Annotated in this window: 44 protein-coding genes and 2 pseudogenes; 18 read left to right on the top strand and 28 right to left on the bottom strand. The window is 62.3% G+C overall.

Annotated elements, in window-relative coordinates:
* Window positions 1-430 precede the first annotated feature (430 nt).
* From RCH11_RS17345 to RCH11_RS17335, 3 genes are all read left to right on the top strand, one after another.
* Entirely contained in the window at window positions 431-973 is a 543-nt protein-coding gene (locus RCH11_RS17345) for a GNAT family N-acetyltransferase (protein ID WP_327058274.1), read from the top strand.
* Between the two features lie 66 nt (window positions 974-1,039).
* Complete coding sequence (locus RCH11_RS17340) at window positions 1,040-1,603, top strand: GrpB family protein (RefSeq protein ID WP_327058273.1); 564 nt, start codon at window positions 1,040-1,042, stop codon at window positions 1,601-1,603.
* Between the two features lie 308 nt (window positions 1,604-1,911).
* Window positions 1,912-2,448, top strand: a complete 537-nt coding sequence (locus tag RCH11_RS17335) for a helix-turn-helix domain-containing protein (RefSeq protein ID WP_327058272.1) — start codon at window positions 1,912-1,914, stop codon at window positions 2,446-2,448.
* Window positions 2,449-2,821: 373 nt separating this feature from the next.
* Here RCH11_RS17335 and RCH11_RS17330 read toward each other — a convergent pair whose 3' ends face one another.
* Together RCH11_RS17330 and RCH11_RS17325 are read right to left on the bottom strand one after the other, a co-directional pair.
* A complete protein-coding gene (locus RCH11_RS17330; RefSeq protein ID WP_327058271.1) occupies window positions 2,822-3,394 on the bottom strand; it encodes a TetR/AcrR family transcriptional regulator in 573 nt (190 codons plus the stop codon).
* A gap of 19 nt (window positions 3,395-3,413) precedes the next feature.
* Window positions 3,414-4,211, bottom strand: a complete 798-nt coding sequence (locus tag RCH11_RS17325; protein WP_327058270.1) for a CPBP family intramembrane glutamic endopeptidase — start codon at window positions 4,209-4,211, stop codon at window positions 3,414-3,416.
* Between the two features lie 482 nt (window positions 4,212-4,693).
* Between RCH11_RS17325 and RCH11_RS17320 the strand changes: the two genes are divergently transcribed.
* The 4 genes from RCH11_RS17320 (at window position 4,694) to RCH11_RS17305 (ending at window position 8,237) form a co-directional block, all read left to right on the top strand.
* The gene (locus tag RCH11_RS17320; RefSeq protein WP_327058269.1) at window positions 4,694-6,070 is read left to right on the top strand and encodes a S8 family peptidase; all 1,377 of its coding nucleotides are present in this window, start codon (window positions 4,694-4,696) and stop codon (window positions 6,068-6,070) included.
* A 71-nt stretch (window positions 6,071-6,141) separates the two neighbouring features.
* Window positions 6,142-6,552 carry a GNAT family acetyltransferase gene (locus RCH11_RS17315; RefSeq protein WP_327058268.1) on the top strand — a complete coding sequence of 137 codons (411 nt, stop codon included), beginning with the start codon at window positions 6,142-6,144 and terminating at the stop codon, window positions 6,550-6,552.
* 182 nt (window positions 6,553-6,734) lie between these two features.
* Window positions 6,735-7,316: a recombinase family protein gene (locus RCH11_RS17310; RefSeq protein ID WP_327058267.1), complete on the top strand. Its 582-nt coding sequence runs from the start codon at window positions 6,735-6,737 to the stop codon at window positions 7,314-7,316.
* A 246-nt stretch (window positions 7,317-7,562) separates the two neighbouring features.
* Complete coding sequence (locus RCH11_RS17305; RefSeq protein WP_327058266.1) at window positions 7,563-8,237, top strand: Abi family protein; 675 nt, start codon at window positions 7,563-7,565, stop codon at window positions 8,235-8,237.
* Window positions 8,238-8,351: 114 nt separating this feature from the next.
* On the opposite strand, the gene RCH11_RS17300 is transcribed toward RCH11_RS17305, so the two are convergent.
* The gene (locus tag RCH11_RS17300) at window positions 8,352-8,861 is read right to left on the bottom strand and encodes an AAA family ATPase (protein ID WP_327058265.1); all 510 of its coding nucleotides are present in this window, start codon (window positions 8,859-8,861) and stop codon (window positions 8,352-8,354) included.
* Between the two features lie 670 nt (window positions 8,862-9,531).
* On the opposite strand from RCH11_RS17300, the gene RCH11_RS17295 reads away from it, so the two are divergent.
* On the top strand, window positions 9,532-10,296 hold the full coding sequence (locus tag RCH11_RS17295) for a hypothetical protein (RefSeq protein WP_327058264.1): 765 nt from the start codon (window positions 9,532-9,534) through the stop codon (window positions 10,294-10,296).
* On the top strand, window positions 10,293-10,799 hold the full coding sequence (locus tag RCH11_RS17290; protein ID WP_327058263.1) for an RNA polymerase sigma factor: 507 nt from the start codon (window positions 10,293-10,295) through the stop codon (window positions 10,797-10,799). Before RCH11_RS17295 ends, RCH11_RS17290 begins: the two co-directional genes overlap by 4 nt.
* Before the next feature lie 185 nt (window positions 10,800-10,984).
* Here the strand turns inward: RCH11_RS17290 and RCH11_RS17285 are convergent, their stop codons facing one another.
* On the bottom strand, window positions 10,985-11,221 hold the full coding sequence (locus RCH11_RS17285) for a hypothetical protein (RefSeq protein ID WP_327058262.1): 237 nt from the start codon (window positions 11,219-11,221) through the stop codon (window positions 10,985-10,987).
* A 467-nt stretch (window positions 11,222-11,688) separates the two neighbouring features.
* Here RCH11_RS17285 and RCH11_RS17280 point away from each other — a divergent pair, with 467 nt between their 5' ends.
* Window positions 11,689-12,210, top strand: coding sequence for a GNAT family N-acetyltransferase (locus tag RCH11_RS17280; protein ID WP_327058261.1), 522 nt, complete (start codon window positions 11,689-11,691; stop codon window positions 12,208-12,210).
* 341 nt (window positions 12,211-12,551) lie between these two features.
* On the opposite strand, the gene RCH11_RS17275 is transcribed toward RCH11_RS17280, so the two are convergent.
* The 8 genes and pseudogenes from RCH11_RS17275 to RCH11_RS17240 all read right to left on the bottom strand — a co-directional run bounded on the left by RCH11_RS17275 (window position 12,552) and on the right by RCH11_RS17240 (window position 18,415).
* On the bottom strand, window positions 12,552-13,271 hold the full coding sequence (locus RCH11_RS17275) for a hypothetical protein (RefSeq protein WP_327058260.1): 720 nt from the start codon (window positions 13,269-13,271) through the stop codon (window positions 12,552-12,554).
* A 263-nt stretch (window positions 13,272-13,534) separates the two neighbouring features.
* Window positions 13,535-13,951: pseudogene (locus RCH11_RS17270) on the bottom strand (ATP-binding protein); the annotation flags it as partial.
* 26 nt (window positions 13,952-13,977) lie between these two features.
* Window positions 13,978-14,442, bottom strand: coding sequence for an NAD(P)-binding domain-containing protein (locus tag RCH11_RS17265; RefSeq protein ID WP_327058259.1), 465 nt, complete (start codon window positions 14,440-14,442; stop codon window positions 13,978-13,980).
* Window positions 14,443-14,456: 14 nt separating this feature from the next.
* Window positions 14,457-15,770 (bottom strand): LLM class flavin-dependent oxidoreductase, encoded by a 1,314-nt coding sequence (locus tag RCH11_RS17260; RefSeq protein ID WP_327058258.1) that lies wholly within the window; start codon window positions 15,768-15,770, stop codon window positions 14,457-14,459.
* Between the two features lie 3 nt (window positions 15,771-15,773).
* Window positions 15,774-17,093, bottom strand: coding sequence for an O-acetylhomoserine aminocarboxypropyltransferase/cysteine synthase family protein (locus RCH11_RS17255; RefSeq protein WP_327058257.1), 1,320 nt, complete (start codon window positions 17,091-17,093; stop codon window positions 15,774-15,776).
* Window positions 17,094-17,101: 8 nt separating this feature from the next.
* On the bottom strand, window positions 17,102-17,719 hold the full coding sequence (gene msuE, locus RCH11_RS17250) for an FMN reductase (protein ID WP_327058256.1): 618 nt from the start codon (window positions 17,717-17,719) through the stop codon (window positions 17,102-17,104).
* Window positions 17,720-17,798: 79 nt separating this feature from the next.
* Window positions 17,799-18,014 (bottom strand): hypothetical protein, encoded by a 216-nt coding sequence (locus RCH11_RS17245; RefSeq protein ID WP_327058255.1) that lies wholly within the window; start codon window positions 18,012-18,014, stop codon window positions 17,799-17,801.
* On the bottom strand, window positions 18,014-18,415 hold the full coding sequence (locus tag RCH11_RS17240) for a hypothetical protein (RefSeq protein WP_327058254.1): 402 nt from the start codon (window positions 18,413-18,415) through the stop codon (window positions 18,014-18,016). Before RCH11_RS17240 ends, RCH11_RS17245 begins: the two co-directional genes overlap by 1 nt.
* A gap of 60 nt (window positions 18,416-18,475) precedes the next feature.
* Between RCH11_RS17240 and RCH11_RS17235 the strand changes: the two genes are divergently transcribed.
* From RCH11_RS17235 to RCH11_RS17225, 3 genes are all read left to right on the top strand, one after another.
* On the top strand, window positions 18,476-18,796 hold the full coding sequence (locus RCH11_RS17235; RefSeq protein ID WP_327058253.1) for an IS3 family transposase: 321 nt from the start codon (window positions 18,476-18,478) through the stop codon (window positions 18,794-18,796).
* 272 nt (window positions 18,797-19,068) lie between these two features.
* Window positions 19,069-20,292: an IS110 family transposase gene (locus tag RCH11_RS17230; protein ID WP_327058252.1), complete on the top strand. Its 1,224-nt coding sequence runs from the start codon at window positions 19,069-19,071 to the stop codon at window positions 20,290-20,292.
* A gap of 282 nt (window positions 20,293-20,574) precedes the next feature.
* Complete coding sequence (locus RCH11_RS17225) at window positions 20,575-20,817, top strand: integrase core domain-containing protein (RefSeq protein ID WP_327058251.1); 243 nt, start codon at window positions 20,575-20,577, stop codon at window positions 20,815-20,817.
* 20 nt (window positions 20,818-20,837) lie between these two features.
* On the opposite strand, the gene RCH11_RS17220 is transcribed toward RCH11_RS17225, so the two are convergent.
* Window positions 20,838-21,323, bottom strand: coding sequence for a GNAT family N-acetyltransferase (locus RCH11_RS17220; RefSeq protein ID WP_327058250.1), 486 nt, complete (start codon window positions 21,321-21,323; stop codon window positions 20,838-20,840).
* Window positions 21,324-21,818: 495 nt separating this feature from the next.
* On the opposite strand from RCH11_RS17220, the gene RCH11_RS17215 reads away from it, so the two are divergent.
* The 3 genes and pseudogenes from RCH11_RS17215 to RCH11_RS17205 all read left to right on the top strand — a co-directional run.
* Window positions 21,819-22,277, top strand: coding sequence for a putative immunity protein (locus RCH11_RS17215; RefSeq protein ID WP_327058249.1), 459 nt, complete (start codon window positions 21,819-21,821; stop codon window positions 22,275-22,277).
* 233 nt (window positions 22,278-22,510) lie between these two features.
* On the top strand, window positions 22,511-23,092 hold the full coding sequence (locus RCH11_RS17210) for a recombinase family protein (protein WP_327058248.1): 582 nt from the start codon (window positions 22,511-22,513) through the stop codon (window positions 23,090-23,092).
* A 232-nt stretch (window positions 23,093-23,324) separates the two neighbouring features.
* Window positions 23,325-23,669 (top strand): annotated as a pseudogene (locus RCH11_RS17205) (integrase core domain-containing protein); the annotation flags it as partial.
* A 324-nt stretch (window positions 23,670-23,993) separates the two neighbouring features.
* Here RCH11_RS17205 and RCH11_RS17200 read toward each other — a convergent pair.
* From RCH11_RS17200 to RCH11_RS17180, 5 genes are all read right to left on the bottom strand, one after another.
* Window positions 23,994-24,602, bottom strand: coding sequence for an HAD family hydrolase (locus RCH11_RS17200; RefSeq protein WP_327058247.1), 609 nt, complete (start codon window positions 24,600-24,602; stop codon window positions 23,994-23,996).
* A gap of 5 nt (window positions 24,603-24,607) precedes the next feature.
* Entirely contained in the window at window positions 24,608-25,219 is a 612-nt protein-coding gene (locus tag RCH11_RS17195) for a heme utilization protein (protein ID WP_327058246.1), read from the bottom strand.
* A gap of 84 nt (window positions 25,220-25,303) precedes the next feature.
* Complete coding sequence (locus RCH11_RS17190; protein ID WP_327058245.1) at window positions 25,304-26,692, bottom strand: extracellular solute-binding protein; 1,389 nt, start codon at window positions 26,690-26,692, stop codon at window positions 25,304-25,306.
* Between the two features lie 62 nt (window positions 26,693-26,754).
* Window positions 26,755-27,606, bottom strand: a complete 852-nt coding sequence (locus RCH11_RS17185; protein ID WP_327058244.1) for a carbohydrate ABC transporter permease — start codon at window positions 27,604-27,606, stop codon at window positions 26,755-26,757.
* Window positions 27,603-28,505: a carbohydrate ABC transporter permease gene (locus RCH11_RS17180; protein WP_327058243.1), complete on the bottom strand. Its 903-nt coding sequence runs from the start codon at window positions 28,503-28,505 to the stop codon at window positions 27,603-27,605. The genes RCH11_RS17185 and RCH11_RS17180 overlap by 4 nt, the downstream gene beginning before the upstream one ends.
* A 174-nt stretch (window positions 28,506-28,679) precedes the next feature.
* Between RCH11_RS17180 and RCH11_RS17175 the strand changes: the two genes are divergently transcribed.
* Window positions 28,680-29,357, top strand: a complete 678-nt coding sequence (locus tag RCH11_RS17175; protein ID WP_327058242.1) for an MgtC/SapB family protein — start codon at window positions 28,680-28,682, stop codon at window positions 29,355-29,357.
* 130 nt (window positions 29,358-29,487) lie between these two features.
* On the opposite strand, the gene RCH11_RS17170 is transcribed toward RCH11_RS17175, so the two are convergent.
* The 10 genes from RCH11_RS17170 to RCH11_RS17120 form a co-directional block, all read right to left on the bottom strand.
* On the bottom strand, window positions 29,488-30,483 hold the full coding sequence (locus tag RCH11_RS17170) for a LacI family DNA-binding transcriptional regulator (RefSeq protein ID WP_327058241.1): 996 nt from the start codon (window positions 30,481-30,483) through the stop codon (window positions 29,488-29,490).
* A gap of 862 nt (window positions 30,484-31,345) precedes the next feature.
* Entirely contained in the window at window positions 31,346-32,452 is a 1,107-nt protein-coding gene (locus RCH11_RS17160) for a MinD/ParA family ATP-binding protein (protein WP_327058240.1), read from the bottom strand.
* On the bottom strand, window positions 32,445-36,827 hold the full coding sequence (locus tag RCH11_RS17155) for an FtsK/SpoIIIE domain-containing protein (RefSeq protein WP_327058239.1): 4,383 nt from the start codon (window positions 36,825-36,827) through the stop codon (window positions 32,445-32,447). Before RCH11_RS17155 ends, RCH11_RS17160 begins: the two co-directional genes overlap by 8 nt.
* A complete protein-coding gene (locus RCH11_RS17150; protein ID WP_327058238.1) occupies window positions 36,824-37,612 on the bottom strand; it encodes a hypothetical protein in 789 nt (262 codons plus the stop codon). The genes RCH11_RS17155 and RCH11_RS17150 overlap by 4 nt, the downstream gene beginning before the upstream one ends.
* Before the next feature lie 11 nt (window positions 37,613-37,623).
* A complete protein-coding gene (locus RCH11_RS17145) occupies window positions 37,624-38,337 on the bottom strand; it encodes a hypothetical protein (RefSeq protein WP_327058237.1) in 714 nt (237 codons plus the stop codon).
* Window positions 38,334-38,915: a hypothetical protein gene (locus tag RCH11_RS17140; protein WP_327058236.1), complete on the bottom strand. Its 582-nt coding sequence runs from the start codon at window positions 38,913-38,915 to the stop codon at window positions 38,334-38,336. The genes RCH11_RS17145 and RCH11_RS17140 overlap by 4 nt, the downstream gene beginning before the upstream one ends.
* 11 nt (window positions 38,916-38,926) lie before the next feature.
* Window positions 38,927-40,378: a putative T7SS-secreted protein gene (locus RCH11_RS17135; RefSeq protein ID WP_327058235.1), complete on the bottom strand. Its 1,452-nt coding sequence runs from the start codon at window positions 40,376-40,378 to the stop codon at window positions 38,927-38,929.
* A gap of 51 nt (window positions 40,379-40,429) precedes the next feature.
* Complete coding sequence (locus RCH11_RS17130; RefSeq protein WP_327058234.1) at window positions 40,430-40,720, bottom strand: hypothetical protein; 291 nt, start codon at window positions 40,718-40,720, stop codon at window positions 40,430-40,432.
* Window positions 40,721-40,797: 77 nt separating this feature from the next.
* On the bottom strand, window positions 40,798-41,094 hold the full coding sequence (locus tag RCH11_RS17125) for a WXG100 family type VII secretion target (RefSeq protein WP_327058233.1): 297 nt from the start codon (window positions 41,092-41,094) through the stop codon (window positions 40,798-40,800).
* Window positions 41,095-41,252: 158 nt separating this feature from the next.
* On the bottom strand, window positions 41,253-41,969 hold the full coding sequence (locus RCH11_RS17120; RefSeq protein WP_327058232.1) for a helix-turn-helix domain-containing protein: 717 nt from the start codon (window positions 41,967-41,969) through the stop codon (window positions 41,253-41,255).
* 78 nt (window positions 41,970-42,047) lie between these two features.
* Between RCH11_RS17120 and RCH11_RS17115 the strand changes: the two genes are divergently transcribed.
* A complete protein-coding gene (locus RCH11_RS17115; protein ID WP_327058231.1) occupies window positions 42,048-42,527 on the top strand; it encodes a hypothetical protein in 480 nt (159 codons plus the stop codon).
* The last annotated feature ends 251 nt before the right edge of the window (window positions 42,528-42,778 follow it).

The following is a 42,778-nucleotide window of genomic DNA, read 5'->3' as shown; positions in this document are numbered from 1 at the left end:
GCACCCGGTAGTCGCGCAACGAGTTGACGAGTGAGAGTGGATTTCCCGGAACCGCCGTATCCGGATACTCCAACCACAATCGGTCGCGCGGCTTCTTGACGTCGCGTCTCGATCCGCTGAATTAGTTCGGGTAGCTCCACCGCTCGATCGTACAAGGCCATATCGCATGGACAGACAAGCAGGCGAGTTAGCCCGTACCCATAAGCCGGACGCCCAATGCGACAAATCTGGTTTCAATTCGCCTGAGAACCGAGCGTGCCGACGCTGTGTCACAGGGGAACGAGAAGCGGGACAGATCTGCAGCGAATCCACGCGCCGACGACGCGTGCCGGTGCTGCGTCGCAGGGGCCCCTTCAGCGGGCGGTCACGCGCACGTGAGCTGGTACAGCACCGAGGACATAGACGGCGTGGCGGCGGTTAGCCTCGATGGATGTCCTATTCCGTTGAGATTTCAGACGACGTAAGTCTCCGATTGCTCACTGAGCGAGACGTCGCAGTGGTTCTCGATGCCTATCTCCGAAACCGCGAACATCTTGCTCCTTGGGATCCCGCCCGTTCGGCGTCCTTCTTCACTTCAGTCGAACAGGCCGCGATCCTCACGGGCCAGATTGAACAGCTGAACGCCGGATCCGGCGTTCCATTCGTCATCGTCAAAAGCGACACGATCATCGGTCGAATCACTCTCACAAGCATCGTTCGCGGGCCATTCCTCAGCGCCAACGTCGGGTACTGGGTTGACAAAGAACACGTCGGACAGGGCCTCGCCTCCGCAGCCTTGGAAAACGTCATCAATTACTGCATTAAGGATCTCGGCCTTCACCGCCTTCAGGCGAGCACACTGCTGCATAACCTCGGTTCCCAAAAGGTCCTCCGCAAAGCGGGATTCGAGCCCATCGGTATTGCCCAAAAATATCTCAAGATTGCCGGTACCTGGCAGGACCACTTGCTCTTTCAACGCATCTTGAGTGAATAGGGTTTCCCGAGCAAACGCCGATGGCCGGACCTTCAACGGGGCCAGCCCTGCTGAGAGAATTGCTACATGAGCGCTGAGATGGACGCGGAGTTGGACGCGGTTTTGATTGGCGGGCGAGAAACGCGTCCGATCGTGATTGTAGATTATGACAACGGATGGCCGGATCGATTCGAAGAACTGGCTCTCCAGGTCAAGAATGCACTGGGCAACGGGGCGCTCTCGGTCGAACACATCGGCTCAACGGCGGTTCCGGGGCTCGCCGCAAAACCGATCGTTGACATGCTGCTCGTCGTCCACGATGTGACAGACGAAGACGCGTACGTCACACCGCTTGAGCAAGAGGGCTTTGTCCTCCGAGTCAGAGAACCACGGCATCGGATGCTCCGAACGACCGAGAAAGACGTTCACATTCATGTCTTCGAGCCCGAGTCTCAGGAAATTAAGGACTACCGCGATCTGCGCGACTGGCTGCGGATCAACGAGGCCGACCGTGATCTCTACGCGTCAACCAAGAAAAAGCTGGCGCAACAGCGGTGGAGCGACATGAACTACTACGCAGACGCCAAGAGCTCGGTCGTCCAACAGATCCTGGGTCGCGCGCACGATTGGCGCGCGACCAGCAGCGACTGAGAAGATTGCCAGCCCGCCCCGCCCCGGCGCCGCGGAGCATTGTCATGCGACCGTATGCCGGACCATCAGCAGGCTACTTTTTCCGCTATCGCTGCAGCCCGCCGGAGACCACGTTTCGACCCAATCGGCCGCCCGTAAGCCGAACCCACAGCGGGCGGCTTAGCCACCCGAAACTGGTCTCACAGCGACCGCGCCCGGAATAAGCACACGCGAGAGAATAGGTGACGGGTCGATGACGGCTGACTGGCGGTTCAATGGCGTCGCCCTGACGTGGTGCTGACGTAAAGGGGCGAGAGAGGCTGAAACCTATGAACCAGACACGAATCCTTGAACTCCGACAGGCGCAGGGCTGGACGCAAGAACGGCTGGCAACGGCCAGCGGCGTCGGGCTGCGAACCGTCCAACGGCTTGAAGCGGGCCAAGACGCCAGCCTGGAAACCTTGAGCCTCGTCGCCGAGGCCCTGCAGGTTCCAGTTCGGGACCTTTTCACCACGATCGACAACGCAGCGCTGAGTAGTCGCGTTGATTCACTACAGGGTCGCGCGGACGATCAGCAGGCTGCACGCGACCGGATCACTGGTGCGTGGCGATGGCTTTTCATCGGTATCGGCGTCGTCGCGACCCTGCTCAGCTTCACCTTTTCACACGGGCCGGTGTTGTTCTTTGCATACTGGGTCGGCGGCTACGTCATTCTGACTGCGATCCGCACGCTTTATCTAGAACCGCATCTGGACGAGAGGTACCCACTGTCGCGACGCAAAGAGTCCCGTCGCGTGCAACGGAAACAACTCCGGAGTACCGGATCGCCCGTCCAGACTGAGACGGTCACCGACGCCGATCAGTGAGCACCTCGGGCACCCACCCACCGGCCTTCCCTTGCTGGCTGAGATCGCGACAATCACGCACGTAGACCGCAACGATGACTGACACAGGGAATCAATGGCCCCTACCCGCCTGCCTGTAAGCCAATTATCAATGAAACAGCGATGAGAGCGCTGACGACGCCAGCAAAGCGAAGCCATAGCGCGGAGTTTGTTAGAGCGACGGTTGTGGTCCCGAGGAGGGTGGCGATCGTGGTCAATGGCGCGGTCACAGCTTCCCCGTACCGGAGACTCCCGTTCGGGTCGAACTGTGTGAGCGCCACCCACGCCAAGATGGACTAACGGACACATTCCGTTGGCACTCCAGTGTCATGCTTTGGGTAATGTCTGATAGTGCTCATCGCAGAAGTGCGCCGATGGTGGAATCGAGGCGGTCGCGAATCGTGGTTTCCGGTTCGGGCATGTAAAGCAGTTGCGCGGCGAGCCCCTGCGCGAGGGCGAGGACCGCCCATGCGGTGGTGGCGGGGTCCACGTGTTGAGGCACTTCGTTTTCAGCGCGCGCACGAGCGATAAGCGACGCTAACAGCCCCCGTACATGGGTATCGCTCTCGGCGATCGCTGCGGCGGTCCCTGGATCTGTCAATGCGCGTTGGGCGAAGGCGTCCCCTTGCCGCTGAGCGGCGATGCGTGGCTCGTCAAGCGGAAGGATGCCGAGCAATAACGCGACGAGCCACGAGCGCAGCGCTGGTCGGCCGGGTTGACCTGGCGGAAGTGGCGCCGCGGTCCGCCGAAGCTGCGCAAACGCGGCCGCCAGCATGCGCTCTTTCGAAGGGAAAGCTTTTTGCACGGCACCTAGCGAGCACCCGGCTGCCGCGGCAACCGCGCGAAACGACAGACCGGGTAGGCCGTCGCGGGCAATAAGCCGCAACGCGAAATCGGCAAGCTCAGCTTGACGACGGGTCAGTTCCACACCTATCAGGATAAATCGATCAGGACAGCTGCGCTTCCGTTTCTGACTGCAACGCCCATCCCCTTGCTGTCCCACGACGCCACAGCACCACGGCATATGTCAGGATCACGGCGCAAACGATCCCGACTCCTATCATTGCTATGCCTGTCGTGGAGTTCCCGCCGATGTAGTTAGTGAAGTCCCACGCCGCATGCCAAGCGATTGCCGGCCACAGACTGCCCGTCAGCACAACCAACTCCGCGGCGACAAACCCAAACAGCACAGCGAACACCAATTGCAGAACCGCCGCCCCTGTGCTTTCCCCACCGAAGATATTTGCGAGATGGAGCACACCGAAGAGAATTGAGCTGCCGATGATGGCACCGCGTGCGCCTTTCGACTGCAGGACAGTGAGGACGATCCCGCGAAACCAAATTTCCTCGTTGAGCGCGACTGCGATAGCAAGCACTCCATAGGCTGCTATCACCGAAGGCGGCACGTGGATACCCTGTGTTGCGATCACGATCAGCACCGTGACGGGGAGTGGCAAGAACCACCACAGTGATCGCACACCGATCGGAACCCGGAATCCGTACTCACGAATGCTGGGCGGCGACTTCCACATGATCACCAACCCAATTGCCGCTCCCAAGCCAGCGCCCGCAGCAATAGTGAGGGCCGACGTCGCGGCATCCGTCCCGTTGATCTGAGATACTGCGGATCCGGCGGCTGTGAGGATGACAGGGATAAACGCGAAGGCGATAGCCGACAGCCACCGGAATCGAACCGTCCACTGCGCGATTTTTGGGGAATCGCCGGATACAGGTGCTGTGCTCATGTCGACCTCTCGTGGAATACAGATGTATTCGCCTCTCCACGAGAATACATGCGTATTCTCACCGGCGTCGAGAAGCCATGAACGAATCACCACGACCCCGCAAGCAGGCCAGCATCGTGGCCTTGCCCTGGGATGCGCGCTATCCAATAGGGGGACGATCAACGGACGCGATTTCGTACCCTCGCGAAAGCACTCCCAAGAGCACTTTCCACCCGGGTCGCCCGCCCGTAAGCCGAACCTCATACGAGACACCACGGAGGTAACTCCGAGCCTTTGGCTTTGCGGTTTCAGTGACGTGACCGGACCTCTTCTACGTCCGACCAGTTTGGGTCGCATGTCGAACTGTCGAAGCGTTCACCTCTCAGCAATGGCCTTGACCCTACGTCCACCAACTGGGAGCAGGGCCAATGCAGGGCCGGGCCGATTGTCGTGGATGATGAGGATATGCCCACCCTTGCCGCGCAACTGTCAGGACCGAACACATGATCGGCAACCGAAACCCGCATGCCTGCCGCACCGCAGTGTCAGCGCTTGCCGCGGTGGTCGCGCTCGGGTTGGCGTTGATGCCATCCCTGTCTGCATCGGCGGAGACGGCGGGCTCGAACTGGTGGCGAGGCTGGTACGACGTGGCGGGCGCGCAAGCGGCCGGGTGGACCGGTGCCGGGATCAAGATTGCTGTCATCGACGGGCAGATCAACTCCTCGCTGCCGGTGTTCCAGGGTGCGAACCTGAAGATCTACCCGACGTCGTTCTGCAACAACATCTCGCCCGCAGACACCACCACCGCCAACAGAGGTTCGGTTCACGGGTCAGATGTGACTGCCTTATTGGTGGGTAATGGCACAGGTACCGGCTCAGTGGCCGGCATCGCTTCGACGGCAATCGTCTCCTTTTACGCCTGGAGTAACTCCGTCGGCACCCAAGACGGGTGTCTTACCACTCAGAGCGACGGGCTCACGTTCACGCCACTTGGCCGAGCGATACTCAAAGCCATAGGGGATGGAAATCGAATCATCTCTATTTCTTTAGCATTCCCGTCGAGCACCGATGGCGATCGTCGTGCCGTCGCGGAGGCGGTATCGAAGGGGGTGGTCGTCGTTGCAGCGCAGCCCAACACCGCGGACGAGGCCGCGCAAAGGTTTCCGGCAGATACGAACGGTGTGGTGGGGATCAACGCGTTCGATGACCAAGGCAACCTGCAAGCCCGTGACGGAAAGACCACGGCGTACTCGACCACCACGGTGGTAGCTGCGGGAGACCGGTTCCCCACCCAAGCGTCAGCTGACAACGTGTGGGGGGATAACGGTAATTCTGTTACCGGTTCGTCGTTGGCGACACCGCTGATGGCGGGGATGTTGGCTTTGACGTTGCAGAAGTACCCGACGGCGACAGGGAACCAGTTAATCCAGTCGTTGATTTTGAACACCTCGGCGAAGGACCACCCGTTGAGCTTCGATTCCGCCGGCTACGGCTACGGCCCGGCATCGCTGTCGCATCTGTTGCGAGTGGATCCAACCCAGTATCCGGATACGAATCCGCTGTTGAACAAACCGAACGGATTGGGGGTGCCCACGGCGGCGGAGTTCGCGACCGCAGCCAACGGTTCGTCCCCGAAGGCGTCCGCTCCCCCCTCTGCTGCTGCTGCACCGTCACCGGGGAAGGCGTCCGGGTCGATTATGCCGGGACTGTTGACCGGGGTCATTGTTGTAGTGGTGTTGCTGCTGGTGTTGGCGGGCCTTGCTGTGGTGCTGATGCGGTCGTTACGTCGCAAGGCGGTGGCGTCGACGCCAGCGAGTGTCAGGCCGGATGGGACGATATCAGATGCTACCGGGCCGGTTACAGGCGATCGAGGCCACTGATCCCAGGAGAGTGCCCGCAAGCCAGACCTCCTGCGGCACTAGGTCTGGGTCGATAACGGCACACTATGGTCATGCAAATTCGCGATCTAACTTCGGCAAACATCGGGGCAGCGACGTCACTGTGGTTCAAAGCAGGGTTGACCCGCCCGTGGAATCCGCCGGAACTTGACCTGCAGCGTGCACTCGATGGCGTCACATCGACCGTGCTGGGGGCTTTCGACAATGACCAATTGATCGGGACCGTGATGGTCGGCCACGACGGGCACCGCGGCTGGGTGTATTACCTGGCCGTTGAGGAGGACCGGCGCGGGACCGGCCTAGGAAGACAAATGATGTCGGCTGCGGAAAACTGGCTGCGCGAGCACGGCGCGGTGAAAGTTCAGCTCATGGTTCGCCCGACGAATGAAGCAGTACTCGGTTTCTATGAGCGCCTCGGCTACGAAGACGCGAACGTTCAGGTTCGGTCGAAGCGACTGACCTAATTCATGAAGTCCCGATTTTGACGTGCCGATGTCCCGTAGGGGCGACGATGTGCGGACGCGAAATTCGGTCCTCGAGGAGTGGCCAATTGTCGGAGTTCGCGGCTTCGGACGGGTGCCCGGATCGGGGCCGCTTACGGGCGTACTCTTGTATTCCCCACCGGTCGACGAGCACGGTTGCGGTTATGAATGAATTCCTGATCGGATACGCACGCGTATCCACGAACGAGCAAGATCTCACCGCCCAACAAAACGCCCTGGAAGCCCTCGGCGTTCGATCGAACCTGATCTACACCGACCACGGACTCACCGGCACCAACCGAGCACGACCAGGCTTGAGAGAAGCCCTGGCCGCGTGCCGGAACGGCGACACCCTCGTGGTTGCCAAACTTGACCGACTGGCTCGCTCCCTCCGGGATGCGAAAGACATCATCGACGAGCTCACCGTCAAGGGCGTCAAACTCAGCATCGGCGGATCCGTCCACGATCCGACCGACCCGGTCGGGCGCCTGCTATTCAATGTCCTGGCGATGGTGGCAGAGTTCGAATCCGACCTCATCCGCGCCAGAACGCGAGAGGGAATGCAAGTGGCCAAAGCGAAAGGCCACCTCCGCGGCAAGCAACCGAAGCAGTCGACAACCCAGCAACGCCACCTAATGGAGGTCCACCTCGCGGGCACGCATTCCACCTCCGAACTCGCGGAGTTGTTTAACGTCGCCCGCTCCACCGTCTACCGCACCGTCCAACGACAATCAGTCGACCGCTGAACAACACTCGCAGGCTCCCGTTGCCGAGCAAACAACCCTGCAACGGGACAGCCAGAACTGCAGATCCAGCAGCCACGCAATCCGACGGTCGAGCAGGCCGCGTGGCGTCTTACTGGTGCCGGCAGTCTGGCATGAGTCTGAAAGGATGATTAAAAGCAAAACCCCGGCCGTGTGATCGGCCCTCTAAAGAGGACTACAGGGACGGTTCCGGGGTGTTCTCTAACAGGATACGGGAGGATTGTGGAGATGGTCAACTCGCAGGCGTGGACCTTCTTCGAGCTCCACTTCGGCTCTCCTAGACTCCGTCATTATCTCGTTGAAGCTGGCGGTGATGTCGACCGAGCAATGCGGCTATACGAGTGGAACACGGACCTCTCTGCAGCTTTCTGGGAATCACTCGGCCACCTTGAGGTCGCGCTGCGCAACACCATTGACCGACAGATGACTGCAAGACAATTCGCCCGGGGGCGCGCCGGTCACTGGATATACGACGACGCCCGCGAACTTGGCCGAGACCGCGGACGACCACCGCACCGTCACGCTTATCCCTACGTCGATATCAATACCGCGATTAATCGTGTCCGGAAAAACAATATGCCGACCGACCCGGGACAGATCATCTCCGAGATGTCCTTCGGCTTCTGGCACCAAATGGTCTCAAAGTCCCAGATGTTTGTCTGGCCAGATCTCGCCACCGGCTTCCCTCACATGCCGGGTCGACGCCAGGACACTGTGAGCGACCTCGTCGGGTCGCTACGCACACTACGGAACCGCATTGGTCACCACCACCGAATCTGGGCGATCGACGTGACCGCGAAATACGCCGAGATCCACACACTCGCTGGATATATCGATCCAGCGCTTGCCACCTGGATCGACAACAACAGCCGCGTAACGGCCGTCGTCGCACAACGCCCCTAAACACGATAGACATCGTGTCCTGCTTCGGCGACACGTCCGCAACGGGAACCTCAAACGAACGCCGCTGTTGCTGCGATCGTCGGGGCGGTTGTCGTTGCTAGATCCCAGCTTTCGTTAGGGCAACTTACCGGCAACGGTCTCGATCTGCATGCCCTCGTCACCAGTGGGTCGCTCGAATATCTTGGCGAGGTGACGGATGTCCTGGTGCGTGAGTTCATGTGATCCGGGGCTTCTTTTCGCCACCCTTTGAGCTGCACGCTCGAGCGCGGTTTCTAGTGGCATGCCTATGAAGTGCAGCGTCGGCGTGAAACCAGCGTTCAGAGCGTTGTCCCGCCAGGTCGCTCGGCGGCTCCTGCTCCACTGGTTCCAATCGAGCACGACATCGACGCCACAGAGGAGTACTTGCTGGGCCGCACCCCAGATGATGTCCTTGCAAATCTCAGCGCGGGAGCCATAGCCCGCGGAGTCGAAAGACAGGTCCGGATAAAACCGAAGCATCCACTCATCCAAGCTGAATCGAACGGCGGGGAGCACTTTCTCCAAATGCTTCGCGTACGTGGTCTTTCCCATACCGTTATATCCACAGAGCAGATGCACGGTCGGACTTGGGACGCCGACAGTCATGGTACTCATTGTTGCGCGCCGCGCGAGTCCCGGCTGTGTGAGCAAGCACGGTCACACGTTTGAACCCAGTTAGGGCTCATCCCCACTTTCGAGCATTCGCAGGTCCGCCGCAGGGATCCGCAGGCCGCCACCCGCCGTTAGCCGGGACCGCGACCGGGCACTTTCTCGGCCTGAATTCTTGCTTTTCACCAGGAAAAACGCGGCACAAAATCCGGACCGGTTCAGTCTCCCTTCCGTGACCGACGACAAAAGCGAGTCGGGATAACACAAGGCTGCGCCACCACCCCTACCGGGCCCACGGGTTCGAGAACAGAGCCCGAAACCAGCAGCCCCACCCCGCCCGATAGGGGATCAGTCGGCGTGCGCTCTATGACCTCAGGAGCGGGCCCAAGAATCAGGGGCACAAAGTGGTGAACCGCACGAGGGCGTTTTTGCGCGGCACTGTTTGACGCCTCGGGACCATTGAATGACCGTTCATCTACTTTGGTATCGGTCTGAGTGTGCTTACGCTCATCTTCGCCGCGTAATTGGCGATCTCTGGAACTGAACCGCCAGCTGAGCGCTCCAGTACGTTGATGGTGATCGGATTGCCTGCTCGTGTTCCTCGCGGTTGCCACGTTTGGTCTCCGGCCGGACAGGAGCAGGGTGAACCGTCCCTGAGGAGGAGACCATGCTAGACGACTTCGACCCTGTGCTGACACGGATCCGCGATGCAGACCCCGCATCGCGTTTGTCCGTTGATGACGCCACACTCACCCGGCTGCTCGTTGACTCGAAGCGCCCCCGGCCGGCACGGCACCGCAAACTGATCATCGGTATTGGACTCATTGGTGTGCTTGCAGTCGGTGCCGCGGCGCCGGCTGCCGCAGACGTGCTCCGCGCCTTCCTCGCCCAGACCGGCACTTTCGGAAACGCTATCCACTCCGAAGAAGACAACTCGGAGTGGATCGACCTACTCGCCCCTGATGCTCGCGAATACATCGCTTCCATCTACCCCGACGACCTCCCGGTGCCACCGGGAACCGAGGTCGCCACGTTCCGTCTCTTGGTCGCCGACAAGATCATCGCCGCCGCCCACGCGACCTCCGAGCAAGAAGGCGGGGTGGGGATCCAGCAGCAGCGGACTGGGCTGCAGCGGTCGTTTGAACAAACTGCCTATGGGGAGTGGATTCGAACTTGGCTAGTCGCAGACAAAGCGGGTGACGTCGCGACTCGTGGTGCAGCAGCAGCCGCTTTGCAGGATGCCTGCTCTTGGCCGGCGTTCGTGGCGACCGACGGTGGTGGAGTGATCGCCCAGATGCAGACATTCGCCGATGCGGCCGGAGACGTTGACCGTGACGGAGTCCAGGCGGCCGCGCAGTACAACCTCGTCGACGGCGCTGGCGGCTGGGACGGGATCGATCGCAACTGGTGGATCACGGAGCACACGCCGTGACCGCCCTCACGGACCTGTTCGTTGATGAAGCAACAGCGTTCGATGACGCGATCCGTCCGCTCATGAAGCCACTGCTTGCTTACTTCGCCCGACGCATCAGCCCGACCGAAGACGCCGCCGACTGCCTCTCCGAAACCCTTGTCGTATTGTGGCGGCGGCGCGAAGTTCTCCCTGCGAGCGAGGAGGACGTGCGCCGGTGGGCTTACGGCATCGCCAAAGGTGTCCTCGCGAACATGCGCCGAGGACGGATGAGACACCAGGCACTCGCCGGCCGACTGCGCGACGAGGTCTCCGCATCCGTCATTGCACCCGTCGATACCGATGTCGCTGAGGCACTAAACCAGCTAGGTGCAAAGGACCGCGAGCTGGTGGCATTGATTGTGTGGGACGGCTTCGGGGTCGCTGAAGCCGGCGCGATCCTCGGGCTCAAGCCCGACGCCTCTCGGTCCCGTTACTCACGAGCTCGAGCCCGACTCCGGATGACGCTAGGAGACAGACAATGACCACCACGGAGCCGTCGTCAACGATTGGTCAAGAAATTCGTCCCAGTGACATAGACCTTCCTCCAACAGTGGTCATCGACATCACTTCCTGGCTACGCGACTAAGCCCGAGTCGCAGTTCACGGCACGAGAACCGCGTCGACGAGGATATTCGTCGACGCGGTTCCGGGGTGCCCGTCCCTTGGATCAGCCGGCGATGCGGACGCCTTCGGGCGTTGTGTCTGCGATCGAGATCTGCAGGCGTCCGATGCTGTCGCTGTCTTCACACCCGTAGCCCACAATGAGGCCACGAGCCGTGTCGACGTCGATGATTTCGCGGGCGGAGCCTTCGCCGTGGGGGACGTAGGCAATTTTTCTGATGTCTCCGTCGTTCGAATGCTTCCCCGTCGAATGCAGGTGGCGAATCTCTGCCCAATCATCCAATTGGATCACCTTCCATGATGGTTGGTGGCCCTGTTTTCAGTTGGCGTTAACAGCGAGCGTCTCAGACGTTTTTCGAGTCTTTCATGAACGCATCAACGCCGGCGCGCTGATCATCGCGATCACGCGTAAGACCGTGCCGACATAGAGGATCGCTGATCAGGAGTTAGCGGCCGCGACAGACGTTGTTTTAGGATGCGAACGCATTTGCTAGGGACGCTGCCGCAAAATCAACGGTTCCGTTCCGCAAGCCGGACCTTCAGCGCGACTGGGCGAAGGCCAATTTACGCATCGAGCAAGCGTGTCGACGCTGTGTCACTTGGGAAGGGACCGTGCGACGCGCTCTCGGTACAGCGGAGGAAGGCTCTTGGTTTCGCGGAGGAAGAGATGACGCTCGCGTTGGGTTCCGAGTCCGTAAACTGAAGCCGCTAGGGAACCAGTCTCGCCCAGGAGGGTCCAAGGAGAACCTGATGCCCACGTTGATCGAGCCAACCACCGCTTTGTATTCCGCGTGGCTCGATGCTCACCTCGAATGGGGCCCCGGATTACACGAAGACGGCTTCGGCCTCCTCCCATCCGACGTTGTGACCTCTCCTGCTGGCTTCTCAACATGGGTGACACGTCTCCTTTCCGAATCCGGTTCTACCGCAACGAACTATGAGACGGGATACCGCGGCATCTATCGTTGGATCGTCGACCAAGACACAGTGGTCGGAGGCATCGCGCTGAGAACCGGGGATCGCCAACTCATTCAAAAAGCTGGACACATCGGTTACGGCATCCGGCCGTCCGCGCGCGGTCGAGGTCTTGCGACGTGGGCGCTGAGCCAGATCCTCGACGTCGCCCAGGAGCTCTGTATCGATCGCGTGCTCCTCGTCTGTGAGGCAGACAACGGAGCTTCAGCCACGACAATCCAACGCAACGGCGGCGTACCTGAGAGCATCGAAGACCCAGAAGGGCCGTTGCGACGCTACTGGATTGCGATCAGATAGTTTTCGCCAGCCGGACGGCAAGCGGCGACAGATCTGGGGCCACACGACCCAACCGTCGAACATGCCAATGTTGTGTCACAAGGGAACCCCCACGCCATAGAATCTGTTAATTGGGCCGCGAACTGCGGAGCGCATCGACATTGTGTCAGTGCGGGATGACAAGTGCAGCAGATCTGAGGCCACACGACCCAACCGCCGATGGTGGTGGGGATGTGTCACAGGGGCGAACCTCCCGCGGTCACGTCCCGCGGATTTTTGCGGGCAGGCAGCCGCCGGGCAGTAGGCGAGCGCTCCCCCTCTCTCTGTGAGTTTTAGGGTGAGCCCTCGCCTCGCCCTGACGACTATTTGAGAGCCGCGAGGATCGCCTTACGGTCTGCCCTGGCCTGCTTGAGGTCGTTCTTCGCGGTCTTCACCGAAGCGCGGGCCGACTTCACCACTGTTTTGTTCGAGTTGTAGTCGGTAGGCGTGATCGCCAAAACTTTTGCCGAGGCGCCACTGAGTTCGGTGTTTGCTGCCGCGATCTGCTTCGTCATGTCGGCAAGGTCGGACTGGAGAACTTCCGTCGACTTGGCTGCGTCCTTCCCCGCGAGCATGGCGCCGAGCTTCGTCTGTGAGGCTGTCAGCTTCGGGATCTCAATCGACGTTGCGCGGTCGATTTCAGCGACGATGTGCGCCTGCGGGATGGCCACGCCGAAAACGCGGTACGTCGTGAAGATGGTCTTCAGGTCTGCTGATGCCGCAACCACCGTCGTATCGGCAGCGATCTTCGCCTCGATGGCCTTCATTCCAGCCAAGTCGGCGTTGAGGCGGTCCACAAGAGTCGCTTTGTCGGATGCGCTGATGCCCTTCGCGATATCGAGCTTCGCGATCGCGGCGCTCAGCGCCGTTTCTCGCTTGTCCGTGGCCGTCTTGGCGGCGGTCTGGACAGATTCCAGAGTGCGCGTCGTCTTGGCTGAGGGGTTTGAATTTGAGGTGCTCGCGAACGCCGGCGCGCCGGCGCCGACGACAAGGGCTGCCGCCGCGATGGTGCCAACGACTGAGGTGATAACAATGCGGTTCATTGTGCTGCTTTCCGTGGTCGATTATGAGTGCCGGACTCGTACTCCGACTTGTTCAGAATGCGCGACGTGTGTTTGGCCCTCGTCAACGGATTGTTCGAGCTAAGTAAGCGATGGTGTCGCTCATTTACGCGACTGGCTCATTTTCGAAACGACCCTGTGATTCGCGAACTCCACGGCCAGTTTGAGTTTGAAGAAACACCAAGACTTCGTGTCCGCAGGGCGATGTTGACGCCGACTGAAAACAGAGCCGCTGTTGTGTGGATCTAGTGTGTCGTAGTTGTCTCGGTGCTGTGGCCTTTGAGCCGGTAGCTGGTGCCTTTGAGGGTGATGACGTCGGCGTGGTGGACGATGCGGTCGATCATCGCGGAGGCGATGGTGAGGTCGCCGAAGACATCGCCCCAGCGTGCGAGGGGCAGGTTGCTGGTCATGATCAGTGAGGCGTGTTCGTAGCGGGATGATTCGAGTTGGAAGAACAGATTCGCGGCGTCTTGGTCGAAGGGGATGTAGCCGACCTCGTCGACGATCAGCAGGCTGGCACGCCTGAGTCGCGCAAGTTCGGTGGGGAGCGTGCTTCGGGAGTGGGCTGCCTGGAGTCGTTCCACCCAGCCGGTCGCAATGTCGAAAAGGACCCGGTGGCCGGCCTTCGCCTGCGCGTCTCCCGCCCGCGCGCCGACTATGGTCGTCTTCTTCCGGGAACCGACGAGGGTCAGGATCTCGAGGGCCGCGCGCACGTCGTCTTGCGGGCCGCTGACGAAGAATCCAAGTCGCCGCTTGCCGCTCCGGACGGGCCGCCGCGCATAGGCGCTGACACAGTACGGATCCCTCGAACCCGCGCCGCCTGCATCGCTGACTCGCTACGCCTCTGGTCGCCCGAACTCAGGTCGATCCACAGCGCGCCGGCGCGGAGCGCCAGAATCCAGCCACGTCCGGCGTGCGCGGACTCCCGGTCGGGAAGCACGGTCAGCGGCACGTCGATTCCCGCGGCCAACGCATCGGCGTTTGACGTCGGTGTGATGCCTGCCTCACGGATCGCGCCCTCCCCCAACAGGTCCGAATCGTATGCGAAGACCTCGAGGCCAGCCGTGCGGAGCACGCGTGCGATCGGCAAGCCCATTCTTCCGACGCCGAGCACCCCGACCCGGGTCGTGCCCGGCAATAGCGTATCCGGCACCAGCGCAGACCTTCCTAGAAGTCGCGGAGATTGGCTCGCAGTCCGCCCCCGCCGAACTCGCTGCGCAGGATCCCGCGCCGTCGCAGCACCGGGACCAGGCGATCCAGGATGCTGTGCACCCCGACCGGGTGCAGATCGCCCCAGAACAGGAAGCCGTCATTGCCGGCCTCGCCGTGCTGCTCGATGAAGTCGGCGATCTCGTCCGCCGTGCCGACCCAGCCGTCGCGCGAGCTGATCCGACCCTTGCGGGCCTTGCGGGTCGCGATCTCGCGCAGCGGAGTCGTGGCGAGATCAGCCCCGCCGAGCAGCGCGCCGATCGAGCCCTGCGAGACGTGCTGGCCGAAGACCGTGGGCAGTATCGGTGCGTCGAGCGGCAGGCTCTCGAGGTCGGTTTCCAGATCGCTGGATTGCTTGGCGAGCACCGCACGCAGAGTCGCATCGTCCGGGCGGATCGACGCTGCCACGACGCGATCGGCTTCCTCGCTGCTGTCGACGATCTCGGGGGTGAAGGCGAAAAGTACCTTCACGTCCGCGGGGTTCCGCCCGTGGACGATGGCGGCGGCGTGCACGCTCGCGCGGTACGCCCGAACCTTCTCGATGTCGAGTGAGGCGATGGCGAGTTGCACGTCGGAGTTGGCGCCGGCGAAACCGAGGCCGCGCGGTGATCCGCCAGGGGAGATGATCGTTGGGTCGCCGTTCTCAAACGGGATCGCATTCAAAGGACCCGCCACGTCGAAGTACTCGCCGTTGTAGCGGAAGGGGCGCACCCGCGACGCGTCGGCGAAGCGCGCGCCCGCGGCATCCTGAACCAGGGCGCCGTCGTCCCAGCTGTGCCACAGCGCGCGGACCACCGAGATCCACTCCTCGGCGCGGTCGTACGCGGCGTCATGGGGCAGTTCCGGAAGCCCGAAGTGTCGCGCGCTCCTGACGTCGGTCACCACGTTGAGGCCGAACCGGTCGGAACTGAGATGCTGCAGCGTGGCCGCCTGGCGGGCGGCAAGATAAGGCGGGGTGGCTCCGGAATTGATGGTCGGGGCGATTCCGATGTTCTCGGTTGCCGCGAACAGGTACGGGGTGAGCAGCAGCGGGTCGTGTTTGGGCCCCCCGTACGCCGAGCGGATGCGCAGGTCGAGGGTCTCGTCGGTGCCGAGCGAGATCGCGTCCTCGATGACCAGGAGGTCGAGCCCGGCCTGATCCAACTCACGCGCCGACTGCTGGTAGAGCTCGGGGCGGCGCCAGTCGTAATTCCACTCCCAGTACGGGCGTCCCCAGCCCTGCGGCCCGAAGCCGCGGGCGAAGAACCAGCCGAAATGCTGTAGGCGGGCCACCGCTCAGCCCCTCGCGATCGCGTGGCGACGCGCGGGCTGGCGCATGGGCTCGCAGTCGGCGACTGTTGCCGCCGCGTCGAGACCGCGACGGAGGTCGCGGATCAGGTCGGCGACATCCTCGATCCCGATCGAGATCCGCAGCATGCCCGGCGTCACGCCCAACTGCTGCCGTTCGACCTCGCTCAAGCGTGCGTGCGAGGTGGTCGCAGGATGCAGGATCAGCGAGCGCACGTCGCCGAGGTGGCTCATGTGGCTGAACAACTCGAGTCGTTCGATGAGGGCGGCCGCCGCGCGCTCTCCGCCGTGCACGGTGAAGGCGAAGACCGACCCGTTGCCGCGCGGGTACAGCCGCTCGGCCACAGCGCGCGACGGGCTCGATGCGAGTCCCGCATAGTCGACCGAGGCGACCTCGGGCTGCTTCTCAAGCCAGCACGCCACGGCCGACGCGTTCGAGGAGTGGCGCTCGACCCGGAGCGAGAGGGTCTCGATTCCCTGCTGCAGGAGGAAGGCATTGAACGGCGCGATGGTCGGTCCGAGGCGGCCGGCGATCGTGTTCCTGATGTAGGTGAGATAGGCGCGGTTGCCGTGACGGGCGTGATCGAGTTGCTGCCAGCGCTCCGGATCCGTCGAGAAGTCGAAGGTTCCCGCGTCGATGACGGCACCGCCGAGCGCCGCCCCGTGTCCGGAGAGGAACTTGCTCGTCGAGTGCACGACGACATCGGCGCCCCACTCGAGCGGGCGGTGCAGGTACGGGGTGGCGAAGGTGTTGTCGACGACCAGCGGCACGCCGGCCTCGTGCGCGACGGCGGCGATGGCGGGAACATCCAGGACCTGGTTGCGCGGGTTCGCGATCGACTCGGCGAAGAAGACGCGCGTTTCGGGGCGAACGAGTCGGTGCCATGCATCCGGATCATCGATGTCGTCTACGAAGTCGACCTGGATACCGAAACCCGCGAAGTTCTCTCGGAACAGGCCGCGCGACCCCTCGTAGATATGGCGTGCTGACACAAAGTGATCGCCCGCACGCAGCAGCCCGAGCATCGCGACCGTGAGCGCCGCCTGCCCGCTCCCCACCAGCAGCGCCTCGCGACCGCCCTCGAGGGTGGCGAGCTTTCGCTCCACCGCTGATGCGGTGGGGTTGCCCATGCGGGTGTAGCTGAAACCGACGTCGTCGCCCGAGAAGCGATCCCTTGCCTGGTCGAAATCGTCGAAGGCGAAACCCGACGCGAGGTGGATCGGGATCACGCGCGTACCGTGCGCAGCCCCGCGGTCCTGGCCGGCGTGGATCTGCGCGGTGGCGAATCCGAGAGTGTCTGAACTCATCTGCGGGCCTAGAAGGCGTCAGGCCGGGCGAACTCCGGCGTTGCCGCCTCAGCGCGCGCGTCAAGCTGCCGGTGGGCGGCGAGCAACGGGAGTGTGCGTCGAACGGTGAGGTCGATGCGGGAGCGCAGTTCGTCCGACGCGACACGGTAGTCGACGAAGTCGTTCTCGCTGGCGAAGATTCCGAGCGGCAGGGTGAGCGATTGAAAGAACCCGAACAGCGGTCGCATCTGATGCTCCACCAGGAGAGCGTGCCGGTCGCTCCCGCCGGTCGCGGTCAGGACGATCGGCTTATCGATGAGCGCGTACTGGCCGACATGGTCGAAGAACAACTTGAAGAGACCGGTGTACGTGGCGCGGTACGCGGGGGAACCGACGACGATGAGGTCCGCCTGCTCGACGACTTCGAGGGCAGCCCGGGCATCAGGGCCGATATCGCTGCGGAACGGACCCTGGCCGAGCTGGCCGAGCAGCGGCGCCAGCTCGATGATTGTTGCTGTGGCTCCGAGGATCGTCGCGTAGGTCTCCGCGACCTCGGCGATCAGGGCAGTGGTGCGCGACGGACGGGTCGGACTCCCGCTCACGCCGACCACCGACCTGACGTGGGGTGTCGTTTCCAGCTCGCTCATACGACGAGTCTGGGCAGCGCGCCGCCCACTGACAACTCGCGTGACGGTTCGTGACGCCGCATAACGAACCGTGTCATCCTCAGGAGTTGCGCCGAGCCTCGGCCACAGCGGATCCCATGGTCAGGCTCCGCTCCACCTCGATGGAGGTGTTGAACACCGGACCGATGAGGCTGACGGACCGCTCGCCGCTGTGCTGGACGAAGCCGATCACCCCGCTTCTGCGTTCCACCCGATGGATGCCGGTGTTCGCCTCGACCACCTGCACCTCTGATTCCTGTTCGTGTGTCCGATTCATCAGGCGGAGAGCCAGCGCTGCCATTCGAGCGGAAGCCGGATGGCCGGATCTGCCGTCGTCGCGCCGAGTTGCTCGGAGTAGATGGTGACGAGCGGCCAGCGCTGACCCTTCTCGTCGTGATAGTCGAGGCGTGCATCCAGTTCGATCCCGGCGGCAGGATGACGCTCCAAGCGTGACACGAAGCGGGTCAGAAACTCCCCATCCGCCGGAAACACAGAGCCATCGACGGACTCGATGACGATGGTGTCGCCGCGGGTTCCGGTGAAGCGCGAGGCGCCCGCACAGGTGAACAGACGATCCCGGATTTCCAGCAGCATCCCACCGCGCGAAGCCCACGCGCTGATATCGCGGGCGGTCGTCGGCGACCAGGGGGGCGGATCGATGTTGGTGCTCTGCAGCACGGCGACGGCCCCATCGGCAGACGGCGGGAGCTTGAGCTGCCGAGCGAGCTACGCGGCGAGGTGCTGGACCCGCGAGGCAGTCACTATGACCGCGCTGTCCGAAACGAACGGATCAAGCAGAAAGTGGTCTTGTTCCATGGCGACTCCGACGAGGTGTCCGAATCTCCGAAGATCTTCGCCGACCTGCGCGAAGACGGCGAGATCATTTCCCGCAAAACGGTCGCGAAAAGCATCCGACGGCTGGGGATCAAGGGCCTCTGCCCGAAACGGTGGCGGACAACCACGGTCGTCAACAGCGCCGACGCCTACCCGGTCGACGCGGTGAAACGGGAGTGGGCCACCGGGGCGCTGAACCAGGTCTGGGTGGGTGACATCACCTAATGGGTAGGTCGAGGGGCCCGGTTCCTTCGATCTGCGACTGGCGGGTGTCCACTGAGATTTCACCGGCCCGCGTGGCCAGAATGAGTAGTGAGAGCCGCTGGCGGGTGTCCTCTCATCTGATCAAGCTGGCCCGTTGAGGCCTCAATGTAGACGGTGGCCCTGCCAGTTGCAGGGAACCCGACGGCTAGTGAGATGCTGCACCATCGAGTGCTTTCCATTAGGTTGCTGCTCGTTCCTCCGGGCTCGACATTAATCTGATCGGAAGGGACAGCATGACAATCACCTGCGGCATCGACTGGGCAGAGAAACACCACGACGTCACTCTCGTTGGCGACGACGGGCACATCATCATCCACCGGCGTATCAGTACCGACGCGGCAGGCTTCACTACGCTGATCGCTCTCCTGACCGAACATGCCGGCGACCCCACCCAGGTCCCGGTCGCGATCGAGACAGACAAAAATCTTGTCGTCGTCGGCCTGCAGGCAGCTGGCGTCACGGTCTATCCGATCAACCCGCGAGCGTGCGCCCGGTATCGGGAGCGGCACTCCCAGTCCGGTGGTAAGTCCGACCCAGGAGACGCGTTCGTTCTCGCGAGCATCCTCAGAACCGACCAGCACATGCACCGGCAGCTACCCCAGCTCAGCGATGGTTCGAAAGGACTCAAAGCGCTCGCACGTCAACACCAGGAAGCGATCTGGGCACTGCACCAAACCCAATCCCGCCTCCGCTCCGTGTTGCTGGAGTTCTACCCACAAGCCCTGGACGCTTTCCCGAACTTGAGCCATAACGCAGCCCACACGTTCCTCGCCGCGCTTCCATCACCGGCAACAGCGCAGAAGCTCACCAACGCGAAAACGATCACCCTGCTCCGCCGATCTGGGCGTGGAAATCGTGTCGGGCTCGCCGACAAAATTAGGGCAGCTCTCACGGCACCGGGAATTCGTCAGCCCGCTCCCGTCGAAAACGCCCTCGTCGTCACCGTCCAGGGACTCATTGCCATCATCGTGACGATGCAAGCCTCCGTCGAGGCGCTCGAGCACGCCCTCGACGAGGCCTTCCGCGTCATGCCCTCGGCACGGATCGTGCAGAACATCCCCGGTCTCGGCACGGTTCTCGGGGCACGAGTTCTCGCTGAGATCGGCGACGACCCAACCAGGTTCACGACGGCCTCGGGACTGCGGGCCTTCGCCGGCACCGCTCCTATCACCCGAGCATCCGGCAAATCCCACTACGTCAAAGCAAGGAAGGTCCGCAACAAGCGACTTGCCGACGCCTGCCACTGGTGGGCCTTAAACGCCATCACCCGCTCACCCGGGGCACGAGCCCACTACGACCGCCGCCGCGCCGCCGGCGACTACCACAACGCCGCCCTCCGAAACCTCGCGAACAAGCTCCTCGGCCGCCTCTGGTGGTGCCTCGCCCACGACCAGTCCTGGGACGAAAACGCAGCCTGGACAAGCCTCGAAACCGTCCCAAAACTCCTCGTCGCTTGACAACCCACTCACGTGGGATGTCTATCTGCGCACCACTTGGATTCAAGCCAGGGAAGGGTGGCTGTATTTGGCCACCGTCATCGACGCGCACTCCCGGCGGGTGATCTAACATGGCGCTCGATGAGCACATGCGCGCCGACCTCGTCGAGGACGCCCTGAAGATGGCAATCACCCTCCGTGGGAAACTACCCGAGACAGGCGTGTTCCACACGGACCGGGGCACGCAGTACCCCCCAAAACAGGATCGCCGCACTCGCCGACGAAAACGGCCTCACGCGGTCGATGGGATACACCGCCATCTGCTGGGATAACGCGATGGCCGAATCGTCCTTCGCCACGTTGAAGACCGAGTTCTACGACCGACGCGTCTGGCCAACCAGAAATCGGGCGCGAATCGAAATCGGCGCATGGATCGAGGACCGCTACAACCTATGGCTCCGGCACGCCTCGCTCGGGCAGGTCAGCCCAGTCAACTTCGAACTGCAATACTCAAACCGGACCGCGGACCTTCAAAAAGCCGCATGAACCGTGTCAAAGATCAGGGGTCAAGCGCCGGTATCAAGTTTGCGTTCGAAGTACACCTTTGAACTGCTTCGTCGCGTTTCAGAGAGACCTGACTTCTCGAGGACGCGCTGGGAGGCGACGTTTGCGATGTCGGTGTTCGCGATTGCCCGCAGGGCCCCATTCGCTGCGGCCATTTGGAGGGCAGCAGTAACCGCCTCCGTAGCGAGTCCGACGCCTCGAGCAGCCTTGACGAGGCCGTACCCGAACTCGATGGATCCGAAAGTATCGGGCGGTCCGCGAAACCCGAACCCGCCGATCGCCAGTCCATCTTGATTGCGGATGAGGTACATGGCGAAGAGAGGATCTGCGCCGGTCGATTCGGCAAGTTCACGAAGCGGGCCGAGCTCGTCTGCGAAGGGGTACTCCGGATGCCACGCGTCACCGTCCTTCTCGTCTCGAGCGATGATTCGCCGCGCAAGCTCGGCAGAGATCGGCTCAAGGGTGGCTCGTTCTGTATGGATGATCATTGGGCACCAGTCTGGTCCTAAACACGTAGAAGGACCCTCCGACCGGCGATGGCTAGCACCCGCCCTTGGTGACTTCCCACATTGCCCTAAAAAGGTGTCAAAACGCCTCCTGATTTTAAACCGATTCCTGGTCTTTGATTCTGGGCAGTCCGGTGGACAGCAGTTTCGACACGTTTGTGAACGGCTGATTAGCGAAGCACCCGCAGGAGCTCCGGGACGATCGTTTAGCACCAGGTCGGCGCAGGCCAGCGGCGACCGGGTGGGTTTAATCATTAATTGGCGGCGTTTTGTGACCGCTCGGCGGCGCAGTTACAGGCGGCGCCGTCTTGGATCGCATGCATTTCGAGACACTTTGGTTACGAGACAGAGCAACGCCGCAGATCGCCCGTAAGCGAAACGCTCACCGGGCCAACACCATTGCATGCGCTCAACTCATTCGAGCACAACTATACGGCGACTGATGTTCCCTCCTCCGATTCTTGGTTGGATGGCGGTATGACCGAATCATCGAAGGAGAAGTGGGCGAACCCTCAGCCACCGGTCCATCGGGCGATCGCACGCTGGGCTGCGATGTGCGCGGAGCGTGCCCTGTCTGTGTTTGAGGAACGACGGCCGGACGACGGGCGTCCGCGAGCTGCGATCGAATCCCTGCAGGCCTGGGAGCGGGACGAACTTCCCATGACAGCTTGTCGTACCGCCGCCTTCGCGGCGCATGCTGCGGCCCGCGATGCGACCGAAGCGGGGGCACCGGATGCCGTTGCCGCAGCGCGTGCCGCTGGACAAGCTGCGGCCGTCGCCCACATGTTCGACCACGCACCGCACGCGGCCAGCTACGCCGCGAAAGCAATCGGGCTCCACGGGACCGGTGAGGCCGATCGCAAAACCGAACGCACCTGGCAGTGGGAGAACCTGGATCCCGAGCTGCGCACCATCGGCTTCCCCAAGGGCTTATAGCACTACCGATGCCTTGGCGGGCGGGCTAGGAAATCGCTACCACTGGTGCGGCCTCGCCGGCTCCTGGATGGCGTTCGACCATGCCCGCAAGCGGGACGACCACCGGACGCGAAATTCGGTCCTTGAGGAGTGGCCAATTGTCGGGGTTCGCGGCTTCGGACGGGTGCCCGGGTGGGGGCCGCTTACGGGCGTATTCTTGCGGTCTCCATCGGCCGACGAGCACCGTTTCGGTTATGAATGAATTCCTGATCGGATACGCACGCGTGTCCACGAACGAGCAAGATCTGACCGCCCAACGAAACGCCTTGGAAGCCCTCGGCGTTCGATCGAACCTGATCTACACCGACCACGGACTCACCGGCACTAACCGAGCACGACCAGGACTCCGAGAAGCCCTGGCCGCGTGCCGGAACGGCGACACCCTTGTGGTTGCCAAACTCGACCGGCTGGCTCGCTCCCTGCGGGATGCGAAAGACATCATCGACGAGCTCACCGTCAAAGGTGTCAAACTCAGCATCGGCGGATCCGTCCACGATCCGACCGACCCGGTCGGGCGACTGCTGTTCAACGTTCTCGCGATGGTGGCAGAGTTCGAATCCGACCTCATCCGTGCACGAACCCGAAAGGGAATGCAAGTGGCCAAAGCGAAAGGCCATCTCCGCGGCAAGCAACCGAAACTGTCGACGGCTCAGCAACGTCACCTGATGGAAGTGCACCGCGCGGGTACGCATTCCACGAGCGAGCTCGCTGAGCTGTTTAACGTCGCTCGCTCCACCGTGTACCGGACCGTCCAACGACAATCAGTCGACCGCTGAAGCACACACACGCCGACACCCGTTGCCGAGCCAAGCAACTCAGCAACGGGACAGCCGAGCCGAAGGACCGGCACCAGTCATTCCGATGATCAAGCCATGTCACAAGCGGAACCTCCACCGGGCACTTTCTCTGCCTGAATCCTGTCTTTCCACCAGAAAAAACGCGGCACAAAACCCGGGACGGTTCATCATCCGTAGGGCGTCCCCGTAGCAGAACTGATACGGCGAGCGGTCCAACGGGTCCATGAGGGACGAGCTCCTGAACGGGGAGATGTTCCGGACCCTGACCGAAGCCCGGGTCGTGAACAACGTGTGGCTTGATCAGTACAACGATCTCCAGCCCCGTTGCGGACTCGGGATGAGAGCGCCAGCAGCCTTCGCTGCCGAAGCTATCGCGGAGCTGAAGGAGAGAGAACGAGAGGGTGTTGCGTTAGGAACTAACGACATTGAAAGTGGACCACGCGGCGGCGGCCGGTCAAACGAAACGAGAGCCGGCAATCAGCCGAGCTCTCAAATTAAACAGACTTTGACACGCCGGGGGGATTCAAATGCCCTCTTGAACCAGATTCTCTTGTGAGCAGGAGCGAGGGTGTCGACATCGCATACGACGGTTTGGCCCAGAAGTCTCCAGAGGACAAAAGAATGAAGGTCCTCCAGGCCGTGGGCGAGGTATCGTTCCGTGGTCAACTTGCAGTTGTGTATCTGCGCGGCCACCTATCGGACGTAGAAACCGCAGCTTGAGTACAAAATCGCCTGGCGTCGCCAAGGCGCTCGCTCAGGCGGCGGTTCCCCGTGCCGACGTCATTGGTAGCCTGCGGAATACCATTCTGAAGGGCGAAGATTAGGGCTGAAGTTTCCGAATCAGGTTCGGCTCCGGATGGGCCTGTTGTCGCCAGTCCGGTCAGACTGCGTCGATCAGCCCAAGTTCGGCGAGAAGATTCATCGTCTCATCCGGTGAGGTCCAGAGGTGGGCGTTCCAGCCGGCCGCGAGCGCCGCATCGACGTTAACCTGACGGTCGTCGATGAACATGATCGAACTGGCGGGAAGGGCGATCCTTTCGGTGACGTAGCGGTAGATCCGCGCATCCGGCTTGGCGATTCCGAGTTCTGAAGAGAAGAACCAATCCGTGACGAACCGCCCCCAGTCAGTGCGCCTTGCGGCGCCCGCCATCTCGATAGTGGCGTTGGATAGGACGCCAACTCGGTGGCCGACGTCGGAGAGACGACGTAGGAGGTCGAAAGCGTCAGGCCGGATGGTTGTCCAGGCGATCGTGTCGATCTGAGTCAGGTCTTCGAGGGACTGCCGCGTTGCCGGGACGCCAATGCCCTCGAGCACGGCTGTCCAGAATGCAGTCGAACTTCCGCCGCGATCGTAGTCACCGCGATGTTGCCAATATGACGCTTCGACGGCCTGGGATTCGTGGGCGATCCGCTCGGCGAATGACTCGTAGAGCGCAGAGGGTGTTGCGAGAACCTCGCCAAGGTCGAAGATCACAATCCGCGGCGCCACCGAGTTCACTCGGCCCCCCAGGAACGCACATGACGCCAGGTCATCCCTTCCCACCATCGCCCACTCCAGTCGGAGCGAAACTCGAAGAGGGAGTACCAGCAAGCGTCGAAAGACGCCGGCGCGGGTTCGACGGGCAGGCCCTCGAGGAACTCCCCGATCTGGTTGGCCAGCGACTCGTCGACGGCGAGCTCGTGGCTCGCCAGGCCGAGATGTCCGGAGAACTCATAGTCAGCGACGGGCGTGACGATGAAATCTTCGACCGGAACGGACAGGGGAAGCACGGTTTCTTTTACCGCACGCGCTACTCGATTGAGGGGCTCGTTGGGCAGGAGTCCCAACTCGTCAAGATTGACGTCGTAGTGATAGCCGACGGTGCGCACGATTCCGGAGTTGTAGACCGGAAAGCGGCGAAGGCCCGTGAAGACGGTCTCGAGTGCCGCCGCGAGATGATTCTCGCTCGCGTCGGTTGCGAGGTTTCCGATCAGGGTCGCATGCGGCGGGAAGGCGCCTGCGGAGACCAGCCCGAACTGCCGCTCGAGGGCCAATGTCACCTGCGTGACATTCCAGCAGGTTGCGGCGTCGGGGCGAAGGAAGATTCCGTATCGGATGTCGGTCAAGGTCAAACTCTCTGTGTAAGGGGTGGGAGCCGCCGTCTCACGGCCGACGACTCCCACCTGATGATTGCGAAGGTGCGGGCCGGTCTACTCGCCGAGTTGCGCTTTGTACTGGCCCAGGGCGTCCTTCGCGGAGGCTACCGCCGCGTCGAGGGCATCATCGACCGACTTCCGTCCAGAGAAAGCCGCCTGGAGCTGGCTGATGTTCCCGGCCCGAATGGCCGTCATCGCCCCGGAGACGCAGCCGGCTGTCGCGGTGACGACCGGCGTGTTGCTCAGCTGATTGACGAAAGCCTGCGAGTCCGGATTCGCCGACAGGAAAGCCTTCTGTGTCGCGGAGTCGGCCACCTTTACGTTGATCGGTACATACCCGGTCGCGTGGCTGAACGTCTCCTGCGTTGCGGTAGAGGTGAGGTACGCCTCTAACTTCCACCCGGCGACCTGCTGCGCTTTAGTCGCCTTTGCGTTCAACCACAGTGCCGAGCCGCCGATGATGTTGCCGGATTTCGCCTTCGGTCCAGAGGTCGGGAAGGGGAGAGCTTGGTAGCCGAACTTCTGGCCCTTCTTCAGAGCGCCGAGGATCCCCGAGCCTTGCAGAACAATTCCGACCTTTCCGGCCTGGAAGGTGGAGATCGCCGCATTGCCATCCGCACCGCCGTCGACCGCGACGCCGGAGCGATAGAGGTTGGCGATCTTGGTGATATTCGTCTTGGCCAGCCCAGAGTTGATCGTGATGGTGGCAGGGGTCTTGCCCGTGCGCCCGTTGTCTGGAGTGCAGAAGCTCTGTCCTGCCGTTGCCGTGAGTTGCTCGACGTACCAGTCGTCGTCGGGCATGCTGAACCCGGCGAGCCCTGTGGTGGACTTGATCTTCTTCGCCGCTGCGACCACCTCATCCAGGGTGTGGAGTGGCTCGGTGTCGCTGATGCCGGCCTGTCGCAAGATGTCGCGGTTGACCCATAGCATCGGCGTGCTGACGTTCATCGGTACTGCCTGCTGCACGCCGTCGATCGCATAATAGTTGCGCGCCGCCGCCGCAAGATCGGTGAGTTTGATGTCGGAGTTGGCCTTGGCCATGGCCGCCGCGGGAATGCTCTGCTTCACATCTTTCAGATAGCCGGTTGCGATGTCACCGGCAAGGAGAACCGTTGGGGCGGAACTGCTGCGCACGGCCGCGGTGTACTTCGCCAAGAGATCGACATAGGCGCCCTGGTAAGTGGCGGTGACATGGATCTTTTTCGCGTTTCGCGTATTGAAGTCGTCGATGGCAGCCTGAAACGCGATGCCGTTTGCCGCGCCGAGGCCATGCCAGATTGTGATCTCGGTAACGCCCTTCGCATCTTTCAGCGCCGACGGTCCGGGGGCCGAGGAGCCCGAGTCAGTCGACGCGGTCTTCGATGCGCTCGACGGTGAACTGCACGCTACAAGTGACGCCACCAGCGCGACCGCCGCGAGGACAGGGAGGATCTTGGTCTTCATTGTGCTTCCTTTGGATTGTCGTGAATGTGGTGCGGGACGGAGGGTGGTGCGGTACCGAGGCACTAGCGGAGAGTGCCGCGGCTCAAGCCGTTGATAAGAAAGCGTTGAGCCCCGATCACGAGAGCGATCGTGGGAAGGACGACGAGAATCGCGCCGGCGAAGATCACCGAAGGCGTGCTCGATTCGGACGTGGCCAGCTGGGAGATTCCCACCTGGATCGTGCGCGCTGCCGCGGTGTCGGTAATCAAAAGCGGCCAGAAGAATCCGTTCCACGCTGCTAGCGCCGACCAGATCACCGCCGTGGTGACCTGAGGCCGGCAGCTGGGCATGATCACTGTGAAGAGAGTACGGATGTCGCCAGAGCCGTCAAGGCGGGCCGCTTCCCAGATCTCAATCGGAACGGCGGCGAAGGCCTGACGCATCAGGAAGATCGGGTAGCCGGCTGCAAGAAAGGGAACGGCGACCCCGAGAATCGTGTTTCGGAGGCCGAACTGACTCACGAGTTCGTAATTCGGAATCACCAGGCTCTCGCCCGGAATGGCCAGGGTGACGAGAACCAGGGCGAAAATGATCCTGCGGCCCCGCCACTTCGGAAAGACCAGCGCGTAGGCGGCGAGTGCGCCCGTGACAATCTGTGCCGCAGTCTGAAGGGTGACAACGCCAACGCTCACCAGGTACTCCTGAACCAGTGGGATAGAAGTGACGGCCTCACGGAAGTTGCCAAGAGCGAACTGGTCGAGGCCCGGGAACAGACCATCGCGAGCGAAAGATCCGTTGTTCGTGAATGCGCTAACGAAAGAGAGATACACCGGCAGGAAGATGCCGGCGGCGACGACCAACACAACCAGGAATTGGAGAACTGTGCCGAATCGGGGGAATCGACGGGACTTTCGGGTGACGGTATTGGCGGTCATGCTGCCCTCTCCTTACCGAAGAGTCGGAACTGAAGAGCGGTGATCGCCGCGACGATCAGGATCAGCACGACGGCGACGACGGACGCCCGCCCGAAGTCGGGGGTCCCGTTGCCGAATGCGAGTTGATAGAGCCGGTACACGAAGTTGGTGGTGGCACCTGCCGGGCCACCACGGGTGAGCACCTGGATCTGTGCGAAAGTCTGCAGCCCTGTGATGGTCTGGGTGACGGTCAGGAAGAGAATACTCGGCTGCATCATCGGGATCAGGATTCGGCCGGCCAGATTGAAGGCTCCGCTGCCATCCAGTTGTGCGGCCTCGATCACTTCCGAGGGAATGTCTCGGATGGCTGCGGTCAGCACGAGGAACGCGAAGCCGAACTCGTACCACCCGGTGGAGATCGCGATGGCCCAGATGGCGGGTATCGGATCCTGAAGCCACTGGGGGCCGTCCACTCCGAAGCCAGCGAGAAGGGTATTCAGTATCCCGACAGTCGGCGCGAACAGGCCGGCGAATACAGCAGAGGCCGTCGCTGCCGAATAGGCGAACGGCAGGGAGAAGATCACGTTGAAGACGCCGGAGCCGAGGAGCTTTCCGCGCAGCAGCAGAACAGCAGCCAGCGCACCGACGGTCGCGAGAGCCATCCCGAGTAGCGCAATGACGATCGAGACGACAACCGTCTGCATGAAATCGGGGCTTGTCAGTAGCTGGATGTAGTTGCCGAATCCCACCCAACGCGTCGGATTTCCCAGAATGTCGCTGGCGTATCCACTGAGTTGCAGAGTTCTGAACAAGGGACGGAACACGAAGATAAGCAGCAGGATGAGCGCGGGCACGATGAGCCACGGCCCGATGCCTCGCTGTCGCCACCCTCGGGTGCCACGTCTCGCGACTTTCGCCATTTTCGACTCCTTTGCCCGCCTCTTTGCGGGAACGTTCCCGGGCGAGAATGAAATTATCAGATAGCGACATGGACAGCAAGCATCTCAACTGCAACGTTCACGTAAACGCGGCGGGCCCTCATGACGCGTATCGATCGGTTCCGGTCTTGCATTATCCCCCAAAGGCTCATATTTTTGGGAACGTTCCCGGTCTCGCGAATTGCTCTCGTCCCCTGGGAGTCGGAAGGAAAATTCGTAATTGATCTCGATGTGAACCCGATCCTGCTGCTCAATATCTCCCTCCGCATCATGGTGCCGATCGCGCTCGGTGCCGCCATCGGTCTCGAGCGCCAATGGCGACTGCGCACCGCGGGAATACGCACGAACGCACTGGTCTCGGTGGGTTCCGTGCTCTTCGTGGTCCTCGGTCCCATCGGTATTCAGGGATCCAGCGCTGATCCCGCACGTGTCGCGGCGCAGATCGTTTCCCGCATCGGCTTCCTCGGGGCCAGCGTCATCCTGCGGGACGGTTTCAACATCCGGGGTCTCACCATTACCGCAAGCCTGTGGTGTGCCGCAGCCATCGGATCGCTCGCAGGTGCCGGGATGCTCATGTTGGCGCTCATTGGATGCGCCGCCATCGTCGCCACCAATACCCTGCTGCGTTCCTGCAGCCGGTACGTGAGTCGGAGAGCGCGCGGCGGACTTCCGCAAGAACCCGACGATATCGAGTTGCCGATCGACTATCTGCTCGAGGTAGTCACGAGCGACAAAAGCGAGCAGCGCTTGCAAGCACTCGCCTTCAGGCTGTCGACCTCCCCGAGTTCACCTGACGATCGCTCGATGTTCGGCCAGGCAAGAGTTCACAGATGAAGGTGCTGGCAGGCATTTCTTCGTCCGAGCGGGGAGCAAAAATCGGCTGCAGACGCCGTTCAACGGCTCAGCCTCGACCCGAAGGTGACATCGAGTCGATGGTGGCCGGCAGAAACCGATGACTGATGCCTCACTCGACTACAGCACGCGAGCGGGCCGTTGTGGCTGTTCGACCGAAGATGACCGATCCCCGCAGCGCCACCAGGCTGTCATGCGTGCTGCGACCTTCAATTCTGTCGATGAGGAGACTGATGGAGGTTCGCCCGATCTCTTCGACCGGCTGACGAAAGGTCGTCAGGCCAAGATACGGCGTATCGAGCGGCCCGATCCCGTCGTAGCCGGTGATCGAATAGTCCTCCGGAGCTGACTGTCCACGCTCGCGAAGCACACTCAGGACATCCACCGCCGCAGAATCGGTCGGGCACATGATCGCGCTGACGCCCGAGCCTTCGAGCTGGGTCGCCACGACCGTCGCCGCATCGAAATCCGCGATGACCTCCCACACCACCGCCTCCGCTCCGGCTGCCCGCACAGCATCGATCATCGCCACGCCTCTGGCGTTCTGACTGAGCGAATAGTTGCTGTCGACAAGGATCACGGCCACTCGGCGATGTCCGAGAGTGAGCAGATGTTCGGCCAGCACCCGACCGCCGTCGGCATCGTCACAGAAGATGCTCGTGATGCCGACGCTCGTCTCGCGCCGACCTGCAACGACAATCGGGACTCGATCGATGAACGGCACGATCTCTTCGGAAGGGAGCCGAGCCGACGCGATCACGAGGCCGTCGACCTGCAGAGAAATAAGACCGCGGAGCGCGCGAAGGGCATCGGGGACCTCTAGCTCTTCCGTACTCGTCATCGTGACGAGCTGAAAGCCGCGCGACTCGGCCGCCTGCTGCATCGCCGATTGCATCCAGGCGTAGTAGGGCCGCTTCACGTCGCGCAGTACCAGCCCGAGTGTTCGAGTGGGAGTACGCATGCCGCGGGCCATGGCATTCGCGACGTAGCCCAACTTTTTGGCCGCCTCCTCGATTCTGATTCTGGTCTCGGGACTCACGTCGCCCTGCCCGAGCAATGCTCTCGATACCGCAGATTTGGACACGGCGGCCTCGACAGCGACGTCCACGATAGTGGGGACCCTCGAACGCGGTTTTCCCATCAGTATGTGGCCCTCCCCGCTCACCGGGACAGAAGCCGGGAACGTTCCTTTTCGACTATACGGCGAACGTTCGATTAGGGGTACAGTGCGGCCCACTGGAGGGGATCTGCCTGCTTTTTTCAATACTCCGCTATTTTCCGGGATCGATTACTCGAAATCAGTCACGTCCCTCTGAGCAGTGTCCATTCAATTCCCCTCACCGCCGTTTCGCCATGACTGGCCGGCACCGAGACAGCCCGCAAGGAGAGACCACAGAGAAACAGAGCCTCCTGCGGGTGGGGACTAAGGTCGCCTTGTGTGTAATGTCTCAGGTCATCCCTGACGGTTCTGGGTCAATAGTTCTTTGATATTCCTGCGGTGATCGGTTCTGACTGTTCTGGCTCGATGTTTGAGGGATGAGCCGAGTTGAGCCTGTTGATCCTCGTGTCCGTTTCGCCATCCTCGGTTGGTGACAGCCCAAAGGGTGCACATCACGATGCTCCGGAATGAGTTACTGGAACTGGTCCCAGATGGGTTCGATGAGGAAAGATGGAACAGCAGGCACAAGCACTCCTAGTGAATCACGAATCTTGAACAATCCGTGTTTAACAGGGCTTGTACCTGTTCCACCTCACCACCACACCATCACCTATCCGCGCAATCTCTTAGTCAGTTGCCGACCATTTCGGTGAAATAACGACCGTCGGTATCGGCATCGACTACCTCACGGCACTCGCTGCGGTTCATCCGGAAAGGCTGGCTGAAACCGACCAACGACAACGACCTTTGGGAGGCCATTAAATGCTTCCCGATGGCACGCGCGGCTCAGCCCAGGGCTCCCGTTTATCCGTTACATCAGCACTCGTACCGAGCTCACGATGGTCGCCGCGGCCGCGGCGAGTACGCGGTAGGTCGCGGGGTCGAGTCGCCCGAGGGTGAGTTGCCCGCGCTCGGCGATGTGGGCATCGTATGGAACCGAGAATACCTGCGCGACACCCGCCCCGGCGAGGATGCGGTCGAGTCTTTCCATGACCTGAGGATGCTCCGGCCGGCCGTCTGTGAGCCGCAGGATGATGGCGCGGTCGGCGAGACCGGCGGACTGCCCGCCCTCTTTCCGCAGGCGCTCAAGCAGCGCGAGCGCCTCGAAGACGGCATCCCCGGAGTTCAGAACCGGGATGACCAGCGCGTCGGCAGTTTCAACTGCCCCCTCGAAGGCGGAGGAACTCGACTGGTTTCCGCTGTCCATCACGCGGATGGCGTAAAACGAGTCGATGACTGCCGAGACAGCGGCCACATCGGTACGGGTGAGCGGCGGACGAGTGCCGACCGACCCGATGACCGATGCGAACGAGGTTTGCGGGGCGGTATATCCCGCGAGCTGGCCCGCGGTGAAGACCGTCGAGACGGCCGAGACGAGTTCCCCCAGACCGAGGTTCGGGCTGCCTTCCGCACGGAAATTAAGTGCGCCGGGATCGTCTGAAACCTCCAGCACGCAGACGGACCCTCCGCGCACCGAGGCGAGAGTGCCGGCAAGCATGAGGGCGACCGGTGTTTTGCCAACCCCGCCCTTGCTGTTAGCCACCAGGATGCTGATCGCCCGGGTCCAGGTGGCCTGGCGGATGATCTCCTCGTCCAAGATCAGTCGCTGATCCGCGTCGCGCTTTGCTTGCTCAGCTCGGCCTGGACTGATGCGGATCCCGAGGCTTCCGAGTATCCCGCGCACTCCTGTTCGTGCAGGAGCTGGCCGATCGAGAGTTGCCATCAGCCCGGGTTCGCGTACTCGAGACACCGGCGAGTCCGCTGCAACGACGGGCATCACCCCCGCAGCTGGGAACGTTGAGACAGGGCAGGTCGCCCCATCGTCTTTCTGTGTTTCGTCGGTTACTGCCCCCCGTGGCGCGAAGGGTGACACTCGAGAGGTGACCGAGTAGGTGAGCGGTGTTGTTGGCTCAGACATGGTGGTGCTCCATTTCAGTCATAGGCGTCGGATCGGTACGTGGCCCCGGTGTCGGCGTCGCGCGAAGCGGCACCTGCAGGGTGACGAACTCGCCGTTGCCGAAATGCACCAGTGCTCTCCCGGGGACGACCTTCGGGGAGACCATCGATCGAGCGATCCGCGCTCCGACAAGGTCACCATCGACTGTGTTCTGCGGTGAGAGAAGCGCTCCGCGGCGATTCTTCTTCACGTCGACCTGCCAGCCGGAGAACCCGGCGCAGAGCTCAGTCGAATTGCCGCCGAGGATGAGGCCGCGGCGGTTATCTCCCGCACTGCGGATGAATCCACGCAGCCACGCTTTCGCCGGGACATCCATCAGCATCTCTCCGTCATCGACAATGAAGACGACCGGCGTGCCGTCGGGATCGAGGTGAGGTGCAAGTTGGGCTTCTGTGAGGTCGGCATTGGTGAATACCGCGCGAACGCCGCTGAGCCCGTCGTAGGCGCGAAGTGGACTGGATCGCGGGGCTGCGATGACGAGCTCCGCCCCAGACCGGAGAAGTGAGTGCGCCATTACCCCAAGCAGTGTGCTTCGGCCAGAGCGGGAGGGACCGGCGATCACGAAGGTTGGAGCGTCGTGCTCGAGATCCATCCCGTTGGCCATCAGTTGATCACCGCCGACACCGAGGAGTGCCCACATCGGCCCGGTCGATTCGTGCTCGGCGAGTTGAAGGGCCTCGTCGAGGTCGAGAACGGCGGGAAGATCATCGACACGAAACGGACGTGCCGTGCTCGGGATCGCGGCATCCCGTGTGACAAGCCGTTCGCCGAGCCGTCGGACGGCGTTGGCCTGCGCTTTCCCGGACGGGTCATCGCCGAGCAGGGCGATCTGCAGTTCAGTTGCGCTACCAGCCCGAAAACCGCGTCCGGGTGGGATCTCTGCCGGGATGGTCTTGTGATTGAGGTCGCCGAGGCTGTAATCGAGCCGATCGGTCAGCCGCAGAATCACTTTGTCGTCCGTGAGGACGCTCATCCGGCTGCTGAGGAGACTGCGATCGCCCGCGATGACGAGGTGGACGCCGGCGCTCGCCCCATCCCGAAGTAACGAGTAGACCACGTCGAGAAGTGCCCCGCTGTCAACCTCGCCGAGCGTAGTCAGGAAGTTCTCCCAACGATCGATGAGCACCAGAATGCGCGGGAGACGTTCGGAGGTCACACTCGATTCGCGCTGCTCCGTGATGTTCGCGTGATTGGCCGCCCCGAGTAACTCGTGCCGCCGCAGAACCTCCGCTTGAAGCCGAAAGATGAGCCTTGAGGCCCGCTCGATCTGATTTCGCTGGGCGACGGCGCCGCACTGTGGGAGCGCGGCGAGGCTCGCAAGCGCGCCGTTACCGCAGTCGATTCCGTAGAGATGAAGCTCTGCCGTCGATGCCGCCTCGGCGGCACTCGCAGCGATCGTGCGCAGGGCCTGGGACCTGCCCGAACCTGGCGCACCGACAATATAAAGGTGCCCAAACTTCGTGAGGTCGAGCGCCGCGTCTCGCTGCTGCTGGCGTGCGGGCAAATCTTCGCGTGCCCAAACGATGCGGTCCTCCGAACCAGCGCCGAGAGAGTCCAGCGGTACCGAGGCCCGCAACGCTGGTAGCCAGGGGCTGTGTTGGACGGGGATCCCGAGACTCTTGCTCGCTTCACGGATCGCGGTGACAAGCATCGAGAGCTCGGTCGCTGTGGATAAAACGGATGCTGCGACCGGTGGCTGCGGTGCCGGGCGGGAGAACTGGGCACCGCTGAGAACCTCGACGAATGGTAGCCGCCTGGTCAGCTGACCTCGCAATTTCACCGTCCCCCCGATGCGTGCCGTCTGGAACGGGATGATTGAGGCGTGACCGAGCCGTGCGTAGGCGCGGCCGGGGGTTCCCTTGGCGATTCGGGCGGCATCCGGCACATCGATCACATCCGAGCTTTCGCCGGCGTCGGTCATTCGAAGAGCGACCCGAAGGTTGGTGTTTGCCCGGATCTCGGGGGAGATCACCCCGGAGGGCCGCTGCGTCGCCATCACGAGATGCACCCCGAGAGAGCGGCCGCGCTGGGCGATACCGATCAGCCCCGTCACGAAGTCCGGAAGTTCCTTCGCCATCGCGGCGAACTCGTCGATGACGATGGCAAGTCGCGGGAGACCCTCTCCTCCGGCCACCGCGAGGTGAGCGTAGTAGGCATCGAGGTCTTTCGCGCCGACCCTCCCAAGAAGTTCCTCGCGCCGGAGCAGCTCGGCCCGCAGCGAGTTGAGTGCACGCTGAACAAGATGGCTGTCGAGGTCGGTGACCATTCCGACAGTGTGCGGGAGGTCTGCGCATTCACTGAACGCCGCTCCTCCTTTGTAGTCGATGAGGACGAAGGTCATCGACTCCGGTCGATTCGCCACGGCGAGAGAGGCCACGAGGGTTTGCAGGAACTCGGATTTACCCGATCCGGTCGTGCCCGCGATGAGGCCGTGCGGTCCGTCCCGAACGATGTCGATCGAGAACGGTCCGTCGAGGGAGACGCCGATGACCGCCTCGGTCGATCTGCCTCCCGATGCCCAGCGCGAACGGATCGAGTCCCCGCTCGGCGAAGCAAGATCGAGGACTTCGAGTAGGTTCGCGGCCTCCGGGAGCAGGCTGTCGCTATCGGACTGACTTACGTCGCGAAGCGGCGCGAGGTTTCGGGCGATGCTTTCGAACCACTGCGCTGCCACGGTGTCCTGCTGTACGTAGTCGATGTTCTCGACGCCGTGCTGCCGAAATAGCAGAGTGCCCGCTGCGCGCTTGACGATAACGGCGGTGCACTCCTCCGGAAGTTGACGCTCCTCCGCGTCGAGGCACAGCATATGTACGCCGACGGCCGGACCGTCTCGGAGCAGGGCGACGATACCCGGGAGGGCGCGAAGCCGCCGAGCCCCGTCGAGGACGACGAGGACGTCGGGAATGAATCTGGTCGACCGGGATCCGGGGGTCGATGCTGTCGCGGTCCGCTCGCTCACCAGCTGCCCGAGTTCGGCGACACGTCGCCCCACGGTCTCGGTATCGAAGCCCGTCAGATTGAGCGCGTCCTGCCCGAGGGAGGGTTGGAGGTGTGGTAACCACCGTGCCCAGTGCCAGTGGCGCGCAGTATTTGCGGCTCCGAGGATACAAAGCTGCAAGTCGCGCGGGCTTTGCATGATGGCGAGCTGGCCGACTACCCAACAGCCGACGTCCCGCGCGAAGTCGCCTTGACCGGCCACGCCGATGACACCGGCGTCCGCGATCGACAAGGTGACCGGCACTGCGTGGTTCATGCCGGTAGATTTGCGGCGATGTTCGAGCTGCGAGAGATCTTCGATTTCTACCCGGCTCGCCTGATCGGCGGTTCCGACTCGAATGAGGAGGTGATCCGGATCCGTGCTCCGTCGTTCCCACAATCGCCGAGTCGGTGCGATGGCCGTGGTGAAGAGCTCGGCTGCATCCGGGGTTGAGGAGCGACGTCTGCGCTGCTCCACGAGGACGGCCGCTGTGACCTCTGCTGTGATACTCGCGATCGTCACCCGATGTTCGGCGAGCTGGTTTCTATGGCTCTTTTTGCCTGACCGGCGGGCAGAGATGTTCGATCCGATCATCATTACCGGCGACATCAGCGCGAACAACAGGTAGAACGGTTGCTTGAGGAGCACAGCCATCGAGATACCGAGCAGAGCCGGGATCGCGGCGGTCAGCCACGGCATCGGGTTACGAGTAGGTGGCGGTGGTGGTGCCGGAAGCCGGAAACGGTTCATTGCGACGGGGGGAAGCAGGCGGGGGGGACGGTTGTAGTCCAGCCAGCCTCCACCGTCTGCGGGGATCAGTTCGGCGTCGCCGCGAACGATTGGGTGCACCTCGAGAACGGTCGCCCCGATTCGCAACTGCGCGCCAAAGGCAAGATCAACCGGATCGGCTAAGACCATGGTCTGTTCGAGCCAGACCAGAGTGTTGTCGCCGACCGCCCGAACCGTCAGCTCGCCGGAGGCATCGAGGAAGAACGCCGCGACGGCTGCCCCGTCGTCAACTGCCGCCTCCGATTCGGCCCCGCCGCCTGCGCCGAGCGCCCAGAGCGTTTGGCCGACAAGTAGCGGCTCGATTCGACCACTGCCCGGGCCTTGTACGAACCGAATCTCGGCTTGCCCCTCGGCCGGCACAGCAGTTGCGGGTACAGATCCGAAGCTCAGTACCGCGCCATCCGTTAGGCCGCTTTCGGCGAGTGTCGCAGATCCGTGCTCGGCCACCTTCGGCGCCCCAAGACGCAAGCGTATCGTTGCGACGACTTCGTGCATCGGAGTCTCCGGCTCCGCATCGACCAAGACATCCCGTTGGAGCTCGCCGAGCACAGTGGTTATGACGACCCTCATCGTGTCCTCTCGATGGCGGGAGCCTCAGCGGCGATCACAATGGGATCTGGCGGGAACACGTCGCTTGTGACTGATCCATTTGCTGCTGCGAGAAATGTCCAGCGCGCGAACTCCGTATCGTCCAGGACCACGACCGCCCAGCAACCGGCCGGAGACTTGAGCGCACGGCGGAGGTCGATGCCGTCCATACCGGCCGGAAGGGTGCGGACGAATGCGAGCCCGGGAGATCCGCTTTCGATTGCGGTGATGAGGTTGCGGATTGTCATGGTCACCGTCAGGGCGGAGGAGAGCTCTGGTAGGTCAACGAGAGCCACAATTCGTACCCTCGACCACGGTGCGCGGGAATATTCATCCATCCAGCGGTAAGCGATCTCGGGGCGCGCTGCTCTTTGCCCGTCAAGGCCGACGAGACCGCGTGCTCGAACCAGATCAACAAGCATTGTTGGTCGATCCGCAAGGCCAATGGCGACAAGGCCGGACGACGGAGCCAACCCCGAAGAATCGGGCCGTGTGGATACCTTGAACCGTTCGTCATGTCGATGCCACGAGCATCCATCGGCGGAGGCCACCCAGGGTGCTGGAGCGTTCTGCGCGGGGGTAGCAAGTTGAAGGCGGACGTACCCGTTGACGTGCTGCAGGCTGATGATCGCAGGGTAGCTCGCCTCGTGCTCCGCGCACAGAGCCACGAGCGCGCCGAGCAGCCGAGCGGCTGCGGCCGAAGCGGCGGCATCGTGATGAGACACTCGGACCTCGGGTATGACGACACGGCGGCGACGGAAGAACATGGTAGCGCTCCTCACTCGTAGCCGTGGCTGTTGATGTTCTGCAGCCGAAGTTCGAGCGCGCTGTAGTCGGAGCCGGGCACGTCCGTCCAGCGGAACGTCGTCATAAGTGCGTCGAATAGCAGCACGAGAGCGTCAGAGAGCAGTGCGCTTACGCTGTCGCTCGAGACGGCGGAGAACGACATCAAGATCCAGCGACCCTCGCGGTGAGGAACCCTGATCGTGTAAACCACCTGCCGATTGGTGACCTCAGGCCAGTCGCCATCAACCTGAAGCCGCGTTCTTGCGCTCACCGTTCGCACCGCCGGAGCGCCGTCGACCGTTTCTTGTGTCGCACTGGAATCAGCGTCCTGCATGAGCGATTCGAGGAACATGTCGGCGCTTTCGAGACCGTCGTCCTCGATCTCCGACTCGATGAGTGATGCCGGGACGACCAGGCCGTTCACCGCCTGAGTGGGGAAATAAACCGCCGTCGCCCCTGCCTGCTGCGCCTCCCGTACAACGCCGCGGAAGCGCTTGCGCAGCTCTCCGCGCCACGGTTCGGTGCTGTCCCGCGGGAGAGACGAGGGAAGCGTCTCAGCAACGATTCCCTCGATGAGGACCTGCAGTTCGTCGGCGTGCTCGTCCCGAACCGGAAGCCGCACCCAGCCTGGAGGCAGAATCATTAGGAACGACGCTTGAGGTTCCGCACCCACGCCGGGAGCATTGGCGAGTTCGTTTTCGATCATGCGTTCATCCCGATCCGAACACCCTCCATCAGGGTTTCCAGGTCTGCTGAGAAAAGTGCAACCAGTTCAAGATCTGTGGTCCGCCAAGTCAGGACGGTGTCGGCCCCATCACCACGTCGAGCGCAGGTTACCGTCGCCCAGAGCACCCCGGCCTCGTCAAGATCAAAGCGGGTGACGCGGATACCGTCGCCGAGGTGATCAGGGAGGTACTCAACGATCGGGAGTTCTATTGCGTCATCGCTGCGCGCCCCGACCGTATCGAGCAGGTCGACCGGATCCTCGGCAGTCTCGGACACCTCGACTATCACCGGAAGCGGCCAGCGACCGGGGACGGTGAGTCCGGCGACGAGGTGAACCCCGGTCGGAAGCGACCGGGAGAACTCAAGAAGCAGGTCCAGCGCGGCGCTCACGTCGAGGAGCGGACCCGGAAGAATGATCGCCCTGTCGAGCTGCGCGTCGAACGTGACCAGCAGCTCGAAAACATCAGTGACGCTCGCGCGCCACAAATCAATGTCGAACGGCTCGGTCGGTACCTCAAGCCAGTCGGGGAGCGAAAGGTCAAGCGACCACGATGTCACGCCAGGCCTGGTCATATCTTCGGAGTTGTGAGCGTCGCCTTCGTTGCCGAGACGGCATCGTGGTACGGGCTCGGCGGGTAGGAGCCGACCTTGTGAACGAGAAGTCCCCAACCGGCAACGACACGTCCCCCGTTGGCGAAGTGCCAAAACGGCTGCGACTTGCTCCCGACACTGTAGCCGGCCTGCATCACTCCCTGGAGTTCCTTGTACTTGAGCGCCCGATCAACAGAGAGCAAGCGATCCCATTTGTAATCTCCCTTTATGACGTCTTTCACCTTCGCGACGTCATTGGTGAAATAGTCAGGGTGGCGCACATTCCAGAACTGTGGTTTGAGTTTGAAATCGGCACCGACCTTCTCGATCTTGGCTGAGGAAGACGCCCGAAGGTTCTTGAGTCCTTTGTCTAGGGCCATCGTGCGGATGTTCGCTTGCGACCGCTGCACAGGGCCCAAGGTTCCCTGGAACACGCGGATTCGCTCTGCCTTCACCGCCGCGACGACCTTCTGCACTTTCGGTAGTCCCTCAACGACTCTCGGGAGCGCAGTGTTCGGTTTGCCCTTCGTACTCACCGTCACGATCTTGCCGAGCAGCGCACCGTGGGTCGTCTGCACGATCTTTGCGATGAGCACCCCGGCTCCGAGGAGCAAAACGCTGACCGTGCCGAGGATCACGTCGAGCCACGATCCCTCTCCTATCGCGGCGAGGGCGGTGGATGCGGCAAGGGAAATCCCTGCGACGATCGCACCGGCAAGGGCGAGAGCCCCAAGGCCAGGGATGAAGAAGGCGAGTACGGCTAGGGCGACCCCGATCCACATAAAAATTTTGACGATCAACTTCAGCAGCTTCTTGAAGAATTCCTTGATCTTGTAACCGAGGGTATCCGTGAGTCCGTCGTGCCAAGCCGCCCGGATCACACTCGACGCCGTCTTGCCCGCATCGTTGAGGGCGGCAAGGGCGTTGTCGAGGCGCGCTCGCGCAGCTGCCGAGGCGTCACCCGCGGCCGTGATGGCGTTCGAGCGTCTGCTGATGTCTACGTTCTCCTGGTCGGTCAGAGGGGGAGCGTCTTTCGGACGGTTGGCGCTCGGATCGGCGAGAGCGGTAGCCGTAGCCCGGGAGCTCTCGGCCGCCTCAGCATCCGCGAGGGCTTTCGCTGACTCCCTCCGGGCCTCTTCCAGCTGAGGCTGGTACACCCGCAGGGCTGCCCCGACGGCGGAATACCGGCCGGACGCCTGGGTGAGGGAACTGGCGACGGTGCGACTGCGCTCACGAACGGCATCGGCGGACTCGCCCTTGAGCTGGCTAGTGTCACCATCGCCGATCTTCCTCAGGATCGCAGCCTCACTGTTGATTGTGTCGGCCATCGTCGCGTAATAAGCGGTGAGTTCGGCAATGCGGGCAGGGTCACCACCGACCGGGTCTTTGCTGTGGTCGAGGAGCTGCCAGTTTCCGGGACGTGCGGACATCTTCAAGCCTTTCGGAGCGTGCGGATGATGAGCGGGTGGCCGACGGGTCGGTCATACTTTTTCGGTTGTCAGGCTGTCGGACAACTTCTGTTCGGTGTCGTTCCACCCGGCAGTCATGTCCTCCAGCTTCGTGTGCAGTTCGCCGACCGCGGTGGAGATCTTCGCGCGGTGTATGCCCCAGTCCCCGGCAAACTGTTCCATCGCGGACTCGAGGGCGCTCTGCCCCCAGATGGACGGATCGGCCCCGGCGTGATCGTCGGTGTGGTCGAACTCCTGTCTGATGGATGCAAGTTTTTCCGCAGATTCCACAAGTAAAGCGCTTGTCACAATCAGATTTGCCATCGGAACAATTCCATTCGGTCGACGGGCTCGGTGCCGGACCTCCACCTAAGCGAAGGACCGGCGCCGAGCCGAGGTGATTATTTGGACAGCGCTTTGGCGAGCTCAGAGTCCGTGCTCTCTAGCGCGTCGGCCGCAGCGGTCAGGTAGTGGCTCATCCCCTCGAGCCCGTGAATGGTCTTAGTCGCGCCTTCGTTGAAGTCCTGGTACGAGGTGCCGAAGGCAACCGAGGACTTGTCGGTGACGTAGCCGCCGCTGATGAGGCCGTCGACGAGGCTTTTGAGCTCGCGCAGTTTGGTCTCGATGTCCTGCTCTCCGTTGTTGAGGCGGGTCGCGGAGTCGCGCATATCGCCGTATGTGACATTCAGGTTCGCCATGATCTGCTCCTACTGATTGAGGTGATGCCTTTCGCAATGAGCGGAAGACACCTCAACCCTACGAAGCAATCTGCCCCCGGACGGGGGGGGTATGCGGTTCGTTAGCCGATCGGTCAACGGGGCCAAAATCTGCGTGCCGCCGTGGGGAGAGCTCTTCCCTATCGCGCGGTGAGCACGCCGCGCACCAGCGCCACAGCCACAAGAGACGCGCGCGTGTCGATATTCCACAACCGCATCAGTCGCGCGAGATGCCACTTGACAGCCTGCGGGCTGTAGTCGGTTGCCGCGGCGATCTGTTCATTGGAGTGCCCGGTTGCGACGAGGGCCAACATCTCGAGCACGGGACTATCCACCGTGCCAGGCACCGCGACAAAGTCAACAGGCTGACCATCCCGCACCGCTCGTCGGCCAGATTCCGAGCCTCGGGCATCCGCCCAAGTCTCAGCCCAACACGCTCCGAGCTCACCTGCTATGAGAGCAGCCCTCCCCATCAATACAGTGATATCTCGGGGGCTCAGACGAGTCTCCCGGGCGTGGACCACTGCGCCGAACACGCGAAGGGCGGGGACACTTCCGCGCAGCACGACGGACAGGGGCACCAGGGAATCGTGCATCGTTCGCGCCGAATTGCGGATGGTCTCAAGGCTTGCGGGGTTGATCCGATCGCCAGATTCCATCGAGCGGATCGCATCAGGAAGCACCGATGGCACAATCTCTCGATACCGCTCAAGTAGCCAGTCCGAATACTCTCCCGCTCCGGCAAACCGCTCGGGCACCAGCAGTTCCGCGCATAATTCTTCGAGCCGATCGGACAATCCGAGGGCGAGGATCTTCTTCGCCGCAGGCGTATCCGACCTCAACTGACGATGTGCCATACGTCTTCCCCCTCACAATCACGACCCCCGTGAATTGCACACTGGATCCAACTATGACCCCCGAATGAGGACGCACGGATGGCTACAAAGCGCACGCCAATGATGTGGCGCGATGTTCACGACAAGTTCACCCCGTCGCCAAAATGCTCGCTCGTACCGTTTGCGCTCGAGGCGCTCCCGCTCCACAATCGAGCGCTTCACGATCACCAGCATGTCGTTGATCATGCTTCTTTAGATGATGGCTCTTTCTCTCCCGACCGCTTTCGTCGATTCGCCCCTGTGGGTAAACGTCGTAAGGAACAAGTTCGACCGGTTCAAAAAGTACCCTTCTCCGACACGGAGTCGATTTTGATAATCCCGGGGATTGGAGCAATACTGCTCACCGACACCGGCCAGGAACTGACCCTGCACGCAGTCGCTCCCGATCACAGCACTCTCGACTTCATCCGGAAAGGTATCGCAAACGAGATCACTTCCGTCGTTCCCGAAACAACGCAAGGCCACCGCCTCGAACTGGAATGGAACTACCCGGAACATATCCCACTCCCATTCCGCTGACCCCGGGGGTGCCGGCTACGGAGATTGAGGCGAAACTGTCGCATCACAGGTCCGTTCATCCGAAAAGGACAGCCCGAAAAACGTCGCGACCCGATCGTATGGCCGTAAGCGTGACGACCACCGGACACGATTTGGTGACGTCTCAAGAGCCTGCTCGAGACCACTTTTCGACCGATGCGGCCGCCGGTAAGCGGAACGGCCAACGGGACGGATCTGGTTGCAATTCGCCTGACAACTGCGCGTGCCGACGC

The organism is Glaciihabitans sp. GrIS 2.15 (genome assembly GCF_035984695.1).
Classification (GTDB): Bacteria; Actinomycetota; Actinomycetes; order Actinomycetales; family Microbacteriaceae; genus Lacisediminihabitans.
This window is presented reverse-complemented; position numbering and strand designations above follow the sequence as displayed.

What these genes read in the sequence shown, in the direction of transcription:
- RCH11_RS17230 (WP_327058252.1), top strand. Translation starts at nt 19,069, where the DNA reads ATGACAATCACCTGCGGCATCGACTGGGCAGAGAAACACCACGACGTC.
- RCH11_RS17305 (WP_327058266.1), top strand. Translation starts at nt 7,563, where the DNA reads ATGGTCAACTCGCAGGCGTGGACCTTCTTCGAGCTCCACTTCGGCTCT.
- RCH11_RS17335 (WP_327058272.1), top strand. Translation starts at nt 1,912, where the DNA reads ATGAACCAGACACGAATCCTTGAACTCCGACAGGCGCAGGGCTGGACG.
- RCH11_RS17255 (WP_327058257.1), bottom strand. Translation starts at nt 17,093, where the DNA reads ATGAGTTCAGACACTCTCGGATTCGCCACCGCGCAGATCCACGCCGGC.
- msuE (WP_327058256.1), bottom strand. Translation starts at nt 17,719, where the DNA reads ATGAGCGAGCTGGAAACGACACCCCACGTCAGGTCGGTGGTCGGCGTG.
- RCH11_RS17160 (WP_327058240.1), bottom strand. Translation starts at nt 32,452, where the DNA reads ATGTCTGAGCCAACAACACCGCTCACCTACTCGGTCACCTCTCGAGTG.
- RCH11_RS17215 (WP_327058249.1), top strand. Translation starts at nt 21,819, where the DNA reads ATGACCGAATCATCGAAGGAGAAGTGGGCGAACCCTCAGCCACCGGTC.
- RCH11_RS17315 (WP_327058268.1), top strand. Translation starts at nt 6,142, where the DNA reads ATGCAAATTCGCGATCTAACTTCGGCAAACATCGGGGCAGCGACGTCA.
- RCH11_RS17340 (WP_327058273.1), top strand. Translation starts at nt 1,040, where the DNA reads ATGAGCGCTGAGATGGACGCGGAGTTGGACGCGGTTTTGATTGGCGGG.
- RCH11_RS17280 (WP_327058261.1), top strand. Translation starts at nt 11,689, where the DNA reads ATGCCCACGTTGATCGAGCCAACCACCGCTTTGTATTCCGCGTGGCTC.
- RCH11_RS17310 (WP_327058267.1), top strand. Translation starts at nt 6,735, where the DNA reads ATGAATGAATTCCTGATCGGATACGCACGCGTATCCACGAACGAGCAA.
- RCH11_RS17135 (WP_327058235.1), bottom strand. Translation starts at nt 40,378, where the DNA reads ATGTCCGCACGTCCCGGAAACTGGCAGCTCCTCGACCACAGCAAAGAC.
- RCH11_RS17220 (WP_327058250.1), bottom strand. Translation starts at nt 21,323, where the DNA reads ATGATCATCCATACAGAACGAGCCACCCTTGAGCCGATCTCTGCCGAG.
- RCH11_RS17125 (WP_327058233.1), bottom strand. Translation starts at nt 41,094, where the DNA reads ATGGCGAACCTGAATGTCACATACGGCGATATGCGCGACTCCGCGACC.
- RCH11_RS17115 (WP_327058231.1), top strand. Translation starts at nt 42,048, where the DNA reads ATGGCTACAAAGCGCACGCCAATGATGTGGCGCGATGTTCACGACAAG.
- RCH11_RS17275 (WP_327058260.1), bottom strand. Translation starts at nt 13,271, where the DNA reads ATGAACCGCATTGTTATCACCTCAGTCGTTGGCACCATCGCGGCGGCA.
- RCH11_RS17130 (WP_327058234.1), bottom strand. Translation starts at nt 40,720, where the DNA reads ATGGCAAATCTGATTGTGACAAGCGCTTTACTTGTGGAATCTGCGGAA.
- RCH11_RS17345 (WP_327058274.1), top strand. Translation starts at nt 431, where the DNA reads ATGTCCTATTCCGTTGAGATTTCAGACGACGTAAGTCTCCGATTGCTC.
- RCH11_RS17300 (WP_327058265.1), bottom strand. Translation starts at nt 8,861, where the DNA reads ATGACTGTCGGCGTCCCAAGTCCGACCGTGCATCTGCTCTGTGGATAT.
- RCH11_RS17150 (WP_327058238.1), bottom strand. Translation starts at nt 37,612, where the DNA reads ATGTTCTTCCGTCGCCGCCGTGTCGTCATACCCGAGGTCCGAGTGTCT.
- RCH11_RS17295 (WP_327058264.1), top strand. Translation starts at nt 9,532, where the DNA reads ATGCTAGACGACTTCGACCCTGTGCTGACACGGATCCGCGATGCAGAC.
- RCH11_RS17245 (WP_327058255.1), bottom strand. Translation starts at nt 18,014, where the DNA reads ATGAATCGGACACACGAACAGGAATCAGAGGTGCAGGTGGTCGAGGCG.
- RCH11_RS17120 (WP_327058232.1), bottom strand. Translation starts at nt 41,969, where the DNA reads ATGGCACATCGTCAGTTGAGGTCGGATACGCCTGCGGCGAAGAAGATC.
- RCH11_RS17190 (WP_327058245.1), bottom strand. Translation starts at nt 26,692, where the DNA reads ATGAAGACCAAGATCCTCCCTGTCCTCGCGGCGGTCGCGCTGGTGGCG.
- RCH11_RS17210 (WP_327058248.1), top strand. Translation starts at nt 22,511, where the DNA reads ATGAATGAATTCCTGATCGGATACGCACGCGTGTCCACGAACGAGCAA.
- RCH11_RS17145 (WP_327058237.1), bottom strand. Translation starts at nt 38,337, where the DNA reads ATGATCGAAAACGAACTCGCCAATGCTCCCGGCGTGGGTGCGGAACCT.
- RCH11_RS17155 (WP_327058239.1), bottom strand. Translation starts at nt 36,827, where the DNA reads ATGAGGGTCGTCATAACCACTGTGCTCGGCGAGCTCCAACGGGATGTC.
- RCH11_RS17225 (WP_327058251.1), top strand. Translation starts at nt 20,575, where the DNA reads ATGGGATACACCGCCATCTGCTGGGATAACGCGATGGCCGAATCGTCC.
- RCH11_RS17180 (WP_327058243.1), bottom strand. Translation starts at nt 28,505, where the DNA reads ATGGCGAAAGTCGCGAGACGTGGCACCCGAGGGTGGCGACAGCGAGGC.
- RCH11_RS17325 (WP_327058270.1), bottom strand. Translation starts at nt 4,211, where the DNA reads ATGAGCACAGCACCTGTATCCGGCGATTCCCCAAAAATCGCGCAGTGG.
- RCH11_RS17320 (WP_327058269.1), top strand. Translation starts at nt 4,694, where the DNA reads ATGATCGGCAACCGAAACCCGCATGCCTGCCGCACCGCAGTGTCAGCG.
- RCH11_RS17185 (WP_327058244.1), bottom strand. Translation starts at nt 27,606, where the DNA reads ATGACCGCCAATACCGTCACCCGAAAGTCCCGTCGATTCCCCCGATTC.